At 69.5% G+C, this 55,788-nt stretch carries 54 protein-coding genes and 2 pseudogenes; 27 read left to right on the top strand and 29 right to left on the bottom strand.

Annotated features, from left to right (window positions below):
• The first annotated feature begins 94 nt into the window (after window positions 1–94).
• Entirely contained in the window at window positions 95–742 is a 648-nt protein-coding gene (locus ABZV91_RS19295; protein WP_355243277.1) for an HAD family hydrolase, read from the top strand.
• Between the two features lie 31 nt (window positions 743–773).
• Here ABZV91_RS19295 and ABZV91_RS19290 read toward each other — a convergent pair whose 3' ends face one another.
• Window positions 774–2,063 carry a helix-turn-helix transcriptional regulator gene (locus ABZV91_RS19290; RefSeq protein ID WP_355243274.1) on the bottom strand — a complete coding sequence of 430 codons (1,290 nt, stop codon included), beginning with the start codon at window positions 2,061–2,063 and terminating at the stop codon, window positions 774–776.
• Window positions 2,064–2,267: 204 nt separating this feature from the next.
• Here ABZV91_RS19290 and ABZV91_RS19285 point away from each other — a divergent pair, with 204 nt between their 5' ends.
• The 6 genes and pseudogenes from ABZV91_RS19285 to ABZV91_RS19260 all read left to right on the top strand — a co-directional run bounded on the left by ABZV91_RS19285 (window position 2,268) and on the right by ABZV91_RS19260 (window position 6,657).
• Window positions 2,268–3,155 (top strand): SAM-dependent methyltransferase, encoded by an 888-nt coding sequence (locus ABZV91_RS19285; RefSeq protein WP_355243271.1) that lies wholly within the window; start codon window positions 2,268–2,270, stop codon window positions 3,153–3,155.
• Window positions 3,156–3,312: 157 nt separating this feature from the next.
• Window positions 3,313–3,480: pseudogene (locus ABZV91_RS19280) on the top strand (FAD-dependent monooxygenase); the annotation flags it as partial.
• Between the two features lie 53 nt (window positions 3,481–3,533).
• A complete protein-coding gene (locus ABZV91_RS19275) occupies window positions 3,534–4,913 on the top strand; it encodes an FAD-dependent monooxygenase (RefSeq protein WP_355243268.1) in 1,380 nt (459 codons plus the stop codon).
• A 180-nt stretch (window positions 4,914–5,093) separates the two neighbouring features.
• Complete coding sequence (locus ABZV91_RS19270; protein WP_355243265.1) at window positions 5,094–5,849, top strand: hypothetical protein; 756 nt, start codon at window positions 5,094–5,096, stop codon at window positions 5,847–5,849.
• Window positions 5,843–6,385, top strand: coding sequence for a hypothetical protein (locus tag ABZV91_RS19265; protein WP_355243262.1), 543 nt, complete (start codon window positions 5,843–5,845; stop codon window positions 6,383–6,385). Before ABZV91_RS19270 ends, ABZV91_RS19265 begins: the two co-directional genes overlap by 7 nt.
• Window positions 6,382–6,657: a hypothetical protein gene (locus tag ABZV91_RS19260; RefSeq protein WP_355243259.1), complete on the top strand. Its 276-nt coding sequence runs from the start codon at window positions 6,382–6,384 to the stop codon at window positions 6,655–6,657. The genes ABZV91_RS19265 and ABZV91_RS19260 overlap by 4 nt, the downstream gene beginning before the upstream one ends.
• Window positions 6,658–6,906: 249 nt before the next feature.
• Here the strand turns inward: ABZV91_RS19260 and ABZV91_RS19255 are convergent, their stop codons facing one another.
• From ABZV91_RS19255 to ABZV91_RS19245, 3 genes are read right to left on the bottom strand one after another with little or no spacing between them, the layout of a single operon-like run.
• Complete coding sequence (locus ABZV91_RS19255; protein WP_355243256.1) at window positions 6,907–7,050, bottom strand: hypothetical protein; 144 nt, start codon at window positions 7,048–7,050, stop codon at window positions 6,907–6,909.
• 60 nt (window positions 7,051–7,110) lie between these two features.
• Window positions 7,111–8,571 carry an ornithine decarboxylase gene (locus tag ABZV91_RS19250; protein ID WP_355243253.1) on the bottom strand — a complete coding sequence of 487 codons (1,461 nt, stop codon included), beginning with the start codon at window positions 8,569–8,571 and terminating at the stop codon, window positions 7,111–7,113.
• A 7-nt stretch (window positions 8,572–8,578) separates the two neighbouring features.
• Window positions 8,579–8,863 (bottom strand): hypothetical protein, encoded by a 285-nt coding sequence (locus ABZV91_RS19245; RefSeq protein ID WP_355243250.1) that lies wholly within the window; start codon window positions 8,861–8,863, stop codon window positions 8,579–8,581.
• 951 nt (window positions 8,864–9,814) lie between these two features.
• Between ABZV91_RS19245 and ABZV91_RS19240 the strand changes: the two genes are divergently transcribed.
• Window positions 9,815–10,282 (top strand): PPOX class F420-dependent oxidoreductase, encoded by a 468-nt coding sequence (locus ABZV91_RS19240; protein ID WP_355243247.1) that lies wholly within the window; start codon window positions 9,815–9,817, stop codon window positions 10,280–10,282.
• A gap of 149 nt (window positions 10,283–10,431) precedes the next feature.
• On the opposite strand, the gene ABZV91_RS19235 is transcribed toward ABZV91_RS19240, so the two are convergent.
• From ABZV91_RS19235 to ABZV91_RS19225, 3 genes are all read right to left on the bottom strand, one after another.
• A complete protein-coding gene (locus ABZV91_RS19235) occupies window positions 10,432–11,397 on the bottom strand; it encodes a glycerate kinase (protein WP_355243244.1) in 966 nt (321 codons plus the stop codon).
• A 469-nt stretch (window positions 11,398–11,866) separates the two neighbouring features.
• Window positions 11,867–12,928, bottom strand: coding sequence for a tartrate dehydrogenase (locus ABZV91_RS19230; RefSeq protein ID WP_355243242.1), 1,062 nt, complete (start codon window positions 12,926–12,928; stop codon window positions 11,867–11,869).
• Window positions 12,925–14,295 (bottom strand): NAD-dependent succinate-semialdehyde dehydrogenase, encoded by a 1,371-nt coding sequence (locus tag ABZV91_RS19225; protein WP_355243286.1) that lies wholly within the window; start codon window positions 14,293–14,295, stop codon window positions 12,925–12,927. Before ABZV91_RS19225 ends, ABZV91_RS19230 begins: the two co-directional genes overlap by 4 nt.
• 338 nt (window positions 14,296–14,633) lie before the next feature.
• Between ABZV91_RS19225 and trpB the strand changes: the two genes are divergently transcribed.
• The 3 genes from trpB (at window position 14,634) to ABZV91_RS19210 (ending at window position 18,744) form a co-directional block, all read left to right on the top strand.
• On the top strand, window positions 14,634–15,878 hold the full coding sequence (gene trpB, locus ABZV91_RS19220; protein ID WP_355243240.1) for a tryptophan synthase subunit beta: 1,245 nt from the start codon (window positions 14,634–14,636) through the stop codon (window positions 15,876–15,878).
• Between the two features lie 275 nt (window positions 15,879–16,153).
• Window positions 16,154–17,617: a DHA2 family efflux MFS transporter permease subunit gene (locus tag ABZV91_RS19215; RefSeq protein WP_355243237.1), complete on the top strand. Its 1,464-nt coding sequence runs from the start codon at window positions 16,154–16,156 to the stop codon at window positions 17,615–17,617.
• A 296-nt stretch (window positions 17,618–17,913) separates the two neighbouring features.
• Entirely contained in the window at window positions 17,914–18,744 is an 831-nt protein-coding gene (locus ABZV91_RS19210; RefSeq protein ID WP_355243235.1) for an IclR family transcriptional regulator, read from the top strand.
• On the opposite strand, the gene ABZV91_RS19205 is transcribed toward ABZV91_RS19210, so the two are convergent.
• The 4 genes from ABZV91_RS19205 to ABZV91_RS19190 are packed head-to-tail and all read right to left on the bottom strand — an operon-like array spanning window position 18,719 to window position 23,365.
• Window positions 18,719–19,714, bottom strand: a complete 996-nt coding sequence (locus tag ABZV91_RS19205) for a D-glycerate dehydrogenase (RefSeq protein WP_355243232.1) — start codon at window positions 19,712–19,714, stop codon at window positions 18,719–18,721. The two genes, ABZV91_RS19210 and ABZV91_RS19205, sit on opposite strands and share 26 nt — an antisense overlap.
• Window positions 19,711–20,649 carry a hydroxymethylglutaryl-CoA lyase gene (locus tag ABZV91_RS19200; RefSeq protein ID WP_355243230.1) on the bottom strand — a complete coding sequence of 313 codons (939 nt, stop codon included), beginning with the start codon at window positions 20,647–20,649 and terminating at the stop codon, window positions 19,711–19,713. Before ABZV91_RS19200 ends, ABZV91_RS19205 begins: the two co-directional genes overlap by 4 nt.
• The gene (locus ABZV91_RS19195) at window positions 20,646–21,887 is read right to left on the bottom strand and encodes a CoA transferase (protein WP_355243227.1); all 1,242 of its coding nucleotides are present in this window, start codon (window positions 21,885–21,887) and stop codon (window positions 20,646–20,648) included. The genes ABZV91_RS19200 and ABZV91_RS19195 overlap by 4 nt, the downstream gene beginning before the upstream one ends.
• Before the next feature lie 23 nt (window positions 21,888–21,910).
• Complete coding sequence (locus tag ABZV91_RS19190) at window positions 21,911–23,365, bottom strand: SLC13 family permease (protein WP_355243224.1); 1,455 nt, start codon at window positions 23,363–23,365, stop codon at window positions 21,911–21,913.
• Window positions 23,366–23,690: 325 nt separating this feature from the next.
• Here ABZV91_RS19190 and ABZV91_RS19185 point away from each other — a divergent pair, with 325 nt between their 5' ends.
• The gene (locus ABZV91_RS19185; protein ID WP_355243221.1) at window positions 23,691–24,488 is read left to right on the top strand and encodes a VOC family protein; all 798 of its coding nucleotides are present in this window, start codon (window positions 23,691–23,693) and stop codon (window positions 24,486–24,488) included.
• Between the two features lie 72 nt (window positions 24,489–24,560).
• Here the strand turns inward: ABZV91_RS19185 and ABZV91_RS19180 are convergent, their stop codons facing one another.
• From ABZV91_RS19180 to ABZV91_RS19155, 6 genes are all read right to left on the bottom strand, one after another.
• Window positions 24,561–25,694: a serine hydrolase domain-containing protein gene (locus ABZV91_RS19180; RefSeq protein WP_355243218.1), complete on the bottom strand. Its 1,134-nt coding sequence runs from the start codon at window positions 25,692–25,694 to the stop codon at window positions 24,561–24,563.
• 111 nt (window positions 25,695–25,805) lie between these two features.
• Window positions 25,806–25,994, bottom strand: coding sequence for a hypothetical protein (locus ABZV91_RS19175; RefSeq protein ID WP_355243215.1), 189 nt, complete (start codon window positions 25,992–25,994; stop codon window positions 25,806–25,808).
• A 30-nt stretch (window positions 25,995–26,024) separates the two neighbouring features.
• Window positions 26,025–27,107, bottom strand: coding sequence for a Vms1/Ankzf1 family peptidyl-tRNA hydrolase (locus tag ABZV91_RS19170; protein ID WP_355243212.1), 1,083 nt, complete (start codon window positions 27,105–27,107; stop codon window positions 26,025–26,027).
• Between the two features lie 106 nt (window positions 27,108–27,213).
• On the bottom strand, window positions 27,214–28,188 hold the full coding sequence (locus ABZV91_RS19165) for a TIGR03557 family F420-dependent LLM class oxidoreductase (RefSeq protein ID WP_355243209.1): 975 nt from the start codon (window positions 28,186–28,188) through the stop codon (window positions 27,214–27,216).
• A 130-nt stretch (window positions 28,189–28,318) separates the two neighbouring features.
• Window positions 28,319–29,098, bottom strand: coding sequence for a DUF72 domain-containing protein (locus ABZV91_RS19160; RefSeq protein WP_355243206.1), 780 nt, complete (start codon window positions 29,096–29,098; stop codon window positions 28,319–28,321).
• A gap of 321 nt (window positions 29,099–29,419) precedes the next feature.
• Window positions 29,420–30,295 (bottom strand): alpha/beta hydrolase, encoded by an 876-nt coding sequence (locus ABZV91_RS19155; protein WP_355243203.1) that lies wholly within the window; start codon window positions 30,293–30,295, stop codon window positions 29,420–29,422.
• 72 nt (window positions 30,296–30,367) lie between these two features.
• Here ABZV91_RS19155 and ABZV91_RS19150 point away from each other — a divergent pair, with 72 nt between their 5' ends.
• Together ABZV91_RS19150 and ABZV91_RS19145 are read left to right on the top strand one after the other, a co-directional pair.
• A complete protein-coding gene (locus ABZV91_RS19150) occupies window positions 30,368–31,141 on the top strand; it encodes an AraC family transcriptional regulator (RefSeq protein ID WP_355243200.1) in 774 nt (257 codons plus the stop codon).
• Window positions 31,142–31,241: 100 nt separating this feature from the next.
• Window positions 31,242–32,066 (top strand): YceI family protein, encoded by an 825-nt coding sequence (locus tag ABZV91_RS19145; protein ID WP_355243197.1) that lies wholly within the window; start codon window positions 31,242–31,244, stop codon window positions 32,064–32,066.
• Window positions 32,067–32,100: 34 nt separating this feature from the next.
• On the opposite strand, the gene ABZV91_RS19140 is transcribed toward ABZV91_RS19145, so the two are convergent.
• Window positions 32,101–33,318 (bottom strand): flavin-dependent oxidoreductase, encoded by a 1,218-nt coding sequence (locus tag ABZV91_RS19140; protein WP_355243194.1) that lies wholly within the window; start codon window positions 33,316–33,318, stop codon window positions 32,101–32,103.
• The gene (locus tag ABZV91_RS19135) at window positions 33,315–33,770 is read right to left on the bottom strand and encodes a hypothetical protein (protein ID WP_355243191.1); all 456 of its coding nucleotides are present in this window, start codon (window positions 33,768–33,770) and stop codon (window positions 33,315–33,317) included. The genes ABZV91_RS19140 and ABZV91_RS19135 overlap by 4 nt, the downstream gene beginning before the upstream one ends.
• 216 nt (window positions 33,771–33,986) lie before the next feature.
• On the opposite strand from ABZV91_RS19135, the gene ABZV91_RS19130 reads away from it, so the two are divergent.
• The 7 genes and pseudogenes from ABZV91_RS19130 to ABZV91_RS19100 all read left to right on the top strand — a co-directional run bounded on the left by ABZV91_RS19130 (window position 33,987) and on the right by ABZV91_RS19100 (window position 38,847).
• A complete protein-coding gene (locus tag ABZV91_RS19130; protein ID WP_355243188.1) occupies window positions 33,987–35,066 on the top strand; it encodes a dihydrodipicolinate reductase in 1,080 nt (359 codons plus the stop codon).
• Complete coding sequence (locus ABZV91_RS19125) at window positions 35,063–35,578, top strand: carboxymuconolactone decarboxylase family protein (RefSeq protein WP_355243185.1); 516 nt, start codon at window positions 35,063–35,065, stop codon at window positions 35,576–35,578. The genes ABZV91_RS19130 and ABZV91_RS19125 overlap by 4 nt, the downstream gene beginning before the upstream one ends.
• Window positions 35,579–35,729: 151 nt before the next feature.
• Window positions 35,730–36,011: a hypothetical protein gene (locus ABZV91_RS19120; protein ID WP_355243182.1), complete on the top strand. Its 282-nt coding sequence runs from the start codon at window positions 35,730–35,732 to the stop codon at window positions 36,009–36,011.
• Window positions 36,012–36,059: 48 nt separating this feature from the next.
• Entirely contained in the window at window positions 36,060–36,212 is a 153-nt protein-coding gene (locus ABZV91_RS19115) for a hypothetical protein (RefSeq protein ID WP_355243179.1), read from the top strand.
• Between the two features lie 99 nt (window positions 36,213–36,311).
• Window positions 36,312–37,270, top strand: a pseudogene (locus ABZV91_RS19110) (NAD-dependent epimerase/dehydratase family protein).
• Window positions 37,271–37,279: 9 nt separating this feature from the next.
• Window positions 37,280–38,122: an SDR family oxidoreductase gene (locus tag ABZV91_RS19105; RefSeq protein WP_355243176.1), complete on the top strand. Its 843-nt coding sequence runs from the start codon at window positions 37,280–37,282 to the stop codon at window positions 38,120–38,122.
• On the top strand, window positions 38,119–38,847 hold the full coding sequence (locus ABZV91_RS19100) for a phosphodiesterase (protein ID WP_355243173.1): 729 nt from the start codon (window positions 38,119–38,121) through the stop codon (window positions 38,845–38,847). The genes ABZV91_RS19105 and ABZV91_RS19100 overlap by 4 nt, the downstream gene beginning before the upstream one ends.
• 224 nt (window positions 38,848–39,071) lie before the next feature.
• Here ABZV91_RS19100 and ABZV91_RS19095 read toward each other — a convergent pair whose 3' ends face one another.
• From ABZV91_RS19095 to ABZV91_RS19085, 3 genes are all read right to left on the bottom strand, one after another.
• Window positions 39,072–40,001 carry a CoA pyrophosphatase gene (locus tag ABZV91_RS19095; protein ID WP_355243170.1) on the bottom strand — a complete coding sequence of 310 codons (930 nt, stop codon included), beginning with the start codon at window positions 39,999–40,001 and terminating at the stop codon, window positions 39,072–39,074.
• Window positions 40,002–40,053: 52 nt separating this feature from the next.
• A complete protein-coding gene (lexA, locus tag ABZV91_RS19090; protein WP_355243167.1) occupies window positions 40,054–40,698 on the bottom strand; it encodes a transcriptional repressor LexA in 645 nt (214 codons plus the stop codon).
• A gap of 81 nt (window positions 40,699–40,779) precedes the next feature.
• The gene (locus ABZV91_RS19085) at window positions 40,780–41,370 is read right to left on the bottom strand and encodes an NAD(P)H-dependent oxidoreductase (protein WP_355243164.1); all 591 of its coding nucleotides are present in this window, start codon (window positions 41,368–41,370) and stop codon (window positions 40,780–40,782) included.
• Window positions 41,371–41,611: 241 nt separating this feature from the next.
• On the opposite strand from ABZV91_RS19085, the gene ABZV91_RS19080 reads away from it, so the two are divergent.
• Both ABZV91_RS19080 and ABZV91_RS19075 read left to right on the top strand, forming a co-directional pair.
• The gene (locus ABZV91_RS19080) at window positions 41,612–42,073 is read left to right on the top strand and encodes a GNAT family N-acetyltransferase (RefSeq protein ID WP_355243161.1); all 462 of its coding nucleotides are present in this window, start codon (window positions 41,612–41,614) and stop codon (window positions 42,071–42,073) included.
• A gap of 17 nt (window positions 42,074–42,090) precedes the next feature.
• Complete coding sequence (locus tag ABZV91_RS19075) at window positions 42,091–42,912, top strand: hypothetical protein (protein WP_355243158.1); 822 nt, start codon at window positions 42,091–42,093, stop codon at window positions 42,910–42,912.
• A gap of 18 nt (window positions 42,913–42,930) precedes the next feature.
• Here the strand turns inward: ABZV91_RS19075 and ABZV91_RS19070 are convergent, their stop codons facing one another.
• From ABZV91_RS19070 to ABZV91_RS19055, 4 genes are read right to left on the bottom strand one after another with little or no spacing between them, the layout of a single operon-like run.
• Complete coding sequence (locus ABZV91_RS19070) at window positions 42,931–43,908, bottom strand: SCO2521 family protein (protein WP_355243155.1); 978 nt, start codon at window positions 43,906–43,908, stop codon at window positions 42,931–42,933.
• Window position 43,909: 1 nt separating this feature from the next.
• Window positions 43,910–44,911 carry an SCO2522 family protein gene (locus ABZV91_RS19065; RefSeq protein WP_355243152.1) on the bottom strand — a complete coding sequence of 334 codons (1,002 nt, stop codon included), beginning with the start codon at window positions 44,909–44,911 and terminating at the stop codon, window positions 43,910–43,912.
• The gene (locus ABZV91_RS19060) at window positions 44,912–45,826 is read right to left on the bottom strand and encodes an SCO2523 family variant P-loop protein (RefSeq protein ID WP_355243149.1); all 915 of its coding nucleotides are present in this window, start codon (window positions 45,824–45,826) and stop codon (window positions 44,912–44,914) included.
• A gap of 10 nt (window positions 45,827–45,836) precedes the next feature.
• Window positions 45,837–47,687 carry an SCO2524 family protein gene (locus tag ABZV91_RS19055; protein ID WP_355243146.1) on the bottom strand — a complete coding sequence of 617 codons (1,851 nt, stop codon included), beginning with the start codon at window positions 47,685–47,687 and terminating at the stop codon, window positions 45,837–45,839.
• A 275-nt stretch (window positions 47,688–47,962) separates the two neighbouring features.
• On the opposite strand from ABZV91_RS19055, the gene ABZV91_RS19050 reads away from it, so the two are divergent.
• Window positions 47,963–49,543, top strand: coding sequence for a Na+/H+ antiporter (locus tag ABZV91_RS19050; protein WP_355243143.1), 1,581 nt, complete (start codon window positions 47,963–47,965; stop codon window positions 49,541–49,543).
• Between the two features lie 15 nt (window positions 49,544–49,558).
• On the opposite strand, the gene ABZV91_RS19045 is transcribed toward ABZV91_RS19050, so the two are convergent.
• The 3 genes from ABZV91_RS19045 to ABZV91_RS19035 all read right to left on the bottom strand — a co-directional run bounded on the left by ABZV91_RS19045 (window position 49,559) and on the right by ABZV91_RS19035 (window position 51,198).
• Window positions 49,559–50,215: a UdgX family uracil-DNA binding protein gene (locus tag ABZV91_RS19045; RefSeq protein WP_355243140.1), complete on the bottom strand. Its 657-nt coding sequence runs from the start codon at window positions 50,213–50,215 to the stop codon at window positions 49,559–49,561.
• 8 nt (window positions 50,216–50,223) lie between these two features.
• Entirely contained in the window at window positions 50,224–50,550 is a 327-nt protein-coding gene (locus tag ABZV91_RS19040) for a plasmid stabilization protein (protein ID WP_355243137.1), read from the bottom strand.
• 135 nt (window positions 50,551–50,685) lie between these two features.
• The gene (locus ABZV91_RS19035; protein WP_355243134.1) at window positions 50,686–51,198 is read right to left on the bottom strand and encodes a MarR family winged helix-turn-helix transcriptional regulator; all 513 of its coding nucleotides are present in this window, start codon (window positions 51,196–51,198) and stop codon (window positions 50,686–50,688) included.
• A 93-nt stretch (window positions 51,199–51,291) separates the two neighbouring features.
• Between ABZV91_RS19035 and ABZV91_RS19030 the strand changes: the two genes are divergently transcribed.
• The 3 genes from ABZV91_RS19030 (at window position 51,292) to ABZV91_RS19020 (ending at window position 55,697) form a co-directional block, all read left to right on the top strand.
• On the top strand, window positions 51,292–53,373 hold the full coding sequence (locus ABZV91_RS19030; protein WP_355243131.1) for an MMPL family transporter: 2,082 nt from the start codon (window positions 51,292–51,294) through the stop codon (window positions 53,371–53,373).
• A gap of 181 nt (window positions 53,374–53,554) precedes the next feature.
• On the top strand, window positions 53,555–54,625 hold the full coding sequence (locus ABZV91_RS19025) for an ABC transporter substrate-binding protein (RefSeq protein WP_355243128.1): 1,071 nt from the start codon (window positions 53,555–53,557) through the stop codon (window positions 54,623–54,625).
• Window positions 54,606–55,697 (top strand): iron ABC transporter permease, encoded by a 1,092-nt coding sequence (locus tag ABZV91_RS19020; protein ID WP_355243125.1) that lies wholly within the window; start codon window positions 54,606–54,608, stop codon window positions 55,695–55,697. Before ABZV91_RS19025 ends, ABZV91_RS19020 begins: the two co-directional genes overlap by 20 nt.
• The last annotated feature ends 91 nt before the right edge of the window (window positions 55,698–55,788 follow it).

The following is a 55,788-nucleotide window of genomic DNA, read 5'->3' as shown; positions in this document are numbered from 1 at the left end:
GAGCGAGATGGACGACGCGTGCCGAACCGGTCGACCGCAGCGCGGCCGAATCATGGTCTACGAACATCTTGGTTCCGACAGATAGCGTGGAAGAGTGATTCGGTCCGTAGTATTCGATGTTGGTGAGACATTGCTCGACGATTCGCGAGAGTTCGGCGCGTGGGCGGATTGGCTCGGCGTCCCGCGGCATACATTTTCCGCGATTCTGGGCGCTGTCACCGCCGCGGGTCGCAACAATGCCGAGACGTTCCAGGTCTTGCGGCCGGGGTTCGATCTAGCCGAGCAGCGCCGGCGTCGCGAGGAGGCCGGGGTCGGTGAACGAATCGAAGAATCCGACCTCTACCCTGATGTTCGTCCTGCTCTTGCCGCGCTCAAGCAGGCCGGCCTGTGGGTCGGTGTGGCCGGAAATCAGACGGCCAAGGCTGCGGCGCTGCTACGTTCGTTGGATCTTCCCGTCCATGCGATTGCGACGTCCGGTGAGTGGGGGGTAGCCAAACCCGATCCGGCGTTTTTCGAAGCGGTTATCGACTTCGCTCCGGGCGAACCGGAGGAGATCGTCTATGTGGGAGACCACCGTGACAACGATATTTTGCCCGCGCGGGCTGCCGGATTGCGGCCGGTGTTGATTCGTCGGGGACCGTGGGGTTACCTATGGGCGGACGACCCGGTTGTGGCTCGTGACGCGGAATGGGTCATCGATTCTCTGGCGGAGCTTCCCGGTCTGGTCGGCAAAGGTCGTTGAAGTTTTCTGGCCGACCGGATTCTCGAGCTGGTCAGCTCATCGCGTGTTGCAGAGCCGACAAGGCCGTACTGTGTAGGCCGGGTCCGGCGATGTGCATTTGTTCGATCATCTCCCTGACATGAGGATGGGCCCGGACATGTTCCGGCGCGACGCAATGCGCGGTGTGCAGTGCGTCGAGCGCGCGTTCGGTTTGGTCGGTCGCATAATAGGCCCGGCCGAGGTCGATGTAGAAATGGGAACGTCGTTCGGCGGGAAGGTTGATGGGCGGCTGCCAGCCGGTGGCAGTCCGTAGAGCAGCGCCGAAGTCACCGAGTTCGACGGCAAGCGACATGCGGTGGATGCGTACCGAAGCGGCCCCGAATGCGGTTCCCAGATGAATTCCCTCGTTGACCCGCACCGCGACCTGCCTGGCCTCGTCTATATGTCCTGTCGCCAGAGCCGCGTGACCTGCTCTTGCGGCCATGACTGCCGCGCGCATGTGAAGAGCGCCGTATGTTGCAGCGGCAGAGTCGCTGTGCCCGACCTGTATCCGTTCAGCTGCTTTTTCGAGCATCATGCGACCCGTAGTCAGATCTCCCGAGGAGAAGAATACTTCGCCACGTACATAGGAGCTGCTGGCCTGCACCAACTCGTCTCCGGTTTCCGCGGCCGCACTGCAGAGCAATCCTATGATGCGCGCGGATAGATCTCTATAACCGTGTTTCTCGGCGATTGCGTCTGCGGCTCGGTATACCTGGAATAACAAGCGAGCGAGACTCGCTCGCTGCGATTCCGGGCAACCTGCAATGGCTCGATATAGCTCGGGCAACAACTCAGGCACTTCTCGAGCCAGCTCTGCATAATCCGATCGGAGTCTTTTGTCTATTATCGAGAGAACTACTGGACGCAACTGTTCGATGGAGCGGACCGGTCCGTCTTCCGGGGATTCGCAGGAATCGAGCGCACGTCGCAATGCTGGGATATGCGCGGAGATCGAATGCGCTTCTCCATGCGATACAGGTGGCCCGTCCGAACGAATGCATGCACTGCGACCAAACGCCTTATCCGCGTCGTATCGAGAGTCATCGATCGCGCTATCAAACGATTTATGCCGGATTTCTCGTTGCCCGCGTTTGGCTGCTGCGTGCAGTGCGGGCAGCGTGCCACCCGCGTCCAATGCCTTGTCGAGGGCGATTATCAAGTTCCGGGACGGTACGCCATTTTTGGGTCGTTCGGCAAGCGATATGTATTGCTTGGTGTAGCCGACGAGCGATCCCAGCTCGGGCTGGCTCAATCCAGCCGTTTCCCGCAGGCGGCGAATCGCAGCAGCCAGTTCGGTCATGGACGGGTGCACGAGCTCGGTCGGGTCTCGCTGGTCTGCTGCCCCGGATGCACGGCCGCCTTCGTGCGGTGTCGTCCCCACGGTCAACAACGGTACTTGACCATTTGACTCCTTTCGCGCAGTTCGGCGAAGGCGTTGTGTGGGATCGAGGCCAACACCGGACAGTCCGGCACGCGGCGTACAGGCAGAAGGGAGAGGAACGCGATGTCACAGCCACCAGCGCTGCGACTGGAAACGAGTCCATCGACCGGTGTTACCGCTCCTGTCGGAGTCGATACGACCCGGGCGAGTGTTGCCAGGGTCTACGACCACAGCCTGGGTGGTAAAGACAACTACGACGTCGACCGCGTGGTCTTCGAGCAGATCGCGCGTATCGCGCCACGGCAGGGTGGTGTGTCGCGGACGCATCGGCGCTGGTTGCATCGGGTGGTGCGCTATCTGGCCGGGTATGCCGGGGTCGAGCAGTTCGTCGATATCGGTGCTGGGTTGCCGACCGCCCTGAATACCCACGAGGTCGCCCAGCTGGAAAATCGCAGAGCGACAGTGGTTTACGTCGACAACGATCCGGTGTGCGCCGCGCATGGGCGGGCGCTGCTCGAGCGTAACGACCGTACACACTACGTTCTCGCGGACTTCCTGGAGACAGGCACACTCCTAGAAAACTCGGACGTGCTCCAGTACCTCGAGTTGGATCGCCCGATAGGGGTGCTGGTGTGCGGGCTGCTCCACCATATCGGCGACGGGCCGAGGCCGGCCCGGGCAATGAGTGAGCTGATCGAACGGCTGCCTTCCGGTTCGTATGTGGCGGTCACGAACTTCTACGATCCGGGCCCCGAGGACCCCGAAATCCATCGGTTGGCGCGGAAGCTGGAAGAGGCGTTCACCGGAGGCGTGGGTTCGGGCTGGTACCGGACCCATACGGAGCACCTCGAATACTTCGAAGGTCTCGAGCTGCTGCCGCCCGGCTTGGTCGAACTCGACGATTGGTGGCCCCTCGGCCGGATCGGGCGGGACAGGTTGCCGGAGGAGCGAACGATGCGTGGCGCGGTGGGGTACAAGCGACCGGCGTTGCTGCGATTTCCAGGTGCCTGACCAAAAGCAATCGTTCACAGCTACATGCGGAGGTTTGCGCTTCCGCGGGAATGCGGGGCGTGGGGGATCGTCCCGGTAATTCCGGGCTCGTGGTGTGTGTCGCTGGGGGACACACGCTGTCCATTTTCGATCTTGAATTTTCGGAGGGTGATCAGTCATGTCTTCTTCACGTAGTCCGGTTCTCATCGTGGGCGCCGGTCCGACGGGTCTCGCCCTCGGTATCGAGTTACTGCGGCGTGGTGTGGATGTCCGGTTGATCGACCGGCTCACCACCCCCGTGACGACTTCTCGATCGTTCACGGTGCACACCCGCACTCTGGAGCTGCTGGAACAGGCCGGGATCGTCGACGAGTTCCAGGAGCGGGGTTTGCGCGGGGAGTGGATGGTTACCGGTTCGCGGGTTTTCCGGACACGGTGCGACTGGATTTCACCGGTCTGGACAGCCGATACCCGTATTTCCGCACGATCGGCCAGCGCGACACCGAGGAGATTCTGCGCCGGCATTTCACCGCGCTCGGCGGGACCGTCGAATGGCATACCGAGCTGGTTTCGGTGATCACGTCCCCGGACGGTGGAGTCACCGCCATCGTGCGGGACACGAACAGTGGTGAGAACGGAACCGTGCACTGCGACTGGCTGATCGGTTGCGACGGAGTGCACAGCACTGTCGCCGATCACCTGGGTGCCCAGGTCGGTCGCGCGGAGTACGTGGGGACCGCGATGCGGATGATGGACGTGCCGCTTCGGCAGCGGTCACCGGGCTTCCCGGTGGAGGTCGGCGGTGTCGACTACCGCATCACCAGCGGCCACATGCTGCTGACGACAGCATTACCCGGTGGTGTGTGGCGGGTAGTGATCAGCGAACCCGGCGAGGCCCGCAGTATCGACGCTTCGGCCGCGGCGTTCCAGAAGGTGCTCGACGAGCATTTCGGTGGTGCGGTGCGGATGGGTTCCCCGCAGTGGACGACGGTGTTCCGGACGCGGCGGCGGCTCACCTCCCGGTATCGCAACGGCCGGATCTTCGTCTGTGGAGATGCCGGACACGAGCGGTCCCCGGCGGGCGGGCAGGGGATGAACACCTCGATGCAGGACGCGTTCAACCTCGGCTGGAAACTTGCCGCCGTCGTGCACGGCTACGCCCGACAGTCGCTGCTGGACAGTTACGAGGCGGAGCGGCGTCCGATAGCCGAGCAGGTGATCGCCGGGACCCATGAACTGCATTCGGTGCTGATGGACCACGGCCGCCCGGTCGCCGAACGACTCGCGCTCGCCCGCGAACCCGGGTTCACCGAGCGGGCCGTGGCCCGGATCTCCGGCATCGCCTACCGCTACGCGAACACCGTCGACCCCGGATTGTCCTCGCCGCGGTGGTCGGAGGGGCCGGCGGCGGGGGACCGCGCCCCCGACGTCGAGATCACCCCTCGGCTACGGCTGCACGAACGGTTGCGCCACGGCGGACACACCCTGGTGGTCGTCCATCGCGATCCGCACGCTGCCGCGAAGGTCTCGGCGCTGCTCGCACGTGTGCGTCGGCAATTCGGCGGCCGGGTCGAAACGATGGTCGTCACCCCGCCCGGCTATCACGGACCCGGCCCGGCCGGTGCCCTCCTGGCCGACAGTCGCCGGATCCACGACCGCTACGGCACCCCCGACGGGGACGCTGTCTGCCTTATTCGACCCGACGGCTATATCGGCGCCCACTGTCTGCTCACCGAGCCGGACACGGCGTTCTCGACGCTGCGCGACGCCTTGCCCTGATCCGTCGCACAGCAGCGGCGATCGACTTCCACTACGCCTACCGGAAGCCCGGTGGCCGTCCCGTGCATCCGGAGGACCCACTCGGCGACGACGAGAGCTCTTCGAAATCATCGCTGCTCCCGCATTCGGCGCCCGGGCGCGCGTCTCTCTTGTCTCCCGCTCATCTCGAAGAAATGGACCATGTCGACTCCACCATCGATTTCCTATCCGCGGACCGGTCACCTCGGCTCGTGCCCGGTCGCGCGCACCGCACCCGAAGCTTCGACGGAGGCGCGCGTACCCGTCCACACCCCGGAATTCGCCGCCGACCCGCACCGGATCTACCACGAAATGCGCACGGAATTCGGTGATCTCGCACCGATCGAACTCGCCCCCGGCGTACCGGCCACCCTGGTACTCGGTTACCACACCGCGGTCCGGATCCTGCACGACACCGAGCATTTCCCCACCGACCCCCGCACCTGGCAGACCACCGTGCCCCCGGATTCACCAGTACTGCCGATGATGCGCTGGCACCCCGCCGCCCGCTACAGCAGCGGACCCGACCACCAGCGCTACCGGCAGGCATCGAAGGACAGCATCGACGCCGTCGACGCCCACGCCATGCACACCGTCGTCGAAGAACTGGCGGTCCCGCTGATCAACGGATTCTGCGAGACCGGGACCGCCGAACTGGTGGCAGACTACGCCCGCCCCCTCATCGTCGCCGTCCTCAACCGGATCACGGGCTGCCCACCCGATTTAGGGGCGCGGATCACCGCCGGGACGGCCGCGCGTTTCGACACCGTCGATGCAGTCGCGGGAATGGGGCTGCTGCGGTCCGCCCTGACAGAACTGATCCGGCTCAAACGCGATCATCCGGGCCACGACGCCACCTCACGTCTGCTCGCCCACCCCTGCCGCCTCGACGACGGGAAGTACTCGCGCAGTTGCTGAGCTTCTACGGAGCCGGCGGCGAAGCGCAACCGAATCTGATCACCAACACCCTGCTGCTGATGATGACCGACGAGCGCTTCGGCGGCGGCCTGATCGGCGGGAGTCTGTTCACCCGCGACGCTCTCGACGAGGTGCTGTTCCACGACCCGCCGATCGCGAACTTCTGCACCACCTACCCCCGCACCCCAGTCCTGATCGGCGATACCTGGCTCCCCGCCCACCAGCCCGTGCTGATCGGTCTCGCCGCCGCCAACACCGACCCGCGAATCAACGACGGCGACCACACCGGCAACCGCTCCCACCTGTCCTGGAGCGTGGGCCCGCATGCCTGTCCGGCCCGCACTCTGGCGTATCAGATCGTGCAGGACGCGATCGATCAACTTCTCGACGCGGTCCCCGACATGGCGCTCGCGGTACCCCGGGAGGAACTGGTCTGGCGGCCCGGGCCGTTCCACCGGGCCCTCACCCGGCTGCCGGTCACCTTCCGGCCTGCCCCGGCCCTGGATGTCCCTTCGCGCACCAGCACCCGGGGATGATCGTGAACTCACTGGCCATCCACCAACTCATCACCCTCGACACGACTCGCCCCCACCGCGCCGGCCTGACCGATCCCACCGGCCCCGGCCCGCGCAGCCGGACGGGGCCCACCGCTTGTCTCGGCGATCACTGTGCCGTCGACCCGGCGTTCGATTCCCTGGACGAAGCATTGCGGATACGCGCGGCACACAGCGATCACACACCACTGTGCCCCCAATACCTGGGAGCGATCGCCTACCTCGGCGGACTGCAAGACGACAGCTACGAATAACTCGGGCCGGGCTCGTCGTTCCGGTTCCACCGCCGGTGTCGACTTTTATCGCCGGCCCCGCTGCGCTGGAGGGGAGACCGGGAGGGCGACCCCGCGGTCGCGGGTATGGAGCACCGAGTGGAATTACGGCCCGGGGTACGCCGGGACCGGGTACACGGCGTACGACCGATCCAACGGACGAGCGCAACGCCGAGTCCGGTGGCCGTGAAGCGGCCACCGGACCGGGCGTAGCGGCGCGAATCGGTGGGGTTACGCGGGTCGGTGGTCGTCGCGGTGCGGGTTGCCTTCGTTGTCGGGAGCGTCGCGGGTACTCGGCCTCTGCCCCTTCAACCACCGGAACCCGACCACCACGGCGACCAGTATCGCGATCGCGAGAATGACGAGAAGTTCCATACCTGTGCGCCTACCCGGGTCCGGCGGCTTCAACCACCGCGTTGTCGCGGGCCGGTGCGCTCACGCCACGACCCGGACCGTTTTGAGCTCCGGGTCCGTGGCATCCGGGATGTTCAGCCCGATCTCGTGACCGGTGCGCAGATAATCCAGCACTCCCTGGTCGAGGCGTTCCCCGGGCACCACCACGGAGATACCGGGTGGATAGGGCGTGAGCTGTTCGGCCGCGACCCGGCCGGCCGCCTCCTCCACCGGCACCATCTCGGTGGAGCCGAAGAACGCGTCGCGGGGCAGTATCGCGGTGTCCAGCTGCAGTTCGTGCGGTGCGGGGAGGTAGAGAGCGTGCGGGGAAGTCGCGTCGGTCAGCTGGGCCCGCCACTCGCCGATCGCCTCGATGAGCATATCGGCCGTTTCGTCGTCGTCGGCGTAGGAGATGGTCGCGAGGGTCCGCCGGTGATCGCTGAGACCCATATCGATCAACCGTTCCCGGCGCAGCCAGTCCTCGGCGTCGTACCCGGTGGCGCCGGTTCCGGAGACGTCCAGCAGCACCTGGAGCCGGTCCAGATCGTGGGAGGCCTCCGCACCGAGCAGTTCGTTCTCCATGACCTGGATGCCGGGGATACTGTTCAGCTCGGTGCGGGTGCGGCGCGCGGTGCGCAGCGCGGCATCGAGCAGGTCTTGTCCGCGCTCGACCATCTGGCGGCGCCATCCGTCCAGGGCCGAGTAGATCAGCACATTCGGGCTCGTGGTCATGAGCAGGTCGACGCAGTGACGCAGGCGGACCGGATCCACCAGGTCACCTTGCACGTGGAAGACCGAGCTCTGTTCGAACCCGCCGCCCATCTTGTGCACACTCACCACACAGATATCGGCGCCCACATCCATCGCCCAGGTCGGCAGGTCGGGATGGAAGGGCAGATGAGCACCCCAGGCCTCGTCCACGATGAGCGGTTTGCCGCGCTCATGGCACACCCGGGCGATCCCCGCGATATCGGCGCAGGTCCCGTACGGACTGGGGCTGACGATCAGCGCGCCCGCCGCCTCAGGGTATTTCTCCCACGCCTGGCGGACCTGCTCCGGTGACGGCGGATGCGACAGATGACGTTCGGCATCCCAGCGCGGGGTGATCCAGCGCGGCAGCACGCCGGAGAAGATGAGCCCGGCCACGATCGATTTGTGGCTGTCGCGGGCCACCAGCAGACCGTTCTCGTTACCGCCCGCTACGGCCATCATGGCCGCCTTCACCGACAGCGAGCTGCCGCATGTGGCGAAGAAGGTCTGATCCGCGCCCACGGCGTCGGCCATCAACTCCTCGGCCCGGGACAGATAGCCGCCGCGGGACAACCGGTCGTCGACACCCGGCGTGGCCAGCACATCGGCGCGGAACGCGTCCGCGCCGATGATCGCTGCCACCCGTTCGTCCACGCCGCGGCTCTGGCGATGCCCCGGGGGCGTGAAGCCGTACCGGCCGAGCCGCTGGTATTCACCGAGCGCGTCGAGCAACGGCGTACGTGAGTGGTCCATGCGGCGCTCAGTGGCCACGGGGCTCACGCAGGGTCGCGCCTTCTTGGAGCTTGATGCGCCGGTGTTCGGCGACCACGATCAGCCCGCCGGCGATCAGGCAGATCACGCCGACGATTCCGGCGATAACGGCCCAGCCGGCGAAGCCGTAGCCGGCGGCGGTGAGGGTCAGCGCCACCAGGATGATGCCGATGGCGCCGAGGATGATGCCCGGCCAGTTCCGGGTGTCCTCGATGGTTTCTCCGGCGTGCGAACGGGTCGTCCGTGCGTCGTCGGGGAAACGATGCTCACTCACGGGGTGACTCTTATCGGGATCGTTGTGTCCGGCGACCATGGTCATGTCCTTCCTGTCGAGCCTGCGACCAGGGACGTTGCCCCGAATACCCGCTCGGCGGCGGTTGAATCACCAGCGCGGGGCCGGTCGGGTCCGATTCCCCGGCCGCCGGGAAAGGGGGCGGCGGGACCGGGTGTCCGGGGTCCGGCAGGGGTGGGCGATCCGGTGCCGGCCCCGGTATGGGCCCGGGTGCGGGCGGTACCGGCTCTGGCGATGGTCCTGGGACGGGCGGTTGCGGCTCTGGGGATGGTCCCGGGACGGGCGGTTGCGGCTCCGGGGATGGTCCCGGGGCAGGCGGTTGCGGCTCTGGGGATGGTCCCGGGACGGGCGGTTGCGGCTCCGGGGATGGTCCCGGGGCAGGCGGTTGCGGCTCTGGCGATGGTCCCGGAACCGGCGGTTGCGGTTCGCGGGGCCGGGGTTCCGGCGAGGGGGCGGGCAGCGGGGGCGTGGGCTCGGGATCCGGCGCCGGATGCGGTTCCGGAAAAGGATGCTGTGGGTCGGTGGCGCGCATGGTGATCGTGCTCCTGTCGCGGGTACTGGGGCCGGTGGCGCGAGGCGGTATCCGGCTGCTGCCCAGCGTTACCCGCCGGGGGCCGGGCGAATCAGCCGGCGGACGGGTCTCCGGGCGTCGCGGTATGCCGGCCGGGTTCCGTGATCCGCCTGGTTATGCCCGGTACGTGGAACCAGCGCGACGATGCACGCGGTGATCCGAATATCCGGCGTTGCAGGTGGGGCGGGTGCGCGGAGCTCGGGTACTGGTGCGCTGGGGTGACCGGTGCGCCGGCGGTCTCGGCGGGCGGTGGACGTGGTGCCGGGTGTGCGGGGTCCGGGCAACGGTCGACTCCGTGACCGGGACGGTGACCTATGCTGCGAGTGCACCGCCCGAGTACCGATCCGTCTCGAAAGGTCTCCATGCCGCGTATCGCGACCTCCACCATCGTCGACGAGGCCGACCTGCTGGCGTTCCTGGGTTCGCGCCATCACGGCGTGCTGGTCACCACCCGCGCCGACGGCCGCCCCCAGATGTCACCGGTGACCTGCGGGCTGGATCCGCAGGGCCGGATCGTCGTATCCACCTACCCGCGCCGGGCCAAGACCCGCAATATCCGCCGCGAACCGCAGGTGTCGATCTGTGTCCTCTCCGACGAGTTCGACGATGCCTATGTGCAGGTGGACGGCCGGGCCGAGATACTCGATATGCCCGAGGCGCTCGACGGTCTGGTCGACTACTACCGCGGTATCGCCGGTGAGCACCCGGACTGGGACGAATACCGGGCCGCGATGGCGCGCCAGGGCAAATCACTCATCCGCATCGATATCGAGCGCTGGGGGCCGATCGCCACGGGCGGCTTCCCACCCGAGGTCGATACCGCCGGTTGAACGGTGGCCCGGAGTCGGCGGCCCTCTCCCATTCCGTCGTCGACGCCCTGTACAGGGCGTCGATATCGAGCCGTCCCCGGTGAGCAGGATGACCATCGGGATGCCGTGGACGGTGGGACTTCGCGGCCGGCTCGGGTTCGTTCCTGCCGTCAGGGCGCGGCGGTGCTGATCCGCCGCCCGGCCGCCCGCATGGCCTCGGTATCGGAGGCCACGATGACCTCGGCGAAACGGGACCGGTAATCACCCAGATCGTCACCGACCGAACCCACTACCGCGTACACCGGGGTGGTTCCGGCCCGCCCGAGAATCGCCGAGATGATCTTGCCGGCCCGGGTCTGCCCGTCGAGCCGCCCTTCGCCGACGACGATGGTGCTCGCCTGTGCGGCAAGGGTGTCGAATCCCGCGCTGTCGAGCACGTACTCCGCGCCGGAGCGCAGTTCGGCCCCGTACTGTGCCCACATGCCGCCGGAGAATCCCCCGGCCGCTCCGGTCGCGTCGACCCCGGACGGATCGCGGGGCAGAGTACGCGCGGTCTCGGCGAGCCGCCGGGCCAGCAGTTCGACGGTGGCCGGGTCGGCTCCCTTCTGCGGTCCGAACACCCGGGCCGCGTCCACATAGCGGGTGGTGACATCGGTGAGCACGGTGATCGCAGCCCCGCCGAGACCGCCGGCGTCCTCGATGGCAGCGATCGCTCCCATGCCCCCGTCGGTGGTGGCCGAACCGCCCGCGGCGACCACGATCCGCGACGCCCCGCGCCGCACCGCCGCCGCGATGAGCATGCCGGTGCCGTAGGTGTTCGCGGCTACCGGATCACGCGGACCACAGTGCGCAGTGGTGACACCGCTGGCCGCGGCGATCTCGATCACCGCGACGCCGTCGTCGGACAGCCCGAAGGTGGCCTCACACGGGGCACCCCACGGATTGCGGGCCGCGACCGTCACCGGGTGAAGTCCCAGCGGCTCGGTGAGGGCGGCGAGGGTGCCTTCACCGCCGTCGGCGACCGGGAGGCGCACCGCGGTCGCGCCTGTTTCCTCGGCACCCCCGGCGATGGCGTCGGCGACCTCGGCGGCGGTGTAGGTGCCCTTGAAACTGTCGGGACAGATCAGGATCGTCACACCGCGACCCCGCCGATCGCCACGGACCCTCGCGCCCCTTCGGGACGCGGCGGATCGACAACCCGATGCCCGAAGGACGCCGGGAATCGGATCGAACCGCCGCCGGGTGGCGGTTGCCTCCTCCGACCGGTCGATGCCGTGCACAGCCTCATGGCGACCGACTCTATCGGGCGCCGACCACCCGGCGTGTGCGCCCATCGCGCTGGGGACCATAGCGGCCCTGCTGCGCGGACCCGCACATTCCCGAGTCCCGGTGGTGCTGTGCCCGTTGTGCCTACCGGCTTCGGCAGGAAGATCGCCGGAGTCGGCACTCCCGCATCGAGTTCCGATGCCGGCGGGGTAGGCCTCGTCCGGCCCGGCACCGCGGTGCCCGGCGCCGATCCCGGATCTGCCGAATCGGGCGCCTACCCACCTCGCCGGTACCGCTGCCCGGAACCCGGCCGCGACACCGGCTCTCGCGGCCGGCTGCTCAGGCGTGCAGCAGCGCCGACGCCCGGTCGGCGATTTCGGTACCGACCTCGGTGGTGGTCGCCGTGCCGCCGATTTCGGGGGTGCGCGGCCCGCCGCTGCCGAGGACATCGGTGACCGCCCGGTCGACCGCCGCCGCCGCGACGTGCTCGCCCAGATGATCGAGCAGCATGGCGCCCGCCAGGATCTGCGCCACCGGGTTGGCGATGCCCTGACCCGCGATATCGGGCGCGCTGCCGTGGACCGCCTCGAACATCGACGGTGCGTCCCGGGCGGGGTTGATATTGCCGGAGGGCGCCAGCCCCAGCCCACCGGTGACGGCGGCGGCGAGGTCGGAGAGGATATCGCCGAAGAGGTTGGAGCCGACGATCACATCGAGCCGGTCCGGATGCAGCACGATCTCGGCGGCCAGCGCGTCGACGTGCATCTGCCGGGTCTGCACGGCCGGGTACTCCGCGGCGATCCGCTCGAAGATCTCGTCCCAGTAGGGCATGGAGTGGATGAGACCGTTCGATTTCGTGGCCGAGCAGACACGGCCCGCGCGCTCGGTGGCCCGGTCGAAGGCGTACCGGATGATCCGTTCGCAGCCGACCCGGGTGAAAACCGACTCCTGCAGAACGAATTCGTCCGGCCGGCCGGGATTGTGCCGGCCGCCGATCTCGGAGTACTCGCCCTCGGAGTTCTCGCGCACGATGAGCAGGTCCAGATCGGCGGCGGTGCGGTCGCGCAGCGCCGAGGTGGTGCCGGGCAGCAACCGCACCGGGCGCAGGTTGACGTACTGGCCGAAGGCCCGGCGCAGCGGGATGAGCAGACCCCACAGCGAGATGTGGTCGGGCACTCCGGGGAAACCGACGGCACCGAGCAGAATCGCGTCGAACCCGGCGAGCCGCTCCGGCCCGTCGGTGGGCATCATCGCGCCGGTGCGCAGATAGTTCTCGCAGGACCAATCGAATTCGGTCCATTCGATGCCGGGCAGCACCCGGTCGAGAACTTTCACCGCCTCGGCGGTCACGTCCACGCCGATACCGTCGCCCGGGATCGTCGCGATCCGATAGGAATTCACAGTGGCACTCCGATGTATTTGATCTCGAGGAATTCGTCGATGCCGACCAGGCCGCCCTCGCGGCCGAGACCGGATTCTTTCACCCCGCCGAACGGCGCGGCCGGATTGGATACGACACCCTGGTTCAGGCCGACCATTCCGGTGTCGAGCGCCTCGCTGATCCGCAGCCCACGCCGCAGACCCTCGGTGTAGACATAGCTCACCAGACCATAGGGGGTGTCGTTGGCGCGGGTGACGGCCTCGTCCTCGGTATCGAAGGTCGCGATACTCGCGACCGGCCCGAACACCTCGGTATGGCAGATCTGCGCCGCGTCGGGGACATCCGCCAGGACGGTCGCCGGATAGAAGTGGCCGGGACCGTCGAGCGGTTCACCGCCCAGCAGTACGCGGGCGCCGCGCGCCCGGGCGTCGGCGACCAGCTCGGTCACCTTGGTCACCGCGTCGGCGTCGATCAGCGGGCCCACCACTACGCCGGGTTCGGTGCCGCGTCCCAGCGGCAGCTCTCCCATCCGCGCGGCCAGCCGCTCGGCGAATTCGGCGGCCACCCCGCGCTGGACGAGGAACCGGTTCGCCGCGGTGCAGGCCTGGCCGATATTGCGCATCTTCGCCGCCATCGCCCCGTCGACCGCCGCGTCCAGGTCGGCGTCGTCGAAGACCAGGAACGGGGCGTTGCCGCCCAGTTCCATCGAGGTGCGCATGACGGTGCGCGCGCACTGTTCGAGCAGTTTTTTGCCCACCGCGGTCGAGCCGGTGAAGGACAGTTTGCGCGAGCGCGGGTCGTGGATGAGCGGGGTCATCAGCGCGCCCGGGTCCGAGGTGGTCACCACATTCACCACGCCGGCCGGAACACCGGCCTCGTGCAGGATCCGCGCCAGCGCCAGGGTGCACAGCGGGGTCTGTTCCGCGGGTTTGACCACGCTGGTGCAGCCGGCGGCGAGGGCGGGCCCGATCTTGCGGGCGCCCATGGCCATCGGGAAGTTCCAGGGCGTGATGAGCAGGCTCGGCCCGACTGGCTGCCTGGTGACCAGGAACCGGGAACCCCCGCCCGGGGCGGGCATGTATCCACCGTCGAGGCGTACGGCCTCCTCGGCGAACCAGCGGAAGAACTCCGCGGCATAGGTGATCTCGCCGCGGGCCTCCGCCAGCGGCTTACCCATTTCGAGTGTCGCGATCAGGGCGAGGCGGTCGGCGTCGTCGAGCAGCAGGCGATGGGCTCGCATGAGGATCTCGCTGCGCTCACGGGGCGCGGTGCGCGCCCAGTCGGCCTGGGCGGCCGCGGCGGCGTCCAGCGCGGCCAGACCGTCCTCGGGGGTGGCGTCGGCGACTTCGCACAGCAGCTCTCCGGTCGCCGGATCGAGGACGGGCATGGTCTTCGCGGTCTCGCGGCTGCGGCCGTCGATGAAGAGGCCGGTGGGTACCGACGCGACGGCTTCCCGTTCGGCGGCGGTGAGTGTGGCTTCCGTGAGCACGGTGGGACGCTCCTCCCTGACGGCGGCCGGTCGAGTCAGGCCGGATTGTTGACAATCCTACAATAGGGGTCAATTCTCGCGGAGCGGAAGACTCCGATTGCGTGTGACGAGAAGGCGCGCCGTAAACCCATTCCTTTAGTACTGTTAACTAATCCGTAGCCGAGAGGTGACGCGGCGCTCGCGCCGGGCATACAGACTTTCCGCGGCGGAGTGGGAACAGGGAATGTGAGTGCTGGATGGTCGTCGATCACGGGGTCGCGCAGAATACCCTACGTCCCGGGGATTTCCCGGATGAGCGTGGTCGATTCGGAAGATTCGGCGGGAGATACGTTCCCGAAGGTCTCATGGCCGCCCTGCTCGACCTGGAGCGCGCCTACGAGGTGGCCCGCACCGATCCGGCGTTCGTCCGGCAGCTGACCGGCCTGCTGCGCAGCCGGGTCGGCCGGCCCACGCTGTTGCACCCGGTGCCGCGGTTCGCGGCCCGACTGGGTACGCCGGCGCCGACGGTCTATCTCAAACGGGAGGATATGGCCCACACCGGGTCACACAAGATCAACAATGCGCTGGGGCAGGGTTTACTGGCCCGGCGCATGGGCAAACGCCGCCTCGTCGCCGAAACCGGCGCGGGCCAACACGGGGTGGCTGTCGCGACCGTCGGCGCGATGCTCGGTTTGAGCTGCACCGTCTATATGGGTGCCGTCGATATGGAACGGCAGCGGGCCAATGTGATCCGGATGCGACTGCTGGGCGCCGAGGTGCGGGCGGTGGACACCGGCAACCGGCGGATCAAGGAGGCGATCACCGAATCGGTCCGCGACTGGGTGTCGCAGGTGGACACCACCCATTACCTGCTGGGCAGCGCGGCCGGGCCCAACCCCTATCCGCGGATCGTGCGGGATTTCCAGCACCCCATCGGAGCGGAGGCGCGGTCCCAGATCCTGACCGCCGAGGGCCGATTACCCGACTACGTGATCGCCTGTGTCGGTGGCGGCAGCAATGCCCTCGGCGCGTTCCGCCCCTTCGTGGCCGATCCGGGGGTGCGGTTGCTCGGTGCGGAGGCCGCGGGGCGCGGAATGGAGACCGGCGCGCATGCGGCGTCGCTGACCGCCGGCAGCCCCGGCGAGATCGACGGCACGTTCAGCTACCTGCTGCAGGACGACGACGGGCAGATCGCCGGGACGCACAGCGTCGCCGCGGGTCTGGACTACCCGGGTGTGGGCCCGGAGCTCAGCCATCTCGAGGACAGTGGACGCCTGACCGCGGTCCCGGTCACCGATGCTTTCGCACTGCGCGGGATGGAGGCTCTCGGGCACAGCGAGGGCATCATCCCCGCCCTGGAATCCGCACACGCGGTGGGGTGTCTGCTCGAGCTGTCCGAGCGTGGTGAACTGGCCGCCGATTCGGTGGTCCTGCTGTGTCTCTCCGGGCGCGGCGACAAGGACCTCGAGATCGCGGCACAGCAACTGGGACTTTTCCGGTAGCTCGCCTGCGATGCGTCCGAGCAGCTCACGTGACCTCGCTCATATCGGCGTCCGGCGTGGTCGTGGCCGGGCCGCCGCGAGCTGGGCGATCGGGATGTGACCGGGAATACGGGCGCCGGAAAAGTGATTGATCTCGTGCACAGCCGTAAGAAAAACTGGCGCGTCACCGATGAGCCGAGCGCCGCTCACTCGTCTGTTCTCACGTAAGCCTGGCACCGGTCATCGACGACCCCGCCCGGCCGATGCCAGATGCTCACGACCTCCGGAGGTAACCGATGCCCGCCCTGTTATCCGTTCGCCGGAACGGCGGAGGTACCCCGGCCGTCGTCCGGCTGCTGGTGATCGCGACCTTCGTGGTGATCCTGAACGAGACCATCATGATCAACGCGATCCCGCGGCTGATGCACGACCTCCACGTCACCGAGCGGGCCGCGCAGTGGGTGTCGACCTCCTTCATGCTGACCATGGCGGCCGTCATCCCGGTCACCGGCTGGTTCCTCCAGCGGGTCACCACCCGGAGGGCCTACGCGCTGGCCATGGGGGTCTTTCTCGCGGGTACGGCGCTGTCTGCGGTGGCGCCCTCCTTCGCGGTACTGCTCGTCGGGCGGATCATCCAGGCCGGCGGTACCGCGGTGATGATGCCGCTGCTGATGACGACGCTGATGACCGTGGTGCCCGACCGCGACCGCGGCCGCGTCATGGGCAATGTCACCCTGGCCATTTCGGTGGCTCCGGCCATGGGGCCGGTACTCTCCGGTCTGGTGCTGCAGATAGGGTCGTGGCGCTGGCTGTTCGTGCTGGTGCTGCCGATCGCCGGTGCGGTCACCTGGTTCGGGTTGCGGCGGCTGGAGAACATCGGGGAACCGGAGACCGGCTCGATCGACTGGTTCAGTGTGGTCTTCGCCGCGCTCGGTTTCGGCAGCCTGGTCTACGGGTTGAGCCGGTTCGAAGCGGGCACGGTCGCCACCCCGGTCCTCATCACCCTCGCCGGCGTCGCCCTGATCGGGCTGTTCGTGGCACGGCAGCTGTGGTTGCAGCGCAACGGCACCCCGCTGCTGGATCTGCGGATCCTGCGTTCGCGCACCTACAGCATGGCCTTGGTCCTGATGGCCGTCGCGTTCCTGGCCATGCTCGGCTCGATGATGCTGCTGCCGTTGTACCTGCAGAACCTGCGCGGTCTGTCGCCGCTGGAGACCGGACTGCTCGTCATGCCCGGCGGTCTGGCCATGGGTCTGCTCGGGCCGGTGATCGGCCGGCTGTTCGACCGGTTCGGCGGCCGGATCCTGGTGATCCCCGGGGCGATCGGGATCACCGCCGCGCTGGCCGGTTTCACCCAGATCTCGGTCACCATGCCGTACTGGCAGCTGCTGGCCCTGCACATCCTGCTCATGCTGTCGCTGGCCGCGGCCTTCACGCCGGTGTTCACCCTGGCGCTCGGGGCCCTGCCGGAGGACCTCTACTCGCACGGCAGTTCCATGCTGGGCACCCTGCAGCAGGTCGCCGCCGCATTGGGGACGGCGCTGGTGGTCACCGTGATGGCGAGTCGCACCAGCGCGCTACAGGCCACGGGTATCGATGCGCTCACCGCGCAACTCGACGGGATGCGGCTGGCCTTCGTGGTGTCGACGGCGCTGTCGCTGGTGGTGATCGTCACGGCGATCCTGCTGCCCAACCGGTCCGGTGCGCCCGGCGGAAACGGCGACAGCGAGCATCCCGAACCCGAGCTCGCGAAGGTCTGACCGGCCGAGGCCGCGGATGCCCGCCGTGGTCCGCGCCGTCGGCGCCGGGGTAGCCCCGCGCCGGCGGCCACCGGGGTCGGGTCGGCATATCGCGGTGGCCTCCGGTCGAGGCGGTGCACCCGTCTCGACGAACGGTGTGCGCGGCCTGAACGCCCGGTACGCCGGCGGTCTGCCCCCGAACTGCTGCCGGTGTCGAGGTCACCGCGCCCGCCGCGACCACCACGCGGAGGTCTGTGCCGGTGACCACCGGCGGCGTCCGGCGTCGCGTGGGCCGGACACCGCGTAGATTCGGCGCTATGTCGAGGCAAGACGGCGGTGCGGCCGCGAATCATCAGCCGCTGCTGGTACTGGGGAAGATCACCGAGATCCTCGATGCCTTCTCCCTGGCGCGGCCGTCGTTGACACTGGGCGAGATCCAGCAGGCCACCGGGCTGCCGACGTCCACGGTGCAGCGGCTGGTCACTAATATGGTGGCGCAGGGCCTGCTGGATCGGGCGGGGGACCGGATCCGGGTCGGGCTGCGGATGAGCTACTGGGCGGCGACCGCGGTCAAGGGCCTGGACCTGCTGGCGATCGTCGACCCGGTCCTGCGCGAGATCCGGGACGAGACGGGGGAGACGGCCTGTGTCTTCCGTGCCGAACACGGTTTCCGGGTATGCGTGGCCATCGCCGAGACCCGGCACGCGCTGCGCCGGGACATGTACGTGGGCAAGATCATTCCCCTCTACGCCGGTTCGGCGGGCCGGATTCTGCTGGCCTGGGACCCCGAACTCGCCGAGCAGGTCCTCGCGGCTCCACTGGAACCGCTGACCGAGGGCACCGTCACCAGCCCGCGGGAACTGCGATCCCTCATCTCCCGGGCGAAGGCCGACGGGTACGCGATCAGCGCCGGAGAACGGGAGGATTCGGCCTCGGGGCTGTCCGCGCCGATATTCGACGCGGCGGGAAAGACGGTGGCGGCCTTGACGATCAGCGGCCCCACTCTCCGGATGCCGCTGGCGCAATGCGAGGCGTGGGTGGACCTGCTCGTCGGCTACGCCGAGCAGGTCACCCGCACCCTCGGCGGCCGGATTCCGGTCGCCGACCCCGGGCCCGCCGTGGTCAACTCGCCCGCGCCGCCGGATTGACCGGGTAGGGCGGCAGTTCGTCGCGGAGCATGGCGACGGCGTTCTCCGCGCAGCGGCGGGCCATCTCGGCGCGCACCGGGACCGTCGCGCTCCCGATATGCGGCAGCAGTACGGTGTTGGGTAGTTCGGCCAGGCCCGGCGCCAGTCGCGGTTCGTCCTCGTACACATCCAACCCAGCGCCCGCGATGGTGCCGTCCCGCAAGGCCGTGACCAGCGCCCGCTCGTCGACGATCGGTCCGCGCGCGGTATTGATCAGGATGGCCGACCGTTTCATCGACCGGAGTACGGATTCGTCGACCAGATGGCGGGTCTGGGCGTTCAACGGTACGTGCAGCGAGAGGTAATCGCTGGTGGCGACCAGTTCGGGCCACGGCAGCTGCTGTACCCGTCCGGCGAACTCGCCGAGTTCCTCCTGGCTCACCACTCGATCCCCGGGCGGGCGCGGCGCGAACACCACGGTCATACCGAAGGCGAGCGCGCGGCGCGCGGTGGCGCGGGCGATCCTGCCGAAACCGGCCAGACCCAGGGTCCGGCCGCTGACATCCCGGCCCAGTAGCAGTTCCGGTTGCCAGCCGTGGAACTCCCCGGACCGCACGAAGGTATCGGCCTCCACACACCGGCGCGCGACCGCCAGGATCAGCAGCAGGGCGATATCGGCGGTCGCGTCGGTCAGGACGCCGGGGGTATTGCCCACGACGATCGAGTTCGCGGTGGCCGCCGCGATATCGATATTGTTGTATCCCACCGCGAAATTGCTGATTCCGGTGATCTTCGCCCGGTCCAGCAGTTCCGCGTCGAATTCGTCGCGCAACTGCGCCACCACCACGCGGTGGTCCCCGGACGCGCAGGCGTCGGCCAATTGCTCCCGGCTCATCCGGGTCTCGGCCACGGTCACCGATCCGGCGGCTTCGAGCAGCCGCATGCCGGGATCGGGAAGGGCGGTGGTGACGAGGAAATCCGCGACCGTCACGACTGCTCGCCGATCACCCAGTCGAAGGCCCGGGCCTTCGAGCGGGCGCCCTGCGCGGTCTTGGACCGATTGGGTTCACCCAGGTCGGCGAGGAGCGCCTCTCCCGTTTCGACCACGGACGCCAGGATGGCGGGCGTGAGCCAGTCGGGGCGGGTGGCGAACAGCAGGTCCTCGGTCGCGGTGTTACCGCTCGCGCCCGGGGCGAACGGGCAGCCGCCCAGGCCGCCCAGCGAGCCGTCCACCAGCGTGGCGCCCGCGTCGATGGCCGCCAAGGTGTTCGCGACGCCCAGGCCCCATGTGTCGTGACCGTGGTAGACGATGCGGCGCGGCGGCGTGTGCGCGCGGACGCCTTCGACGAGCTGTCGCACCTGGGCCGGGACGGCCTGGCCGAGCGTGTCGGCGAGGACGATATCGGCGGCGCCGTCGGTCCGCGGATCGGCGGCGATACCCAGCACCCGGGCCGGATCGACGACCCCTTCGAAAGGGCAGGTGAACGCGGTCGCGATACACAGCTGGATGGTGCCCCCGCAGTCGCGGGTCAGCTCGACCGCCGCGGGCATGGCGGCGACACTGTCCTCGGTGGTGCGCCCGATATTGGCCTTGTTGTGCGAGTCCGACGCCGACAGGCAGTACTGGAAATTACGCGCGCCCGCCGCGGCCGCCTTCTCGATATGCCGGGGTATGGCCACCCATACCCAGCATTTCGCGAGTTCGTCCGGCGTCAGCGCGGCGACCACGTCGAGCGAATCGGCCAGCGGCGGCACCAGGTCCGGGCGGGCCATGGAGCCGATCTCGAGCTCGGGGACACCGAGTGCGAGCAGTTCGCGGACCAGCGCCACCTTCCGTTCGGTATCCAGCGGTTTGCCGGTGAGCTGCAACCCGTCGCGCAGCGTCACATCGCGCAGCCGCGCCGCCGGTGTGTAGGTGAAGCTCATACCGTAACCCCTGCTTCCGGAACGCCTGTGACGGCGTCGATCTCGTCGTCGGTGAGGCGCAGTACCGTGGCGAGTACTTCGCGTGTGTGTTCACCCAGGTCGGGGCCGATTGTACGGATCGGCAGCGAGGCCTCGCCGATCACCGGGACGATCCCGGGAAAGCCCACCATGGCGGGTGCGTCCGCGCCCGTGTCCACCTCGAAGTGCTGGATCATGTTCCGGGCGGCGTATTGCTCGTCGGCGCAGATATCGGCCGCGGTGTAGATCGGGCCGGACGGTACGCCCGCCGCGTCGAGGAGCCGCAGCGCCTCCGCGCGGGTGTGCCGGCTCGTCCAGTCGGCGATCGCGGCATCCAGTTCGTCGCGGCGGGCCCAGCGTCCGGCGTTGTCGCGCAGTGCCGGGTCGGCGGCCAGGTCGGGGCGGCCGATGGTCTCCATATAGCGCCCGAAGATGGCGTCGCCGTTGCCCGCGACGATGATGCTGGTGCCGTCGCTGCACGGGTAGGCGTTACTGGGCGCGATGCCCTCCATCCGGCCGCCGACACGTTCGCGGCGCACCCCGTAGGCGAGATGGTCGGGGATCAGCGATTCCATCACCGACAGGATCGACTCGTTGAGCGCCACATCGATGATGCGTTCCGGCAACGGGATCGGGGTATCACTGCGAGCCCGCTGCAGCAGCGCCATCACGGTGCCGAACGCCGCGTAGATACCGGCGATGGAATCGCCGATGGACACACCGGTGCGCACCGGCGGCCGGTCCGGGTCGCCGATGAGCTCGCGCAGCCCGCCGACCGCTTCGGCCACCGCCGCGAAACCGGGCCGCGCGGCCTGCGGTCCGGTTTGCCCGTACGCGGAGATCCGGGTGATCACCACATCCGGATTCGCTTCCTGCAGTGTTTCGGGGCCCAGCCCCCACTTCTCCAGTGTCCCCGGCCGGAAGTTCTCCAGCAGCACATCGCATTCGCGCACCAGATCCAGGATCAGGGCGCGTCCCGCCTCGGTCCGTAGATCCACCACGATCGACTTCTTGTTGCGGTTGATCGTGCGGTACAGCATGGAGGTCTCGCCACCGTAGAGGCGCCAGCGGCGCAGTTCGTCGCCGGTCACCGGACGTTCGACCTTGATCACCTCGGCCCCGAAATCGGCGAGCATCCGGCCGGCGGTCGGCGCGGCGATGTAGTTGCCGAGTTCCAGGACCCGGATACCGGCCAGCGGCCGGACGGGCTCGTTGCGCATGTTCTCCCTCTCGTTTCCGCGTGTCACAGGACCAGGCTCAGCGGCATGATGAGCACAATCGCCACCACCGAGGCGACGGAGACCCCCACCGAGCACGTTTTCAGCGTGCCGCGGGTGGTCTGCCCCATCAGCGACTGGAGCAGCCAGAAGGTATTGCTCGTGACGTGCACGGCGAACAGCGATCCGGCCCCGGCGGCCAAGGCGATCAGCACGGGGTCGATCCCGAGCGCCGGAGCCACCGGTGCGAGGATGCCGGCCGCGGTGATCGCGGAGAGCGTCACCGACCCGACCGCGATATGCAGGACCGCCGCGATCGCCCACACCATCAGCAGGGGCGCCGCGGTGCTCGCGGTGAAGTAGTCGCCGAGGATATCGCCGACGCCGGTGGCCGTGATGGTGGCGGCCAGTGACCCGCCGACCCCGGTCAGGACCAGGATCTGCCCGCTCTCCTGGAAGCCGGTGGTGAGACAACGCTGGATCCGGTCGATGCCGACGCTGCGGCGGCCCACGATGCTCGTGCCGACGAGTCCGATCAGCAGGGCGATGACCGGGGTGGCGAGGAATTCGATCACGGGATTGTGGATCTCGGCGACATCCAGGACCGCGCCGACGGCGATGAGCAGCAGGGCGGTGAGCAGCGGTGCCATCAGCAGCGGGAGCGGGGTTTCGGCCCGGGTCCGCCCGGGTGCCGCGACGGTTACTCCGGAACCGGCGCGTCCGCTGCCGGATACCTCGTCGGCGGCACCGGGCCGGAGTTCCGCGTCGTCCGCGGCGGGCCGGTCGCCGCCGGATCGGGGCTGCGCGTCACCGGCGGGCCCGTCGCCGGTGGGATAGGGCTGTTCGTCGCGTTCCTCGTTCCACCAGCCGCGGTCGAACAGGAAACTCATGACGGCGACCGCGACGGCGACCGTGGGGATCACCAGGAGCAGGCCGAACAGCAGCATCTTGCCGAGGGGGACGCCGAGCAGTCCGGCCAGGGCCAGCGCGCCGACACCGGGCACCATGAGCACGATGCCGCATTCACCGCCGATCGCCAGCGCCGTGGCCATGCGGGCGGTGCCCTTCCGGTCCATCTTGGCGGCGGCATTGCGGGCCAGCGGTGCCGAGATGACCAGCAGCACGTCCAGGTAGATCGACTGCAGCGCGGTGGCGACGGTGAGCGAGAGCGCGTACGGCATCCGGTTGTCACCGAAGACCCGGATCAAGGCGCGCACGAGGCGTTCGATGGCCCCGGTCTCCTGGAGCATGGCGCCGGTCAACACGCCGAAGGCGATCAGCAACCCGACCTCGGCCATGATGTCGCCGAAACCGGTGGCGATCGTCTCGACCGTCTTCTCGGTGCCCAGGCCCGCGGTGAGCCCGAGATAGGCCGAACCGAGGACCAGCGCCACCGCCGGATTGATTTTGAATCGGATGATCAGCGCAACCACCGCGAGGACCGCGGCGCCCGTGTTGACCATCGTTGCAAGGTCTGACATGTGCATATCCCATCGAGTCGCACCGGGCCGAACGTTGCTTTCGTGCTGGCGGCACGGAAGCCTCTCGTGACGCAGGCCACAGCGGATTCACATTATGAGCACATACTCACGATATAGGCAACCGCCGAGCCGCGGGCCGCCGGCGCCGCGCGGTGGTTGCCCACCCGCCGCCCGGTGGATACGGTGGGCTCGCCACGGACCGCGGCGCGATATCTGCCGCGGGTCGTGCGGCGTCTGCCTCATCCGAGCCTGTCCCATCCGGCCACCTCGGCCTGTGATCGCTCGACTCGCGCGAACCCGAAACGGAACACGGAGGACACTCGCAATGCCGATACGTGAAACTCCCTGGCCGGCCGGCACCCCGTGCTGGACCGACTGCCAGGTCGACGATACGAACCGCGCCCGTGAGTTCTACCGCGCTCTGTTCGGCTGGGAGATCGCCGAGAGCACGCCCGAAGCCGGCGGTTACCTGATGGCGCTGCGCGACGGCCGCCCGGTCGCCGGAATCGGCCCCAAACCGCCCGGGCAACCCATGCCCTCGGTATGGACAACCTATATCGCCACCGACAATGCCGACGACACCGCCGAGGCGATCGTGGCGGCCGGCGGCACCGTGCTCGCGGCGCCGTTCGATGTACTGGATGTCGGGCGGATGCTGGTGGCCACCGACCCGACCGGCGCGGCGTTCGGGGTGTGGCAGGCGAAGCAGCATTTCGGCGCGGCGGTCTACAACGAGCCGGGAGCCTATTGCTGGAACGAACTGCACACCGACGGCTATCAGCGCGCGCAGGAGTTCTACGCAGAGGTGTTCGGCTGGACGTTCACCGAGATCGGCGACGGCGTGAACGTCGACTACGCGACCTTCGCCCTGGCTCCCGACGGGGAGCCGGTCGGCGGGTTGAACGATTCCACCAAGAATCCGGGCGCCGGGCCGTCGTACTGGCTGAGCTGGTTCCAGGTCGAGGACACCGACGCGATCCTCGCCTCGGCGACCGGTCTGGGCGCGACGCTGCTGATGGGGCCCGACGACAGCCCCTTCGGCCGGATGGGCGTGCTCACCGCACCGCAGGGCGAGACCTTCGGCGTGATCGACACCGCGCAGGCCGCCGAGATGCCGTCCTGACCGCCCCACGGGGCGGCCGGGCATACGGTGTGGTGCCACCGGCGGGTGAGGTGGACGGACAGGCCGGCCTGCTCACCCGCACAGTGCGTGGGTGAGCAAGGTGCGGGTGTCCACGGTGGAGGGTGTACCGGTGAAGGAGTAGGTGACCGCGAGCCCGGGGGCGGCGGCGCCGGAGATGGCGGAAAAGCCGTGGATGCTGCCGAGGTGGCCGACATACCGCAGGCCGCACGGTAGCCGGGTGTAGGCGATGCCGAGCCCGTAGGACATCCCGTCGCCGCGGCCCATATCGGTCCCGTCGAGCATCTGCGCCAGCTGGGCCCGCGGCACCACCCGCCCGGTCGGCAGCGCGAGGAAGAACCGGTTCAGGTCGGCGCCGGTGCTGACCAGCGCGCCGGCCGCCCAGGGGACCGAGGGCTCCACCCGGGTCTCGTCGGTGACCGTGCCGTCGACGGTGGCGTAGCCGGTCGGATGTGGGTCGCGTAGACCGGTTTCTCCGGTGGCCGGCAGGTAGGTGTCCCACAGGGCCAGCGGAACGAGAATGCGCGCGCGCAGCTCATCTGTGTAACGGTGTCCGGTCACCGCCTCGATCAACATCCCGGCGACGATGTAGTTGGTGTTCGTGTACTCGAATCGGGTGCCGGGGGGGAATTGCGCGGGATCCCGTAGGGCGGCCGCGATCTCCTGTGCGGGGGTGTAGGTGCGGCCGGTCCGTGCCGCCTCGTACTCGTTCACCTCCGGGGTGACGGGGAGTTCGGGCAGTCCACTTCGATGGCCCAGGATCTGGCGGACGGTGATGGCCTGCCCGTCCACCCCGGCACCGGTGAGCAGACCCGGCAGGTAGGCGTCGATCGACCGGTCGAGGTCGATCCTGTGCTCGGCGACCAGTTGCAGCACGATCGTGGCGGTGAAAGCCTTGGTGATGCTGCCGACCCGGACATGCTGGGGATGATCGGCGGGGATCGGGGTTCCCGCGGTGATATCGGAGAGGCCGGAGACGGCGACGGTGGTCGCGTCGTTCTCGGTGAGCGTGGCGAGGGCCCCGACGGCACCTGAGCGGACCAGCGCGTCGAGGTCGCCTCGCACCCTGTCCACGCGGGCGGCGGCGACCGCAGGTCCGGGGGCGGGCTCGATCGAGCCCGTCGTACAGGCGGACAGCAGGAGCACCGCGGCAGTGCAGATCGGGAGAACGACGGCCCGGATGCCCATGATCCGACAGTAGGCCCGCGAATTCATCGCCGTTGTCCCTACCTACGGATTGTGTGCATCGGCCGGCGCCGCGCGAGCGCGATCGGCGGCGCGCGGTGCCGGCCGCGCCGGTCAGGTGCCGCGGTCGCGGCGTTCGGTCCGGTCCACGCGCTCGTTCGCCAGGTTGTCATCGTCGGCCGGGGGTTCCGGGTCGTGCCATTCCTCGGCCCGGCTCGACCGATTACCGCGCAGCGTGCCCTCCAGTTCGTGGGCCAGTTCGTCGTCGCGGGCCGGACCGTGTTTGCTGCTTCCTCGTTCCATCTCGTTCTCCTGCCTACTTGCGAGCGGGGTTCAGGCGTAGCGCAGTAGCGCCCCCACCCCCTCTGGTGGTGCGGTCTCCCCGCCGACCAGCGTTACCGTGCCGCCGCGGACGAGCGCCGCCACCGGCAGCGCCTCGTCGGCGCGGCAGGTCGTCTCGGTGGCCGTGCCCGGTGCACCGAGGGCGGACGGGTCGCGCAGCGGCCCGGGATCCATACGGACGGTGCGGTCACCGAGTGCGTCGGCGTTGATCAGCACGTTCTCCGCGTTGGCGGCCAGCAGGGCACAGACCGTCTCGGACAACCCGGTGACGGCCAGGCCTTCGTCGCGGCCGTGCGCCTTGTCGAATCGCGCCGTGATCTCCGCGCGTTGCCGGTCGGCCTGGTCGGCGACGAGTTCACGGACGGCGTCGTCGAGTGCGCTGTCGTGGGAACCTCCGGCGCGGCTGCCGGTGTCGAGTTCCACCACCCACGCGCCGGTGGAACCCAGCGCGCCGTGGACCGCGGACCGCGTGTCGGCTTCCCCGGCCAGCACCACCACCTGCGCGTGGACACGCTGGGCGACACGGGTGAGTTCCTCGGCGACCTCGCCGGCGTTGCGCCGGGCCGTCTCCTCCACTCGCCGCTGCATCGAGCGATGCGACCAGCCGCCACCGTGCCGGACCTTGTGCACCGGATGTCCGCTGCCCTCGACGGATTCCTCGACCACCTCGCCGTGTTCGTCGACGCCGTACATGTCCGAGCCCACCCGGTCGACGACCGCCACCGCGTGCGGGACCTCGCCGGCCTCGTGCTCGATGAGTGGGAGCAGGTACGGCAGTGCCGACACCCGCACGATTTCCGGTTGCGGAGGCGCGGGCAATCGGCGGTCGATGAGTACGGACTCGGCGTCGGCGACGAGGAACCGGCCGGCGCGTCCCGGCTCGGGCGGACCGCCGGTGACCGCCGCGCCGAGCACCGTGATCATCTGCTCCGGGGCACCCTCGGCGGCCAGCCGCTCGGCGAGGGCCCGCCAGCGCAGCGCGCGCTGCTTCTCGGCGTCCTCGGTGTCGTGTTCGGCGTCGATGTACAGCGAGGCGAACGGTCCGGGTCGTTGCGCTACTTCTCTGATACTCATGCCATTCACGGCAGCCGCGTACCCGGCCACAGCCGTTTGAATCCGGGTCCGGCGAAATCGCGGGCCGCCCGGCGCAGGGGCCGGGCGGCCCGGGTACCGGTGCCGGTCAGGCCGGCTGCGGGCTCAGTTTGCGCAGCGATTCGTCGAGTTCCGCGCGGTAGAAATCGATGAAACCGTCCGGATCGGGTCCGGCGTTCTGCATCACCAGATGATCGAAACCGGCATCCACGAAGGGCTGCGCGACGTCGAGGTAGCGCTTCGGGTCCGGCCCGCAGGCGAACTTCTCCAGGATGTCCTCTTCGCGGACCGTCTCCGATGCCGCCGCGAAGTTCACCGGGTTCGGCAGTTCGCTCATCACCTTCCACCCGGTGAGCGCCCAGCGCGAAGTGTCCAGGGCGGCCCGGGCCGCGGTGTGCTCGTCGGGCGCCCAGGCCATCGGCACCTCGGCGTAGCGGGGGCCGGTACCGCCGGCGGCCTCGAAGTCCGCGACCAGGTGCGGTTTCGCTTCGGTCGCGAACAACCCGTCACCCAGTTCGCCCGCGATCGTGGCGGCGTGGCTGCCACCGGCGGCCACCGCGATCACCGGCAACTCGTCGGGCAGGTCGAATACGCGGGCGTCGGACAGTTTCAGGAATCGGCCGTCGTAGGAACGGTATCCGCCCTCCCACAGTGATCGGATGATCTCCAGTGCTTCCCGCAGCAGCTGGTGGCGGCCGGTGACATCGACCGGGAACCCTTCACCGACGATGTGTTCGTTGAGACGCTCACCGGCGCCGAGACCCAGCGTGAACCGGTTCTCCGACAGGATCGCGAGTGTGGCGGCCGCCTGCGCGATGATCGCGGGGTGGTACCGCACGGTCGGACAGGTGACCCCCGTGGCGAGCCCGATCCGCTCGGTCTCGGCGGCGATGGCACCGAGTACGGTCCAGGCGAAGGGGGAGTGGCCCTGGTCGTCGAGCCACGGGTGGAAATGGTCGCTGATCTCGACGAAATCGAAGCCCGCCGCTTCGGCGCGGACGGCCTGCCGGACCAGTTCGGCGGGGCCGAAGCCCTCGGCAGCGAGTTTGTAGCCGATCTCCATGGTTCTCCTCCGAACGCTGTAGTCGTCGATGGCCACCGCGAGTCCCGCTCGCGGTACGGTCGGCGTCGGACCCGGGCGCGGTACCCGCGGGAGCGCGCGGGAAACGGAACCGCGCCGGCGCGGCGCGTGCTCAGGCCGCGGGCTCGGGGAGAACGCCGGTGGGTGTCCGTGTCACCGTGGCACCGGTCCGCGTGGCGATCGCCGCGAACGCGACGGCGTCCCGGACGGCCGCGCCACCGGGGTCGTTGTTGAAATAGACGAAGACGTCCGCGGCGTCGGACCAGGTCGCGGTGAGGCGCTCGGCCCAGGTGCGCAGGGCGCGCGTCCCGTAGCGGGGCGCCGGTGCCGCGCGGCCCCGATGCAGCCGCAGATAGCCCCAGTCGGTGGTCCGCCAGTGCGGGGTCACCGGGCGCGAGCCGGCGTCCGCCCAGCAGAGAGCTGCGCCGTGGTCCTCGAGCACACCCTGGATGCGCGACGACCACCACGAATCGTGCCGGGGTTCCACCGCGACCCGGATATCGCGGGGAAAACAGTCCAGGCACGCGTCGAGCAGACCGGGATCGGCGCGCAACGTCCCGGGCAGTTGCAGCAGTACCGGCCCGAGCCGCGGTCCCAGACCGCCCGCGTGGCGCAGCAGCCGCGCGACCGGCTCTTCGGGATCGCGCAACCGTTTCATATGGGTGAGGAACCGGCTGGCCTTCACCGCGACCACGAAATCGTCGGGTGTCCGTTCGCGCCAGGCCGCGAAGGTCTCCCGGGCGGGCAGCCGGTAGAAGGCGTTGTTGTTCTCGACGGTCGCGAACCCCGCGGCATAGTGCTCGAGCCACAACCGCTGCGGGCACCGGTCCGGGTAGAGCACACCGCGCCAGTCCCGGTACTGCCAGCCGGAGGTGCCGATGTGCAGGGTCATGATCGAGTCACCGGCCTCTCACCGCGAGGTCCGCGGGCGTCGCCCCGCGGTCGCGTCCGGGGGCGCGGCGATGCGGCGGCCCGCCGGACCCGGTGTCCGCGTGGGTTCATGAGTGCGGGCTACCCCGGTGGCCCGCACTCATGTCCTCGGTTGCTACCGCCGCGGTCGTGCACGACGCCGATGGTTCGGTTGTGGCTGGGTGCTGTGGGTTCGGTTGTCCCCGCGCACTTTGTCGGTCTGGTTGATCCGCGTAACTTGTGCTTCGGCGGCCACCGCCTACCGGTGGCCGGGGCCCGTCACCACATGCCGGTGGCCCGGTACTCACCGCGCGGGTCGCCGCAACCAGTGCCGCAGTGCCGCGGTGACCTCCTCCGGGCGCTGTTCCATCAGGAAATGGTCGGCGTCGATACGCACCAGTTCGGCGTTCGGAATACTGCGTGCGAGTTCTTCGGCGGTGGTCAGCGGGATCGCCGGGTCCCGGGTCCCCCAGACGACAGTGGTGGGACAGCCGATTTCGCTCAGGCGCGCACGTAGTTCCGGGCGGACGCGGACTCGGTACCCGGCCCAGAAATGCGCGTACCAGCGGCGTCCCTCCGGCGTGCGCAACATCTCGAGGTACTGCTCGAGTCGCGCGGGCGTGAAGGTGCCGTTCCGTATGTATCGGTGCAGGCCCCAGCGGTGCACAGCGTGGATCGGGGGCGCCGCGATCAGGCGCCGGCCGAGTCCGTGCCGGGCGGCGGTGGTGAACGCGCCGAACAGCAGGGCATAGCGCGCGACGAAGGTCCCGTGGGCCCGCGAGTTGAGGATCGCCAGCCGCCGGACCCGGTCGGGGTGGCGCTGGACCAGGCCCAGCCCCAGGAAGCCGCCGTAGTCGTGACACGCCAGGTCGACCCGGTCGAGTTCCAGCGCGTCCAGCATCCGCGCGAGCCGGTCGACCTCGCTGTCGTAATCACAGGGCAGCGCCGTATCGCGGGCGGAACCACCCCAGCCGAGCCAGTCCGGCGCGATCACCCGCCGGCTGTCGGACAGCGGCCCGATCTGCTCCCGCCAGGCCAGATGGGACTGCGGCCAGCCGTGCAGCAGCACCAGCGGGTCCCCGGAACCCGCTGCGGTGTAACACAGGCGGGCGCCGTCCACGGTGGTCTCGTACGCCGCCGGCACCCGGCGTGGGGAATGGTCGAGGCGATCGGTCGTCATCGGCTGACTCCTGGGTGGATGGGGGGGTTCGTTCGGCGGACCGGTCGAGCACACGCCGGTATCGTCGCCCGTATGACCACCTCGGCACTTCCGGAAACGTGCGCCGCGCCCGCGACGGCGCGGCTGTGGGTGCGTTCCGGGCACGCCGTCTACCTGGGCCCCGGATTGGGCCTGGCTCCGCACTCCACTGCCCTTCCCTCGCTCGGGGTGGGCGTGGACGCGCCGTTCCGGGTGCGCGCCGGGGCCACGGTGGACATCACCGCGCGCAGTTTCCTGTTCCGGGCGCGGGTGGTCCATCACGTGACCGGCACGCAGGGGCGGATGCTGTTCTGTTTCTTCGATCCGACGAGCGCGCGGCTGAGCCGCTGTCTCGGCGGAATGACCCGGGGGACCGGCGAGTTCGTGTATGCCCACCGGGACGAGGGCGAACTGGTCGCACTGTGCCGGCGTCCGGAACCCGATATCGAGCGGCTCCTCGAACTGGCCAGCGTCCCTCTGCCGGTGATCCGGGACGCGCGGATCGCCGCGGCGACGGCCACGATCCGGGCCGATCCCGCCCGCCCCTACCGTGCCGCGGACTGTGCTCGCGAGGTCGGCCTGTCGACCTCGTATTTCCTGCGCACCTTCGCCGCGCAGACCGGGACCAGCTTCCGGCGCTACGTCCAATGGGCGCGGATGGTGCACATCGCGCGTTCCCACGCGGCGGGTCACGATCTGACGCGGGCGGCCGTGGACGCGGGGTTCGCCTCGCCGTCGCATTTCAGCGATACTTTCCGGGCGATGTTCGGACTCACGCCCACGGCCTTCGTCCGGATCGGCGGTGAACTGTCGGTCATCGAGCGATGAGGGCCACCGCCCTGTCGGCGGGGAGATGACGTGGGTATATTCGGCTTCGGCAACTAGTTGCTTGTGCTAATCAACTCTGAGTGGTGAAAAGGTGATGCCCATGCCCGGTTTGACCGGCCGCATCCACGGCGCCGACGGCTGGCCCGTACCCGACGCGGTGCTGACCGTGACGGATATGCGCGGTCGGCAGATCTGCCGCGCGGTGTCCGACGAGAACGGCGCGGTGTCCACCGAACCGCTGCGTCCCGGCGTCCACACCGCGGTGCTCACCGCCGCGGGGTATCAGCCCGCCGCCCGGGCGGTGCAGATCTCGTCCTCGGGCTCGGGCATGCTGGGTGAGGTCGCGCTGGCGCCGGTGGTCGAAGCCGTCGCTCTCCCGCCGGCCGGTCCGTGGACCATCGATCCGGTGCACTCCTCGGTGATCGCCACCGCCCGTCACCTGGGCATCTCGAGTATCAAGGCGCGATTCGCCGAGGTGAGCGGACGGCTCGATATCGCCGAGCGCTTCGAAAAGACCTCCGGCTACGCCGAGATCAAGGCCGCCACCATCGATACCGGTATCGAGATGCGCGACACCCACCTGCGGTCCGGCGATTTCCTCGATGTCGAGAACTATCCGCTGATCTCCTTCATCAGCAACGGGCTCAGCCGCACCGGCGGCGACACCTGGGTGATGTCGGGTGAACTGTCGCTGCACGGGCAGCGCCGGCCGGTCGATCTCGCGCTGACCTACGGCGGCTTCGGCCCGGACCCGTGGGGCGGGGTACGTGCCGCCTTCCACGCCGAGACGACCCTGCGGCGCGACGACTTCGCCATCGACTACAACGCCGTGGTCCGTGCCGGCGTGGCGGCGATCGGCACCACGGTCAAGATCGATCTGGACATCCAGGTCGTCCAAGGCGACCAGCTCCCGGAATCGGCCTAGCGGGACCGGCGGCGGTAGCCGGCCCGCCGGCCGGCTACCGGACGGCGCTCGTGCGCCGGTACCCCTCGGTGATGGCGCGTAATTCCTCGGTGGTCAGCACATCCTCGATGCGGTCGAACCCCTCGGGGGCCCGTTCCGCGACCATCCGCAGGGCGTGATCCATCGGAATATCCCGATTGGCGAGGACGACGGAGTTCGCCGTGTCGCGGCGGGCCGATTCGTAGGCCGCCAATCCGGCGACCGGATCGGCCGCGCGGGCCAGTTCGGCGGCCACCGTCCGGGCGTCGAGAATCGCCTGCGAGCCGCCGTTGGAGCCGACCGGGTACATCGGGTGCGCGGCGTCGCCGAGCAGGGTGATCCGGCCGAAACTCCAGCGCGGCAGCGGATCCCGGTCGACCATCGGGTACTCCAGGACGGTGTCGCTCGCGGCGAGCAGGGCCGCTACGTCGAGGCCCGCGATCCGCCAGCCACGGTAGTGCGGCGCGACATCGTCGAGGCGTCCGGTGCGCGTCCATTCCGCCTCGCCCTGGGCGTCCTGCGGCATCCGCACCTCGGCGACCCAGTTGACGAGGACCTCGTCGCTGCCCGGTGTGGCGGCGCCCAGCGGATAGGCGACGAGTTTGGCGGCGTGATTGCTGCCGGCCATCAGCATCGAGGTGCCGGTGAGGAAGCGCGCCGCGGTGGCGACGCCGCGCCACATCCGGATCCCGTTCCAGCGCGGCGGACCCTCGTCCGGGTACAGGTGCGCTCGCACCGCGGAGTGCAGACCGTCGGCACCGATCACCGCGTCCGCGGTGAGTTCGCTCGTGCCGTCGCCGCCGTGCTCCTCGATCGCGACGCGGACCCGCCGGTCTTCCTCCGTCGCGCTGACGAAACGGCACCCGGTCCGCACCGCGTCGGAGCCGAGCCGGTCGTACACCGTATCCAGCAGCAGCGATTGCAGCCGGCCACGGTGGACCGAATACTGCGGCCACGGGTGTCCGGCCGCCACGCCGCGCGGCTCCCGCCAGATCTCGTTGCCGAACCGGTCGAAGTGCACCAGTTCGGAGGTGGCGACCGCCCGCGCGGCGAGCGCGTCGTGCAGCCCGAGTTCGGCGAGTGCTCCGGTGGCGTGCGGCAGCAGATTGATTCCCACGCCGAGCGGGCGCAGCCGCGGGACCCGGTCGATCACCCGGACGTCGATACCGGCCGCGTGCAGGCTCAGCGCCGTGGTCAGCCCCCCGATCCCGGCGCCGACGACGAGAACCCTCATCGGGCCGCCACCAGCGGTACATAGGCCGGGTTGAACCGTTCGTGCAGATGCGCCACCACGGTCGACCGGTGGTCGCACAGCACGCTCTCCTTGTACGCGCAGGGCAGACCCTCCTGTCCGCCGGCGGCGGGCCAACGCGTGACGCCCGCACCCAGGACCGTGCGCGCGAGGTGGCGGCGGGCGCCGGCCAGACTGTGGCCGATGGGCAGCCGTTCGTCGGTGAGCAGGGCGGTGAGTTCGGCGTCGGTGGCCACCACGACCACGCAATTCCACGACACGGCCGCGCCGCCGGTGGTGGTGAGGGTCGAGCGGCGCACGACCACCGGATCGCTCTCGGCGCAGCCGAGCGCCGTGCGTATCGCGGGGTCGAGGTCGCGTCCGGTGGTGGTGCGCTGATCGGTGAGATCGAGCGCCAGCGGGCATCCGATCAGCGCCTCCAGCAGCCTGGTCATGGATCCGTCAGCGCGCAGTAACATCCGGGTAACCGAGGGTAAATCGGATTCCGTTGTCTCCGTGAGGAATTCCGTCACCGGATCAACGATACGGCGGCCGCGCCGGTGCGGCATTCCCGGCGGCGGAGATATCGGCCACCCGGCGGCCGGTGAGGTATCGCCGGAAAGCGGCCGGAAACGCCCCCTTCGCAACCAAGCGCTTGTTAGAATCCGGCGATGATCTCGACGGTCGTCTGGGGGACCGGCAATGTGGGCCGCGCCGCTGTCCGGGCGGTCGACGCCCACCCCGAACTCGAACTCACGGGTGTCCTCGTGCACGATCCGGCCAAGGCCGGGCGGGACGCGGGCGAACTGGCCGGGCTGGACCGGTCACTGGGGGTAGCGGCCACCACCGACGTGGACGCGGTGCTGGCGGACCGGCCCGGGGCGGTGGTGTACGCCGCGTCCGGTGAGATCCGCCCCGACGACGCCCTCGCCGATATCGTCCGTGCGATCGGCGGCGGCGCGGTGGTGGTGACACCGGCGCTCTACGCCCTCTACGACCAGCGCGGCGCCCCGCCCGAGGTCCGGGAACCGGTTCTGGCCGCGATCGAATCCGGCGGCGGTTCGCTGTTCGTATCGGGGATCGATCCCGGCTGGGGCAACGATGTGCTGCCGCTGCTCGTCAGCGGTCTGGGCAGCGTCGTCGAGGTGGTGCGCTGCCAGGAGATCTTCGACTACTCCACCTACGACCAGCCCGATTCCGTGCGTTACCTGGTGGGCATGGGCCAGCCCATGGACCAGGTGCCGCCCATGGTGGCGCCCACGGTCCCGACCATGGTGTGGGGCGGTCAGATTCGGCTGATGGCCCGGGCGCTCGGCGTCGAACTCGACGAGATCCGCGAGTCCGTGCAGCGACTGCCGCTGGAAACCACCGTCGACACCGCCACCATGGGGAAGTTCGAAGCCGGAACCCAGGGCGCCATGCGATTCGAAGTGCAGGGGATCGTGGCCGGTGAACCCCGCATCGTCGTGGAACACATCACCCGTATCCACCCGTCGTGCGCGCCCGAATGGCCGGTACCACCCAACGGCGAGGGCGCGCACCGCGTGATCATCGAAGGGCGTCCGCGCATCGAGGTCACCGTCGAGGCGACCGACGAGGGCGGCAACTACGCGGCCGGTGGCAACGCCACCGCGGTGGGGCGTCTGGTCGGTGCGATCGACTGGCTGATCGCCGCCGCCCCCGGCCTCTACGACGCCCTCGATATCCCGCTGCGCCCGGCGGCCGGAAAGCTCGGAAGGGACGCCTCATGAGAGTTGACATTCCCGAAGGCAAGGACCCCATCGGCTACGTCTGGGGCGAGATGGTGCCCGGCATCGGAATCGCCGCCTCGAACTTCTCGATGGCGGTGTACACGCACACCACCCTGGGCCTGCGCGAATTCGAGGCCGCGCGGTTGCGGATCGCGCAGATCAACGGCTGCGTGTTCTGCCTGGACTGGCGTACCGAACGCGACGGGCAGAAGGTGGAGGAGGGTTTCGACGTCGCCGTCGCCGAGTGGCGCGGCACCGGCGTCCTCGACGACCGGGCACGCCTGGCCGCCGAGTACGCCGAACGCTACGCACTGGACCACCACAACCTCGACGAGGATTTCTGGTCCCGGATGAGCGCGCACTACAGCCAGACCGAGATCGTGGAGCTGAGCATGTGCCTGGGATCGTGGCTCGCCTTCGGCCGGCTCAACCATGTCCTCGGGCTCGACGCGGTATGTGTGCTTCCCGGACACTCGGCCCCGAGCGCCCCGGGCGCTCGTCCCGGCGCCTGAGTTCCTGTCCCGGGACCGGTGCGATGAACCCGCGGTGTCCTGGGTAACTGCCGGATATGGAGACTCGAGACCGTATCGCCGAACCCCGGGGCACACGCACGCCCGACGGTCCGGGGCCGCACGAACTCGTCGCCGCGGACCGGGGCCGCCGGTGAGACTGCATATCGTCATCGAGGAACTGCGGTTCTCCGAGCGGGAACTCGCCGGGGAACTGGCGGCCGTCGCGGTCCGGCACCGGGCCGAGTACGAGATCCACCACACCGCCCGCGATCTGGCGGACCGGTCGCAGGACCATCTCCGCGAACTGGACGCGCTCGCGCCCCGGTTCGGTGCGACGTCGAAAGGACACGGCCGTCGCGATCCGCGGGTCCGGCTGCCCCGTGCCCGCCGCCTGCGCGGAGCGGTCGGCCGGACACCGGACCCGGGATTGTGACTGCTGCGGGACCTGCGCCGGCTGCATCAGCTCGCGGCGAGCGTGTCGGTGGACTGGGAACTGCTCGCCCAGGGGGCGCAGGCGGCCCGGGAACCGGAACTGCTGGACTTGGCCGCGCAGTGCCATCCGGGGACGCTGCGCCAGTTGCGCTGGACCAACGCCATGCTCAAGGTTCTCTCACCGCGGATCCTCGCGGGCTGAGCGGCGGTATGCCGCGCATCCGAACCGGTGCCCGGCCGGCTGTGTCGGCACCGCGAACCCGGGTATGCCGCACATCTCGACGGACAGCGAGGTGGACATATGCGGGTGATCGTCACGGGGGCCACCGGGAATGTGGGTACCGCGGTGCTCGAACAGCTACGCGATACCGGGTCGGTGGATTCGATCGTGGGCGTGGCCCGGCGGGAACCGGAGCGCTCGTATCCGGGGGTGGAATGGGTGGCGGCCGATCTCCGCACCGCCGATCTGGTGGCGCTGTTCCGGGGCGCGGACGCGGTGGTCGATCTGGCCTGGGTGTTCCAGCCCACCCGCCGGCCCCGCGATACCTGGCGGACCAATGTCGGCGGCACCGGCCGGGTGCTCGCGGCGGTGGCCGCGGCCGGGGTGCCCGCCCTGGTCTATGCCTCCTCGGTCGCGGCCTACTCGCCCGCGGCCGGTGACGAGCCGGTCGACGAGAGCTGGCCGACCGAGGGCTGGCCGGGGGCGTCCTACGCGGTCGAGAAGGCCTATGTGGAGCGGCTGCTCGACCTTTTCGAATACGAACATCCGGACTGCCGCCTGGTGCGGATGCGCCCGGCGTTCACCTTCCAGCGTGCCTCGGCCGCGCAGCAGCGGCGGTGCTCTCCGGCGCGCGGGGTGCGTTCAATATCGCGGCCGAACCCGTCGTCGACCGTGCCGAGCTCGCGCGATTGCTGGGTGCGCGGACGGTCGAGGTCCCCCGATGGCCGGTCCGTACCGCGCTGGCCGGCGCCTGGCACCTGCGCCTGGTGCCCGCCACGCCCGGACTGTTCGACACGATGATGCAGTTGCCGATCATGGACACCACCCGGGCCCGGACGGAACTCGGCTGGCGGCCGCGGGCCACCGCGACCGACGCGCTGCGCGAGTTCCTCGACGGCCTGCGCGGCGGCCGCGGCGGGGATACGCCGCCGCTGGCGCCGGACGCGGGGGGAGTGGGCCGGTACCGAGAGGTCACCTCCGGGGGCGGCGGTCGCGATCCGGTCGACGACCGGCTGTGTGATCGCGATCCGTCCGGGTAGCCGCGCCCTATGGCAACTATCGCTCCCTTACCGAAAGAACGTATAGGCGCGCCGCTACGTGCTGTGGTGACCGGATCCGATTCGGGGATCGGCCGGGCGATCGCGGTGGCGCTGGCCGGCGGCGGCGTCGATGTGGGAATCACTTACCACTCGGACGAGGCCGGTGCCGAACAGACGGCAGGACTGGCCCGTGACCGGGGTGCGCGCGCCGCTGTGCGGCGGATGGACCTGGACGACCTACCGACGAGTACCGCCGCCGTGGACGAACTCGCCGACGAATTGGGCGGAGTGGATGTGCTGGTGAACTGTGCCGGCACCGGCTCCGCGCAGAAGGCGATGGATATGGACTTCGACACCTGGAGGCATGTGCTGTCGGTGGATCTGGACGGCGCCTTCCTCTGTACCCAGCGCGCGGTGCGGCATATGACCGAGGCCGGCCGCGGCGGGCGGATCATCAATATCACCAGCGTGCACGAGCACGCGCCCAAGGTGGGGGCAGCGCCCTACTGCGCGGCCAAGGCGGGACTCGGCGCCCTCACCAAAGTGCTGGCGCTGGAACTGGCCGAACACGACATCACCGTGAACTCGGTGGCGCCCGGTGAGATCGCGACCCCGATGACCGGGCAGGAGGACGCCGATCCCCGTGAACACCCCCGCCCGGGGTTACCGCTGGGCCGGCCCGGCCACGCAGAGGAAGTCGCCTCCGTGGTGGCTTTCCTCGCGACCCCCGCCGCGGGATACGTGACCGGAGCGTCCTATGTCGTCGACGGCGGCATGCTGCTGATGGGGCCGCAATCCAGCCAGCTCGTCGAGGACGAGGGCTGGCGTGATCCGAAGGGAGAGACACGATGACCGATCGACTCACACTCGCTCCGGTGTCGGCGCTGGTACGCGGCGCCTTCGACGCCGGTGCCCATCTGCGGCACGCCCGCTTCTTCCATCCGCGCGGCGTCCGGCTCTCCGGCCGGTTCCGCGCCGAACCCGAATTCACCCGGCTGTTCGGCGAGGGCGACCGCGCGACCATCGGGCGCCTCTCGAAAGGGGTCGGCACTCCCGGCGGCGTCCCGGATATCCTCGGCCTGGCCTTCCGGGTACTCGATATCAACGAGAGGCCCTGGGATTTCGCGTTGGCCACCACGGGGCAGCGCCCGGTCGCCCGGCTGTCCCTGACCGTCGCGCGCGGCTGGGACAGCGCGCGGTTCGGCAGTCTGCTGCCCTACCGGTGGGACGATTCCGCTCCGCTCTGGGTGCTCGCCGAGCCGGACCCGGGACTACCCACAGGCACCTCGCTGGCCGCCCTGGCCCGGCATGTGCACGAGCATCAGATCGGGTACACCGTCTCGGTCGCCGGTTACGGGCCCGCGCGCCAGACCGTCGGACACTTGGCGCTGCGCGCCGCGGACCCGGGCGAGCACCGCACCGATTTCTACGATCCGGTGCTCAACCACCCCACCGATGTGGCGCTGCTGCCCCGTGCGGTGCAGCGGCTGCGGGAATCGGCCTATGACGGGAGCCGCCGTGGTCGCGGCGTCGAGGACCGGGACACCGGCCGGGTCGAAGTGGACCCGCGCGCGTGACGGCGGGCGCGAGGAAATCGGCGGCGGGGTGTTTGCGCGGCGTCGTCCGGGAAAACACGCGACCATGAACGACACCGAGGACCCCGGTACGGAATCCCCCGAGATCGCCGAGTGGGCGAGCAGCGCGATTCCCTCGACCGGCGAACAACTGGACGAAGACGAACTGGCCGCCGACCCGCTCGAGGAGGGCATGGATCCCCCGACCACTGGTCGGCCGCGGACCGCTACGCCACCACGCCGCGGGAGCAGCGCGAAGGTGAGTCCATGGAGCGCCGGTTGGCGGAGGAAGAGCCCGATATCGTGCCGGAGGGCCAGCGGTCGGCCAGTCGGCCCGACGCCGAGCGGTCCTGAGGCCCGAGCTTCGGGAGCGCGTTCGGCGCGGCCGCGGCGGCGTCCATCCGGGAGGCGAATCCAGGGTCGTCGTTTCCGGTGGCCGGGCCGGGGCGGCGAGTGCTCAGTGCCGCGTCCAGGTGGGCTGAGCGAAATCCGCGACCCGGGCCGCCCGCGGTTCGGTGCCCAGTAGCACCACCTCGCGGAACTGCCAGAGCATGGCGCCGGTGGGGGCGTGGATCGTCATATTCGGGCCCAAGCGCATCTGCAACAGGCCGAGTTCGCCGGGCGCGGCGTCGACCGCCGGGGCGCGCGCCGTCGTGCATGCGGGCGGAGTCCGGCACCACCCAGTGCGGAGTGTCGTCGGCGGCCAACCGGTCGAAGGCGGCCCGGTGGACGGAATGGACTTCGTCGGCGTTCGGGTGCAGGCGCGTGATATCCGAGAGCGTCGCCACCAGGGGGGTGATGGCGAATCCGGAACTGGCCGGAAAATCGTCGAGCGTGCCGAGTACGTCCTCGGGGCCGGTGGTCAGGCCGAGTTCTTCGTGCAGTTCGCGCAAGGCGGCCTGTTGCGTGGTCTCGCCCGGCTCGACCCGGCCGCCGGGCAGCGCCCACTGCCCGGCGTTGCGGCCCCGATAGGCCCGTTTGATGACCAGGACCGAGAGCGATCCACCGGTCTCGACCACGCACAGCACCACGGCGGCCCGGCGCAATCCGTCGGTATCGGGTACCGCGATCCGCGGGAACACCGCCAGCCGGGCCCGCGCGAGGGTGCGGAAATCGTCGAGGTCGTGGGGGACCCGTGGTCCCGGGTCTGCGCCCATACGTTCGATCATGCACCATGGGCCCGCAGCCGCCGGGCGGCGGGCGCGGCGTTCACATCCGCCGCATCACCGAGACCACTCTGCCCAGCACGACCGCGTGGTCGCCGTCGATCACCTGATAGGCGGGATTACGCGGTTCCAGGTACACATGCCCCGCGCGGCGGCGGAACACCTTGACCGTCGCCTCCCCGTCCAGCATCGCGGCGACGATCTCCCCGTTCTGCGCGTCGGGCTGGCGGCGCACGACCACGACGTCCCCGTCGCAGATCGCCGCGTCCACCATGGAGTCGCCGCGCACCCGCAACCCGAACACGGTGCCGCGGCCCACCAGTTCCCGTGGCAGCGTGAGCACCTCGTCGGTGTGCTCGTCGGCGAGGATGGGCGTACCCGCCGCGATATCGCCGACCACCGGGACCGCGACGGCGTCCCGGGCGGGCTCGGCCTCGGTTCCGGCGTTCAGGAACAGCCGCACATCCATCGGCCGGGACACCCCGTCACCGCGGCGCAGAAAACCCTTCTCCTCCAGACTCTTCAGATGTTTCGAGACCGAGGACGAGGAACGCAGCCCGACGGCGTCGCCGAGCCGGCGGGTGCTCGGCGGGTAACCGTGCCGCACCACCCATTCCTGTATCGCCGCGAGGATGCGGCGCTGGCGTTCCGGCAGGGTCGAGGTGTCGAGGTGGTCGTATTCGGTCACCGCGACATCGTATGACCAGGCGCGACGGTCCCTTCCGGCGTATCCGTTCGGGGCGGCCGCGCCCGCCGCGGGACCGGTTCGTCACGCCGCGTAGGGCCGCACCGCGCGAGCGGTGCGCAGCGCCTCGCCCCACCAGACGAGCTGGTCGAGCAAGGTGGTGAGCGCGGTATCGGCGGTGGCGCCGGGCGCCAGCGCGCCGGTGTCGTCCCGCTGGCCCCAGGGGTTGTGGAAACTGACGGTGTCGCGCACGGTGACGGCGTGCAGTTCGGCGAATACGGTGCGCAGGTGCTCGGTCGCCCGCAGACCGCCCGAGATACCGCCGTAGCTCACGAATCCCACGGGTTTGGCCTGCCACTCCGTGTGGTGCAGGTCGATGAAGTTCTTCAGGGTGCCCGGATAGCTGTGGTTGTACTCCGGTGTGATGACGACGAAGGCGTCGGTGGCGGCGAGCGTTTCCCGGGCCTCGGTGATCCCGGCGGCGGGCGCGCCGAAGAGGTGCGGTAGTTCGGTGTCCGCGATGTCGACGGTGGTGAGGGCCAGGTCGGCGCGCGACGCTGCCCTGGTCAGGAACCAGTCGCGGACGGCGGGTGCGAAGCGGCCGTCGCGGCTGCTCCCGACGATGACCGCGACGCGCAGGGGTGTGCCGGTGCCGGATGCGGTGGCGATTTCCACGTTTCCTCCAGAGGATGTGCCGGGCGGCGGGTGCGCCGCTCCGGCAACCACTCTGAGTGCTCAACTATTGTTTAGGTCAAGTCGGGAACCGGTCTCCTGTGACGGACCTTCGGCAACGGGTATGCCGACAATAGAACGTGGCGCATCACGGAACGGTTGCGTGAGCTCTACACTGGCGCGGTCGGCGAGTCGACGTTCTAGGCTGGTACCTGACGGCGTATGCCCTGGCACGAGGGAGCACATGGATATCGCGGAGGCGCCACAGCCGGTGTACCGGCAGGCCCGCTTTGCCGATCTGGAGGACATCGCGGCCATCGAGGCCGAGGTGTTCGGCGAACCGTACCTGTACCTGATGCTGCGCCAGCTCTACGACCTGCACGGTTCGGAATGGCTGGTCGCCGAGGTCGCGGGCACGGTCATCGGATACGCGCTGACCCTGGAGAAATCCGGCCGGGCGCTGCTGTTCACCTTCGCCGTGGCCAAGCGGTACCAGGGGGCCGGTTTCGGTCGCGCGCTGCTGAACCAAACCCTGCGCGTGTGCCGGGAACTGGGTACCGGCACGGTGTACCTCACGGTCCGGCCCGACAACCATCCGGCCGGAAACCTTTTCAAACAAGCAGGTTTCGAGTTCGTCGAACACGACGACCGCTACTTCGGGCCCGGGGAGCCCCGCGACCTCTACGAATTCCGCCTCCATCCCTGAACGCTAAACTGGTTCGTATGGGCGAGATCTCGCCGTTCGTGGCGTCGGTCTCCACCAGGATCGCCAGGCACGCAGCGGCTTACACCGCCGAACTGGACGCCGACGCGCACCCCGAGCGGATGTCACTGGACAGGTTCGCCGTGCATGTCGAAGCCGTCCTCGACGATTACGATCCGCCGAGCGCGCGCCGCCGGCACTCCGACACGCTGGTCTTCCCGCATCTCTACAGCGCGGCCCGCGATCCGCGCCCCGACGAGGAAGGCTGGCGGGTGCCCAGCGCGGTACCGGCCGCGCTCATGGCCGCCGAGGTCGAGTTCCGCGGTCCACTGCGACTCAGCGCCCGCCAGAACACGCTGCTGGCCGAGGAATACGAGTCGATCGGCGCGCACCTGTCGGAGGTGGGACTGGCCACCCACGCGGCCCTGGCGTTCCGCCGCGCCATGGCGCTGTACCGGGTGAACGAGGACGACGAGGCCGAGGACCGCTGCGGCCTGCACCTGGCGCGGTCGAATACGCGCGGACTACCGCACGGATTGCGGCGCTGGGCCGGACAGGGCTCCTACCTCCTGTGCGGCCACGGGTACCGTCCCTCATGGCTGCTGGGCTGGGTGATCGTGCAGATGCTGCTGTTCACCGGGGTGGCCCTGCTGGCAGGTGGTCAGGCGGTCGACGACACGATCTATATGGGCGTCACCGGCTTCCTGAATCCGCCGGGCCCCGGTGATACGCAGGAGCTGCCCGGCGCCGTCCGGACGCTCTTCGTCATCGAAGCGTGGACCGGCGCGGTATCGATGTCGGTGTTCTTCGCGCTGCTGGTCCGGAAGTGGTTCCGGATGTAGCCGGACGGGTGCGAGCGGTCACCATTCCGCGTCGAAGATCTTGTGCCGCAACGCCGACAACGTGGCGACCGCGATATTGTCGCGCAACCGGCCCACCAACGTGTTCCACTGCCGGGAGAAACCGGGATCGTTCTGCAGATCCTTCCACAGCGCGCGCAGCACCGGCGGGGTATGCGCGCCCGGCATCCACAGCCCGGCCAGATGTTCGAGAGCGGGCGCGAGGATATCGATCCGTTCGCGGCTGTGCGGGGCGAACCGGTCGGCTTCGTCGAGCACGTCGGCCAGTACCGTCAGCAGCCAATCGTGCGCGGCCAGATCCTCGCAGAACCGTTGCGCGGCTGCCAGATCGGTATCGTCGCGCACGATCAGCCGCACCGAGCGGACGGTATCGTCGTCCAGATGCAGGGTCGCGGCCGGGCCGCTGCTGCCGCCGACCCGGGCCGTCCAGCGCAGCCGGGTCGTGCCGGCCTGTACCGGCGGATTCTGGTCCAGCCGGGAATCGGCCCGGACCCGGGCCAGCAGCCGTTCGCTGATCGACGCCAGGTCCAGCGGGGCCGTCCCCGGCAGTGGGTCGGCGGCGAGATACCCGTCGGCCAAGACATTCCCGGCCGCCAGTCGCTCGGGAATCCGGGTGACGACCTCGGTGACCCCCTTCTGACTGATGTAGTGCGACCAGGTCTGGCGGCGGCGCTCCGCGGCCCGCACCACCCGGGTGCGCGCCGAGGACTGCAACACCCGCCCACCGGCCAGCGCAAGACTGGTGGCCACGGTGCCGACGATCCGGGCGGGCTGCTCGCCCAGCCGGAGATCGCAATCGACCCCGACCGCCGTGGTGGGGGACAGGCCCAGCGTGCCCGGTCGCTCCCGCCATCGCACGCCGCAGCCGGGAAGCAGCGCCAGCAGTTCCCCCGCCTCGGCCCGGGTCAGCGCCGTGGCCGACGGCAGCAGGCAGGTGCGTACCTCACCGAGGACGACCAAGGGCGTGGTCGCGGCCATCTCAGGACCCGTCGAGCAGCAGATGGGACAGCCGTTCGCTGATCTTGCGCGATACCACGACGTCCTCGTCCGCCCCGGTCGCGGTGATCTGCGCGACCACGTCCTCGTCCAGGTCGAGGTGATCGAGCACCAGCCGCACCGCGTGTTCGATACCGAGATAGCGCTTGGGCAGCATCGAGAGGGTCTGATACGCCGCGAACGGCGCCGCGTCGGGAGTGAGTTGCACGACCGGCGGCACCTCGTGCCAGCGGCGCGGCCACGGCTCACCGTTCCACTGCTGCGGATCCACCACGGCGGCACCGTGGTAGCGCAGCATGCCCAGCCGCAGCAGATGCCAGACCGCGGCCAGGAACGGGCAGGACCAGCGGGTCACCGTGACCCCGTCGACGACCTGGGTACTCCACAACTGCACGTCCAGGAAGATGGAATGCTCGCGGCGGCCGAATTCCTCCGGCGGCTCGTAGGTGCGCCCCCGCATGGCCTGCGCCGGTTCGTGTTCGGAGGACCGGCGCCCGTTGCACAGCCATCCGGATTGCGCGGTCGGCGGCCGCCGGCCGGTATCGGGTGGTGCCGGTTCGGCGACGATCCGCGCGGCCACCATCTCGGCCACCGGTATGGGCTCACCCAGCGGCACCCCGTCCATGAACTGAGAGGTCTGCCAGCAGCCCGACTCGCGGGCCAGATAGTCGATGGTGAGCCCGGCCGCGTCGGCGGCGGTGAGCAGTTTGCCGAGCACCTCCGCCGGATCGGTGTCGGGCTGGAAGTAGTCGTCGATCAGATAGCACGTGCTGACCCGGACATCCGGGCCGAACCGGACGCGGGCGGATTCGGTGAACGCCGCGACCAGCGGCACGATCCGGCGGAACTCCTCTTTCACATGCTCCAGATCGCCGAGCAGGTCGTTGAGATAGAAGTGCCCGACCTCGATCGACAGATGCGAAAGGGGAACCGGGGCGACCCAGGGCTGTTCGGTGGCCTCGGTGTAGACCTGCCTGTCCCGCATCTAGAGCCTCTCCCAGCTGGCGACGTCCACCAGGCGCCGCGCGAGTTCGGTATAGGCCTGCGCCGTGTCGTGGTTCGCGATGTGGGCGTTGACATCGCTGTCGAGGATCAGCTGTTCCCGCCACTGCAGAACCGGTTCCATCGGCGTGGCACCGAGGACCGCCGTCGCGCCCAGCCGGTTGGCGGTGGCCAGCCGGCGCAGGGCGACATCCTGTTCCTGCAGCCAGGCCGCCTGCGCCGCGCGCTGCGCGGTGAGATGCGAATTGGCGGCGGGAACGGCGGTGCGGATATAGCGGGTGGAGCCCAGCAGTTCGTCGAGATCGTGCCCGCAGGCCTCGCCGGTCTGCAGCAGTCCGTGCGGACCGTAGACCAGGCCGGCCGCCGCCAGGATGTGCTGGCGGGTCCAGCGGTGGAAGATCAGCCAGCGCGCGGTCCGGCGGCGCAGCTGGGGGAGCGCGGTAGCCTGCAGGGCGATCTCCAGCGCGACCGACCGGCCCGCGCTCAGATCGACGATCACCACCCGGAATTCCTGTTCCAGTGCCACCAGCAGCTCGGCGCAGCGGGTCACCACCGCGTCGTCGGCGGTGAGGAATTCGGCGCCGCCCTCGTCGCCCGGGAACAGGACCAGCCGTCCGGAGCGGGGCGCGACGCGTTTGAGTTCCGAACGATCGGTGGCGGTGCCGACATCGACGCGGGCCGCCGTCCCGGTCTGCCCGAGCAGATAGGAGTGCACACCGCCGTCGGCGATACCCCGTTCGACCGTGCTGATCTCGAACAGTGCCCCGGCAGTCGGCGACCCGAAATCGAAATCCACATAGGCGACATTGCGACCCGACATACACAGGCGGTACGCGATATTGCAGCTGGTCACCGACCGTCCGGTGCCGCCTTTGTCGGAGGTGGAGAATACGAGCACCCGAGCCCCCTCAGCGCGTCGCGTCCTGGCGCGCGTACGCCAGTTCGTCGAGCTGGATCAACGCCTGCGTGGCCAGGCTGTAGGCGGTACCCGGGCGCTCGTGCAGCACCCCGCGGGCTCGGTCCAGTGATTGCCGGATACGGTTCACCGCCGCCTGGTTGGGTGTCAGATCGTCGCCTTCGACCTCGAGTTCCTCCTGGTTGAGCAGATGTTCGGCCTCGCTCAGCAGATCGACGGCCCGGGCGACCATGGTCGCGGGGGCCAGCGGTGGTTCGCGGAAGGTGTCGTAGGCGATCACCAGGCATTCCATCACCCGTTCGGTGACGAACCAGGACGGGCCGGCGGGTACCGAGACCTCCGGGCCGAGCAGCGCCGCCGGATCGTCCCACAGGCCGGCCGCCGGGCCGTCGCGCTGGATGCGCCCGTCGAGGTGGTCCATCGCCGCCTCGGCGAGCGCCATCAGCTGATCCCGGGTGTCGACATCGGTGCGCAGACGCGCCGCCTGCAGGCAGCGTTTGAGCATCATGGTCACGAAATCCGGCACATACCATTCGAGAACGGAGCCGCCGCCGATGTCCTCGCTACCGGCCAGGCCGAGCCGGACCCCCGGATAGTGCAGGATCGCGGCCGCGTCTCCCGCGGTGAGGCGGCTGGTGATCCGGCCCCGGCGCGCCAGCTGATCGAAAACCGCCACGGTACGGGCCAGATCTTCGGTGCTGTCCCGGTAGACCAGGTCCTGGATGAGGATGGCGGTGACGGTGAGACTGAAGTAGTCCGATTCCTCGCCGTCGGAAGTGTGCCAGGGAATGTCCTCCAGCGGCCAGCGGCCGCCGCCGAACCGGGCCACCGTGGACCAGTAGTTGCGGGCCAGTTCGAAACGCAGTTGGAGGGCGTCGGCGAGTTTGCGCTGCTCGTCGGTCAGTAGATCCAGTTCCCGGATACGTTGCGAGGACAGATCGATGATGCCGTCCAGGGCGACGGCGGTGAAGTACAGATAGGGACGGGGTTCGGCGTGCCCGGCCGCGTGGCCGACCTCGCCGGGTACGAACTCGATGGGTTCGGCGGTACGCACGATCCCCCAGCCCCAGCCGCATTCGAAGAGTCGTTCGTCATCGGCGACGTCCACCTCGGCGGTCTGGCTGAGCCGGACCTCGTTGGCCGCCTGGACGCGCAGCCGCTCGAGCCGTGCCGACAGGCGCCGGATCACCTCGTCGGCGGGGGCGTGGTTCTGGTTGATCATGTGCAGGATCGCTTGTCCCGCGTCGGACTTCGGCTCGGGCGTGTGGATGACGAAACTGCGCACCAAACCGGCCATGGCCGCGGTGAGCCGGATCCCGACCGCGTCGATCACCAGCGGAATGCGTTCGCTCAACTGGCGCGCCTCGCGCCGCACCTCGCCACCGACGAAACGCTGGAATCCGCGCAGGAATCGCAGCGCCGCGATACACAGGCTCAGGGACATGGAGTAGGAGTCGACGATCCCGAGGGCGAGCTGGTCGTCGGTGAGCGGGCGGTCGCCGGCGGCGCGCAGATAGGTGCCGGCCGCGAAGACCGGTTCCCCGGCGGGGCCGGTGTAGCGCCGCAGATAGTCCTCGAGCAGGCCGACCAGCGCGCCGCCGATCCTGGTCTCCTCGCCGAAGGGGTCGAGTGCCCGCCGGGCATCGGCCGCCATATCGTCGGGCTGGTCCAGGGCGAAGGCCCCGAGTTCGGTCGCCGGGTACAGCAGGCACAGCAACTGTTCGGCGTCGCTGATCGAATTGCTGCCGTCCCGGCCGCCCCAGGTCCAGGTGTCACCCCGGTAGGAACAGGCGAGCACGGCCCGCCACAGGTCCAGCAGCTGTTGCCGCGGCCTAATTCTCATATTCCGTGTCCTCGCCCCCGCGTTCGATCGGCGCGTCGAACGTCGTCACTTAGAGTGTGCCCCGGATTCGTTCGCCGGGACAACTATTCGGCGGGTTTCGCATTTGCCGCGAGATAGCATGAGCCGCAAACGCTTCGGTCGACCACGCGAGAAGTTCCTGCGCGCGGCTCACCACCGCGCGCCCCGCCTCGCCACCCCCCGGTCCCCGGCCGGATCGGCTCGCGTCCGGCATTGCGCGGGCGCGGAAGGCGTGGGTGGCAGGAGACTGGTATGCCATGGACCAGTTGGTGCTGACATTCGTGATCCTGTTCGCCGCGGTACTGGCCGAGGCGATCGGGCGGCGGATCGGTGTCGCCTCGGCGGTTCTGATGACGCTGTTCGGGGTCGCGCTCGCCCTGCTGCCGTTCGTGCCCCAGATCGCGATACCCCCACACCTCATTCTGCCGCTGGTCCTGCCCCCACTGCTCTACGCCGCGGCGCGGCGCACCTCGTGGCGTCAGTTCGCCGAGAGCTGGGAACCCATTGTGCTGCGGGCCGTCGGACTGGTCCTGGCCACCGTGGCGGCGGTGGCCGCGGTATTCCACGCGTGGTACCCGGGCCTGCCGGTGGCCGCGGCCGTGGTGCTCGGGGCGATCGTCGCGCCCCCGGACCCGGTGGCGGCGACCGCGCTGGCCGGTCGCCTCGGGCTCCCGCGCCGACTCGTGGTCGTACTCGGCGGCGAGGGACTGTTCAACGACGTCACCGCGATCGTCGTCTACGCGGTCGCGGTCGATGCGGTGCTCACCGGACATTTCTCGGGGCCGCGCGCGGCGGGGGAGTTCGTGGTGTCGGCCGTGGTCGCCGTGGTGGTCGGCCTGGTCCTGGGGATGGCGGGCAGCCGGCTCACCCGCTATCTGGCCGAAGCGAGCGGGCAGGTCGCGCTCAGCTTGCTGCTGCCCTTCGCGGCCTACGGTCTCGCGGAGTCCTGGGGTGGCTCGGGGGTGCTCTCGGTACTGGTGTGCGCGCTCTATCTGACCGACGCGGTCACCGAATTCGCCGACGCCGACTACCGCGTGGCCGGCAATTCGTTCTGGGAGATCACCGAACTGCTGATCAGCGGTTTCGCCTTCGGGCTCATCGGCTTGGAGCTGAGTGCGGTGCTCGCGGCCACCGGGAACAGCTGGCCACAGCTGCTCGGGGGCGCGGGCGCGGTGCTGGCCGTCGTGGTGGCATTGCGTCTCGTCTGGTTGATGACGACCTGGTGGCTACGCGGGAAGTGGTGGCACGCCGAGGACGCCGACGAGCCCTATACCTGGCGGGAGACGGTGGTGACGTGGTGGACCGGTATGCGCGGGGTGGCCACGGTGGCGCTGGCGCTGGCCATCCCGCTGTCGACCGAGGCGGGCGCGGATTTCCCGGGGCGCACCGAGATCCTGTTCACGGCGTTCGCGGTGGTCCTGTTCACGCTGCTCGTGCAGGGCCCGACGCTGCCGCTGGTCGTCCGGCTCACCGGTGTCCGCGCCGACACCCAGGCCGAACGCCGAATGGAACGGCAACTGTGGGAGCGAGTGGTCCGGGCCGAACTGGCCCGTCTCGAGGAACTGGCCGATGCCGAGCAGGTACCCGAGGAACTCCACGAACGGCTACGGGAGGGTATCCGGCGCCGGCTGGCCCGGGCCGATCCGGAAGCGGCCGGCGAGGACGCGCGTGCCCGGGCCGAACGGGAGGCGCGGATGACGATGGCCGTCAGACGGATCCGGGCCGAGGTGACCGAGGCCGGCCGGCGGGAGGCGCAGGCCGCCCGCCGCGAACCGGGTATGCCCCCCGACCTGGTCGACCGGGTGACCAGGCGGCTGGATCTGGGGCCGGGCCGGTGATCCGCGTACCGCGGGTCACCGTCGCGCGGAATCGTGAATGTAGGTGAGGTCGGCCAGGAACTCGGTATACGCCCTGTCGCGATCGGGAGCACGCAACACCGACGACGGGTGCACCGTACCGGTCACCCGGAAGTCCGGACGCTCGACGGTGTGCCCGCGCAGCGATCCGACCGTGGCCGACGGGCCCAGCACCGCCTTCGCGGCGACCGCGCCCAGGCAGACCACGAGGTCCGGGGCGATCAGGTCCAGTTCGGTGGCCAGCCAGGCCGAACACGCGACGACCTCGGTGCGGTTGGGCTGTTTGTGGATCCGGCGCTTGCCGCGTTCGGCGAACTTGAAATGTTTCACCGCGTTGGTGAGGTAGAGCTCCTCCCGCTGGAACCCGGCTTCTTCGAGCGCGCGGTCCAGCAGCCGCCCCGCCGGTCCCACGAACGGTTCGCCTCGCCGATCCTCCTGATCACCGGGCTGTTCGCCCACCATCACCACGGAGGCGTGGGCGGCTCCCGCTCCGAAGACCGTCTGGGTGGCGTCGCGATAGAGATCGCAGCCGCGGCAGTCCGCCGCGGCGGCGCGGACCCGCCCGAGGTCGGCGTCGCCGGGAACGAACTCGGCGGCGCCGACCGGTTTCGGCGCCCGGGGACGGCCGGTGGCCGCGCGGGCGGTGGGGCTCATCGGCGGATCTACTTGCCCAGGGCTTCGGCCAGTTCGTTCTTGGTCATCTTCGACCGGCCCTTGATATTGCGGCTCTTGGCTTCGTTGTACAGCTGATCCCGGGTCCGGCCCGTGGGCTTGTCGGTCCCCGAGCGCAGGCCGCCGCGCCGCTGCGGCGAGATATCGCGGGTGGAGGAGCGACTGGCGGTCTTGGACTGACCGGCCTGGGCACGGTTCTTGTTGACCGTGCGCGCGCCGATTTCCTTCGCCCGCTTCGTGCTCGCCCCCCGATCCTTGGCGGAGTCCTTGATGTGCTCGTACTGCCGTTCCTGTTTGTCGGTCCATTCCTTCGGCATGACACACCTCCTGTCTGCCCGGCCGGGTACCCGCGCACAGCCGGGGCAATCAGCATGGGGTCGTCCGCGGGTCGTGAGCGTCCTACCCCGGCCGCGCCGCGGTATGCAGCGATTCGCGAAGTTCCGGCGGCCCGGCTATCGCTCGGATGGCTCTCGTGTCAGCGCGGCGTGGTGGTCGCGCATGGCGGCGACGACCGCCGCGAGCACGCGGTGGGCGGCGGCGAGGTCGGCGGTGGGCAGGTCGGCGAGCGCCGCGCGGGTGCGGCGGCCCAGCGGGTGGAAGAACTCGCCGGCCACCGACATACCGTGGTCGGAATAGTGCAGCAGCACCCGCCGCCGGTCGCCGGGATCGGTCTCGCGGTGGATATGCCCCGAGGCGATCATGCGTTCGATCAGGTAGGTGATGGCGGCCGGGGACAGGCCCATCAGTTCGCGCAGTTGTCCGGCGGTGAGTGGCCGGCCCTCGGCCTCCGCGGTGGCGACGTGCATGAGCGCGCGGAAATCGTTGCTGCGCAGCTTGTGCGAATGGGCGAACAGGTGCCCGATCTGCTCGGACACCGCGGTCAGTGCGCGGATATCGGTGGCGATCTCGGTTTCGGCGTGTTCCCGGGTCGTGCTGCCGGTCCCCGCCGAGGGTTCGTCTGTCACCTGCGCTGTCCTTTCCTGATCCCGCTCGCAAAAGTGTAGGTGCCGGGGCGTCGAACCTTGCCTATTATTTCAGTTTCTGAAATAGTTGCCGGTGTGAATGCCTGGGAACGCTTCGCCTCCGTGGTCACCGGCCGCCGCTCATGGGTCCTGCTCATCGCCGTCCTCGCCGCCGCCGGCGCGGTGATCGTGGGCGTCGGCGGAAACGACGACGCGGGCCGGGCGCCGACCTCGCTGCCGCGGGACTCCGAAGCCGCGCGGGTCGAGGCCGCGGTGGCCGCGTTCCCGGGTGGCCGGGACGCGCCGGCGATCCTGGTGGTCACCCGGGCCGACGGCGCGGAACTGACCGATTCCGACCGGGCCGCCGCCACCGAGACGGCCCGGGAGGTCTCCGGTACCGCCGCGAACGCGCTCGTGGTCGCGCCGGACGGCAAGGCGGCGCTGGGACGCGCCACGGTCTCCGCCGATCTGAACGGCGCGGACCTGGCCGCCGAAATCGACCGGCTGCGCCAGGTGGCCGCGCGGCAGACGCCACCCGGACTGACCGTGCAGATCACCGGCGGCCCGGCGTTCGGCGCCGATATCGCCGACTCGTTCGCCGGCGCGGACGTGACCCTGCTGGCGGTCACCGCGCTGGTGGTCGCGCTGTTGCTGATCGTCACCTATCGCTCACCGGTGCTGTGGCTGGTGCCGTTGCTGGTGATCGGTCTCGCCGACCGGACCGCCACGAGTATCGGTACGGCGCTCGCCCGCGTCACCGACCTCTCCTTCGACGGGTCCACCGCGGGTATCACCAGCGTCCTGGTGTTCGGCGCGGGTACCAATTACGCACTCCTGCTCGTCTCGCGTTATCGCGACGAATTGCACGAACATGCCGACCATCGCGCCGCGCTGCGCGAGGCCGTCCGGCGCGCCGGGCCGGCGATTCTCGCCAGCAATGTGACCGTGGTGCTGGCACTGTGCACGCTGCTGCTCGCGACACTGCCCAACACCCGGTCGCTCGGCCTGATGGCGGCCGCCGGCCTGCTGGTCGCGGTGGTTTTCGTCCTGCTGGCGCTTCCACCCGCCCTGGCCCTGTCCGGCCGCAAGATCTTCTGGCCCTTCGTCCCGCGGGCGAGTGCCGACGGGACCGCGGCGCACGGGGTGTGGCATCGGATCGCCACCCGGGTGGTGGCCCGCCCCGCGGTGGTGGCCGGCGGAGCGATCGCGCTACTGGTCGTGTGTGCCACGGGTCTGACCGGTGCGAATATCGGGCTCTCGCAGACCGAACAGTTCCGGGTGCGGGCCGAATCGGTGGACGGCCTGGACACCCTCGCCGCCCACTTCCCCTCGGGCGCTTCGGATCCGACCGTCGTGCTCACCCGGCACGACGCCGCCAGGGCGGTCCGTTCCGCGCTGGAGGATGCTCCGGGTGTCTCCGCTGTGGCGCCCGCGGGCGGTCACGACGGGGTGGATCGATGGATGGTCACCCTCGAGGCCGCCCCCGAATCCGAGGCGGCCTACACCACGATCGAACAATTGCGCGGCACGCTTTCCGGAATTCCCGGCGCCGAGGCCATGGTGGGCGGCAGTGACGCGAAAGCGCTCGACACCCGCGATGCCGCCCGGCACGACCAACTGCTGGTGATCCCGCTCATCCTGCTGGTGGTCTTCGCGGTGCTGCTCGTCCTGTTGCGGGCACTGCCCGCCGCGGTCCTGCTGATCGGCGTCACCGTGCTGAGCGCGCTGGCCGCGCTGGGGCTGGGCAGCCTGGTGAGCACCCATCTCTTCGGCTTCCCCGCACTGGATACGACGGTGCCGCTGTTCGCCTTCCTGTTCCTGGTGGCACTGGGGATCGACTACACCATCTTCCTGGTGACCCGGGCCCGGGAGGAGACGCCGGGTCACGGCACCGTCGACGGTATGGTGCGCGCGGTCTCGGCGACCGGAGCCGTGATCACCAGTGCCGGAATCGTGCTGGCCGCGGTGTTCTGTGTGCTGGGGGTGCTGCCGCTGATCACGCTCACCCAACTCGGCATCATCGTCGGCATCGGCATCGTGCTCGACACCTTCCTGGTGCGCACCGTCGTCATCCCGGCGCTGTTCGCGCTGGTCGGTTCGAAGGTGTGGTGGCCCAGCGGTTTCGGCGACGAGGCTCCCTCCGTGCCTGCCGCCGAATTCGCGGAGCAGCGGCAGTAGTGGAGGACCCGCCCGTCGGCATGTGAGTCACCCCAGCTTCACACTGTTCTGATAGGTAAGGCTAACCTGAATCCGATTTGTACGATTCAGAGGCAGGACGGTAGAGCGCATGGCATCGAATATGCAGCGTGCACGGCGGTGGAAGCGGAGCTTGCCGCCACGGCGATGGATGGTCGCCGGCATGATCGGGGCCCTCGCGCTGACCGCCGGGTGCTCGACCCGGGAAGCGCAGACCGAGGACACGGCCGCCACCGGCGCGCTGTCCCTCGTCGATCAACGGGGTGAGACCGTCACCTTGGACGGTCCGGCGGACAAGGTGGCCTTCACCGTGATGCCGGCGCCGTCGATCTTCGCCGCGGTCGACCGCGGTTACGACCGCATCGTCGGCATCAATCAGTCGACCCTGGTGGCGAACCGGGGCGGCATGTTCGCCACCATGTTCCCCGGCTCGGCCGATTCGGCCGTCGTCGCGGGCAACGATTTCGTGCCGAACGTGGAAACCCTGCTGCAACTCGACCCCGATGTGGTCGTGCAGTGGGGCGACCGGGGATCCGGGGTCACGGCGCCGATCGAGGCGGCGGGTTTCCCCGTGGTGGGCCTGAAATACGGCACGCAGGACGATCTCGAACAGTGGATCACCCTGTTCGCGCAGATCGCGGGTAAACCCGAACGCGGACAGGAACTCATCGACTGGCAGCGCACCGAACAGACCGAGATGCGCGCGCAGGTGGCCGCGCAGACGGCACCGCGGCCCCGGGCGATGATTCTGTCCCGCACCGGTGACACCTACAGCACCACCAGTGCCAAGGGCTACGACGGCTTCCAATTCGACCTCGTCGGCGCCGACCTGGTGACCAAGGGTTTCGTCTCCGAATCCGGCCAGGTGAGCCCCGAACAGATCCTGGCCTGGAATCCGGAGGTCATCATGCTCAGCGGATTCGACCAGAGCACCCCCGCCGATATCTACGCCGATCCACGGCTGTCCGGTGTCAGCGCGGTGCAGAACAAACGCGTCTACAAGACCCCGCTCGGCGGGTACCGGTGGCAGGTGCCGAGCGCGGAATCGCCGCTGATGTGGCAGTGGATGCACCGCATCCTCTACCCGGCGGCGCGCGACGGGCAGTTCCGCGCCGATATCCGGGCCGCCTTCGACGACCTGTTCGCGTACCGCATCTCCGATGAGGAGATCGATCAGGTGCTGCGCCTGGATCTGAACAAGGACGCCGCGGGTTATGACCAGTTCTTCCGCTGACCCGGCGGTCGCGGCGCCGGAGGCTCCGGCGCCGCGCCGCGCGCGCTTCGATCGGCGCCTCCTCGCGATCCCGGGATTTCTGGTCCTGCTGATCGTGGTGGCCCTCGCCGCGCTCGCGGTGGGCCGTTACACCGTGCCGCCGAACGAGATCGTGCGCATCCTGCTGGGCCAGGCCTTCCCGCTGGAACAGACCTGGTACGCACAGGAACGCACGGTGGTCCTCGATGTGCGGCTGCCCCGGGTGCTGCTGTCGATCCTGCTCGGCGCCGGCCTGGCGCTCACCGGCGCGGTCATGCAGGCCGTGTTCCGTAATCCGCTGGCCAGCGCTCAGGTGCTGGGTGTGTCCTCCGGTGCCTCCTTCGGCGGGGTGCTGATCCTGCTCGCCGGGTTCGGCGGTGCCGCACTGGTCGGCGGCGCCTTCCTGGGCGGTGTGCTCGCGCTGGTGCTGGTGGTGGCGATCGCCCGGGCGGTACCCGGTGCGCCGCTGCTGATGATCGTGCTCGGCGGCACCGTGGTGGGTGCGATGTTCCAGGCGATGGTCTCGTTCATCACCTATATCGCCGACCCCTACAGCGAACTGCCCTCCATCGTGTTCTGGCTGATGGGTTCGCTGGCGACGGCGACCTACACCAAGGTGCTCACCGCCGCGATCCCGGTCGTGGCCGCGGGCGTGGTGGTGCTGGCGCTGCGCTGGCGGCTGAACATTCTCGCGATGGGGGACGAGGACGCGACCGCGCTGGGCCTGAATCCCGCGCGGCTGCGCAATTTCCTGCTGCTGTGCGTCGCGTTGATCACCGCCGGTTCGGTCTCGGTCGCCGGGGTGATCGGCTGGGTGGGCCTGGTGGTCCCGCATCTGGTGCGCATGATGGTCGGTACCGACAACCGGATGGTGCTGCCGGTCAGCGCGCTGCTCGGGGCCGCCTACCTGACCGCGATCGATACCCTCTCGCGCACGCTGAGCACCGCCGAGATCCCGATCGGGATCCTCACCGCCATCATCGGCGCACCGTTCTTCGTGGTGCTGCTGATCCGCAACCGTGCGCGCCTGTGGGGTGCCGATGCTCGAGGCTAGTGCCTCGTCCAGATAGGTTGCGGTTGTAATCCGAGTGTCGGTTTGATCGTCTGGTCGCCGACGGCGATGCTGCCGGTGGAGGTGTTGTCAT

The sequence above is a fragment of the Nocardia sp. NPDC004568 genome (assembly GCF_040609955.1).
In the GTDB taxonomy this organism is placed as follows: domain Bacteria; phylum Actinomycetota; class Actinomycetes; order Mycobacteriales; family Mycobacteriaceae; genus Nocardia.
Note: the sequence above shows the minus strand (reverse complement) of the source record. Positions and strands in the feature narration are given on the sequence as shown.

Coding starts and splice junctions, on each gene's coding strand:
- ABZV91_RS19175 (WP_355243215.1), bottom strand. CDS start 25,994: ATGGAACGAGGAAGCAGCAAACACGGTCCGGCCCGCGACGACGAACTG.
- ABZV91_RS19185 (WP_355243221.1), top strand. CDS start 23,691: ATGCCGATACGTGAAACTCCCTGGCCGGCCGGCACCCCGTGCTGGACC.
- ABZV91_RS19160 (WP_355243206.1), bottom strand. CDS start 29,098: ATGACCCTGCACATCGGCACCTCCGGCTGGCAGTACCGGGACTGGCGC.
- ABZV91_RS19070 (WP_355243155.1), bottom strand. CDS start 43,908: ATGGCCGCGACCACGCCCTTGGTCGTCCTCGGTGAGGTACGCACCTGC.
- ABZV91_RS19270 (WP_355243265.1), top strand. CDS start 5,094: ATGTCGACTCCACCATCGATTTCCTATCCGCGGACCGGTCACCTCGGC.
- ABZV91_RS19290 (WP_355243274.1), bottom strand. CDS start 2,063: ATGACCGAACTGGCTGCTGCGATTCGCCGCCTGCGGGAAACGGCTGGA.
- ABZV91_RS19055 (WP_355243146.1), bottom strand. CDS start 47,687: ATGAGAATTAGGCCGCGGCAACAGCTGCTGGACCTGTGGCGGGCCGTG.
- ABZV91_RS19165 (WP_355243209.1), bottom strand. CDS start 28,188: ATGGAGATCGGCTACAAACTCGCTGCCGAGGGCTTCGGCCCCGCCGAA.
- ABZV91_RS19105 (WP_355243176.1), top strand. CDS start 37,280: ATGGCAACTATCGCTCCCTTACCGAAAGAACGTATAGGCGCGCCGCTA.
- ABZV91_RS19045 (WP_355243140.1), bottom strand. CDS start 50,215: ATGAGCCCCACCGCCCGCGCGGCCACCGGCCGTCCCCGGGCGCCGAAA.
- ABZV91_RS19210 (WP_355243235.1), top strand. CDS start 17,914: ATGTCGAGGCAAGACGGCGGTGCGGCCGCGAATCATCAGCCGCTGCTG.
- ABZV91_RS19140 (WP_355243194.1), bottom strand. CDS start 33,318: ATGAGGGTTCTCGTCGTCGGCGCCGGGATCGGGGGGCTGACCACGGCG.
- ABZV91_RS19255 (WP_355243256.1), bottom strand. CDS start 7,050: ATGGAACTTCTCGTCATTCTCGCGATCGCGATACTGGTCGCCGTGGTG.
- ABZV91_RS19065 (WP_355243152.1), bottom strand. CDS start 44,911: ATGCGGGACAGGCAGGTCTACACCGAGGCCACCGAACAGCCCTGGGTC.
- ABZV91_RS19215 (WP_355243237.1), top strand. CDS start 16,154: ATGCCCGCCCTGTTATCCGTTCGCCGGAACGGCGGAGGTACCCCGGCC.
- ABZV91_RS19040 (WP_355243137.1), bottom strand. CDS start 50,550: ATGCCGAAGGAATGGACCGACAAACAGGAACGGCAGTACGAGCACATC.
- ABZV91_RS19145 (WP_355243197.1), top strand. CDS start 31,242: ATGCCCGGTTTGACCGGCCGCATCCACGGCGCCGACGGCTGGCCCGTA.
- ABZV91_RS19130 (WP_355243188.1), top strand. CDS start 33,987: ATGATCTCGACGGTCGTCTGGGGGACCGGCAATGTGGGCCGCGCCGCT.
- ABZV91_RS19025 (WP_355243128.1), top strand. CDS start 53,555: ATGATCGGGGCCCTCGCGCTGACCGCCGGGTGCTCGACCCGGGAAGCG.
- ABZV91_RS19285 (WP_355243271.1), top strand. CDS start 2,268: ATGTCACAGCCACCAGCGCTGCGACTGGAAACGAGTCCATCGACCGGT.
- trpB (WP_355243240.1), top strand. CDS start 14,634: ATGGTCGTCGATCACGGGGTCGCGCAGAATACCCTACGTCCCGGGGAT.
- ABZV91_RS19135 (WP_355243191.1), bottom strand. CDS start 33,770: ATGACCAGGCTGCTGGAGGCGCTGATCGGATGCCCGCTGGCGCTCGAT.
- ABZV91_RS19125 (WP_355243185.1), top strand. CDS start 35,063: ATGAGAGTTGACATTCCCGAAGGCAAGGACCCCATCGGCTACGTCTGG.
- ABZV91_RS19095 (WP_355243170.1), bottom strand. CDS start 40,001: ATGGGCGCAGACCCGGGACCACGGGTCCCCCACGACCTCGACGATTTC.
- ABZV91_RS19180 (WP_355243218.1), bottom strand. CDS start 25,694: ATGGGCATCCGGGCCGTCGTTCTCCCGATCTGCACTGCCGCGGTGCTC.
- ABZV91_RS19100 (WP_355243173.1), top strand. CDS start 38,119: ATGACCGATCGACTCACACTCGCTCCGGTGTCGGCGCTGGTACGCGGC.
- ABZV91_RS19260 (WP_355243259.1), top strand. CDS start 6,382: ATGATCGTGAACTCACTGGCCATCCACCAACTCATCACCCTCGACACG.
- ABZV91_RS19170 (WP_355243212.1), bottom strand. CDS start 27,107: ATGAGTATCAGAGAAGTAGCGCAACGACCCGGACCGTTCGCCTCGCTG.
- ABZV91_RS19200 (WP_355243230.1), bottom strand. CDS start 20,649: ATGAGCTTCACCTACACACCGGCGGCGCGGCTGCGCGATGTGACGCTG.
- ABZV91_RS19195 (WP_355243227.1), bottom strand. CDS start 21,887: ATGCGCAACGAGCCCGTCCGGCCGCTGGCCGGTATCCGGGTCCTGGAA.
- ABZV91_RS19150 (WP_355243200.1), top strand. CDS start 30,368: ATGACCACCTCGGCACTTCCGGAAACGTGCGCCGCGCCCGCGACGGCG.
- ABZV91_RS19080 (WP_355243161.1), top strand. CDS start 41,612: ATGGATATCGCGGAGGCGCCACAGCCGGTGTACCGGCAGGCCCGCTTT.
- ABZV91_RS19190 (WP_355243224.1), bottom strand. CDS start 23,365: ATGTCAGACCTTGCAACGATGGTCAACACGGGCGCCGCGGTCCTCGCG.
- ABZV91_RS19250 (WP_355243253.1), bottom strand. CDS start 8,571: ATGGACCACTCACGTACGCCGTTGCTCGACGCGCTCGGTGAATACCAG.
- ABZV91_RS19240 (WP_355243247.1), top strand. CDS start 9,815: ATGCCGCGTATCGCGACCTCCACCATCGTCGACGAGGCCGACCTGCTG.
- ABZV91_RS19050 (WP_355243143.1), top strand. CDS start 47,963: ATGGACCAGTTGGTGCTGACATTCGTGATCCTGTTCGCCGCGGTACTG.
- ABZV91_RS19020 (WP_355243125.1), top strand. CDS start 54,606: ATGACCAGTTCTTCCGCTGACCCGGCGGTCGCGGCGCCGGAGGCTCCG.
- ABZV91_RS19225 (WP_355243286.1), bottom strand. CDS start 14,295: ATGCCCGTCCTCGATCCGGCGACCGGAGAGCTGCTGTGCGAAGTCGCC.
- ABZV91_RS19075 (WP_355243158.1), top strand. CDS start 42,091: ATGGGCGAGATCTCGCCGTTCGTGGCGTCGGTCTCCACCAGGATCGCC.
- ABZV91_RS19155 (WP_355243203.1), bottom strand. CDS start 30,295: ATGACGACCGATCGCCTCGACCATTCCCCACGCCGGGTGCCGGCGGCG.